Source organism: Curtobacterium ammoniigenes NBRC 101786 (assembly GCF_001571045.1).
Taxonomy (GTDB): Bacteria; Actinomycetota; Actinomycetes; order Actinomycetales; family Microbacteriaceae; genus Curtobacterium; species Curtobacterium ammoniigenes.
In genome coordinates this window covers 56,968-101,842 of record NZ_BCSV01000007.1, presented here as the reverse complement: position 1 = coordinate 101,842, position 44,875 = coordinate 56,968, and the positions used below count along the sequence as shown (strand labels likewise).

The following is a 44,875-nucleotide window of genomic DNA, read 5'->3' as shown; positions in this document are numbered from 1 at the left end:
CCGCGAGGCGGCTCCCCGCGCCTCCGCCCCGGCGCGCCCCGCGCCTCCGACCGGCGCTCCCCGCGCCTCCACCCGGCGCTGCCCGCGCCTCCGCGCCCGCGCCTCCGCCCGGCGCGCCCCGCGCCTCCGCCCCGGCGCTGCCCGCGCCTCCGCTCCGGCGGTCCCGGCGCTCCCCGCGCCCCTACTCCACGGTCACGTCGAGATCGAACGGCTCCACGGTCAGCCCGCTCCCGTCCGCGCCGAGGTCGACGCGGACCGCATCGCCGTCGTGCACCGATCCGGACAGGATCGCGCGGGCGAGCTGGTCGTCGATCTGCCGCTGCATGAGCCGACGAAGCGGCCGAGCACCGTAGATCGGGTCGTAGCCGCGGTCGGCGAGCCAGGCGCGGGCCGACGGTGTCACGGCGAGTTCGAGCCTCCGATCCGACAGGCGGGCGGCGAGCCGGTCGACGTACAGGGACACGATCTGACCGAGGTCGTCGGCGGTGAGTGCCTGGAACACGACGATGTCGTCGAGGCGGTTGATGAACTCGGGGCGGAACGCCTGCTGCACCATCTCGCGCACGGCTTCCTCGCGTTGCACATCGTTCAGCGACCGGTCGGTCAGGAACTGCGACCCGAGGTTGGACGTGAGGATCAGGATCACGTTCCGGAAGTCGACCGTCCGCCCCTGCCCGTCGGTCAGCCGGCCGTCATCGAGGACCTGGAGCAGCACGTCGAAGACCTCGGGGTGCGCCTTCTCGACCTCGTCGAGGAGGATCACCGAGTACGGCCGACGCCGCACGGCTTCGGTCAGTTGCCCGCCCTGCTCGTAGCCGATGTATCCGGGGGGAGCACCGATGAGCCGAGCGACGGAGTGCTTCTCGCCGTATTCGCTCATGTCGATGCGGACGAGCGCCTTCTCGTCGTCGAACAAGAATTCGGCGAGCGCCTTCGCGAGCTCGGTCTTGCCGACACCCGTCGGCCCGAGGAACAGGAATGAACCGGTCGGGCGGTCGGGATCGGAGATACCGGCGCGCGTGCGGCGCACCGCTTCCGAGACGGCGGCGACAGCGGCACGCTGGCCGATAATCCGCTTGCCGAGCTCCGACTCGAGGTGGAGCAGCTTCTCGGTCTCACCCTGCAGGAGCCGCCCCATCGGAATGCCGGTCCAGGCGGCGATGACGGCTGCGATGTCTTCGTCCGTGACGCTGTCGTTGACCATCCGCTCGGACGCTTCGGCCTGCTCGGCCTGACGCAGTTCGGCCTCCACCGCGGGCTTCTCGCTGTATTCGATCCGCGAGACCGTCTCGTAGTCGGCCTCCCGCTGCGCGCGCTGCGACCGCATGTTCATGTCATCGAGCCGCTGCTTCAGCTCGCCGATGCGGTTCAGGGAGGCTCGCTCGGCCTGCCAGCGCAGCTCGAGGTCGTCGAGGCGCTGCTGCATCTTCCGAAGCTCACCCTGCAGGGTCTCGAGGCGCGCCTTGGACGCGTCGTCCTTCTCCTTCTTCAGCGCGAACTCTTCGACGCGCATGCGGTCCACGGCGCGCTTCAGCTCGTCGATCTCGATCGGGCTGGAGTCGATCTCCATGCGAAGGCGCGATGCCGCCTCGTCGATGAGGTCGATCGCCTTGTCCGGCAGTTGGCGTCCGGAGATGTAGCGGTTCGACAGGGAGGCTGCGGCCACCAACGCCGAGTCGGCGATCGTGACCTTGTGGTGCGCCTCGTATCGCTCTTTCAGACCCCGGAGGATCGCAATGGTGTCCTCCACGCTCGGCTCCCCGACGTAGACCTGCTGGAAGCGGCGTTCGAGGGCGGCGTCCTTCTCGATGTACTCGCGGTATTCATCGAGCGTGGTCGCGCCGATGAGGCGCAGTTCACCGCGGGCGAGCATCGGCTTCAGCATGTTCGCGGCAGCGACCGAGCCCTCGCCGCCGCCCGCGCCCATGAGCGTGTGCAGTTCGTCGATGAATGTGATGACCTGCCCGTCGGAGTCGTCGATCTCCTTGAGCACGGCCTTGAGTCGCTCTTCGAACTCGCCCCGGTACTTGGCGCCGGCGATGAGTGCCGCGAGATCGAGCGAGACCAGCCGCTTGTCCTTCAACGAGTCGGCGACGTCGCCGGCAACGATCCGCTGCGCAAGCCCTTCGACCACGGCGGTCTTGCCGACGCCGGGTTCGCCGATGAGCACCGGATTGTTCTTCGTCCGGCGCGTGAGCACCTGGGAGATGCGACGGATCTCGGCGTCGCGTCCGATGACGGGGTCGAGTTTGCCGCTCCGCGCGATCGCGGTCAGGTCGATTCCGTACTGTTCGAGCGCGCTCTTCTGGTCCTCCTGAGAGGACGGTGCGCCCTGCAGGTTCGCCATGGCGTTCCTTTCATGCTGAAGCCGGTCGTGCTCCACGGCTGACGTGGATTGAGTCTACTCGGCTCAACTTTTCCGCGCAGCAACGCATTCCCGATTCTTCTCGCCTGCGGCTCGGCCTGGCGCCAGGAGGGGCGTGGCGGCACCCACGAGCATGAATCTGCCGTGCGACTCGATGCGCCACGCCCGGTCGTGGGCCGGCCCCGCCTAGGAGACGTCGGGCCAGTCGGAGGTGAGGTACGCCTCCGCCGCGCGATGCCGGAACGTGTACGGCCGACCGCGCTCGATGATGCCGCGCGTCGAGTCGAGGCGCTGGGAGGTGGGCCCCGCCTCGGTCGCCTTGGCGAGCCCCATCGACGAGGCAATGTTGGTGAGGGTGCGCTGCTCGGGCGGGAGGCCCGCCATCGCCTCGAGGAACTGCCGCTCACGCTCGGGGAGCCGATCGAGGATCCGCTCGACGTGCGTTGCCGCCTCGGGACGTGCGGCGCGCCACCCTCGAAGCACCTGGGCACGCGTGATGACGCCATCCGCTGCCGCGTACCAGGCGCGTTCTCCGGCGAGCTGGAAGAGGAACGGCTCGCCACGGCAGAGGTCGATGATCGCGCGCACCGCGTCCGGCTCCATGTGCACGCGACCCATCCCACCCAGGTCGTCCGGGACCTCCCACCCGTCGATGACGAACGGCTGGAGCGCGGCGGCGACATCATCGTCGTCGAGTGCGGCGAGCGTCGTTGTCTGGAAACGCCGGGCGAAGGTGGCGCCCGTCCGGCTTGCGGTCATGTCCTTGAACTCGGGCAAGCCGGTGAGGTAGATCGCGAGCGGAAGGTGTCGGGTGATCCGGAGACCGCCGGGCGCATCGACCGGCTCTTCGTGCGCGATCGCATCGCCGAGGGCGATGAGCACCTGCGAGAGCGCGTCCTTGTTGGTGACGTTCTGCACCTCGTCGATATGGACGAGGACTACGTTGCCGCGGCGGATCGCCGCGCGGCCGAGCTCGATGAGGAGGTCTCGGAGGACAGTGAACGGGTCTGGACCCGGTGCCTGCCGGACCGTCAGCGCAATCCCGCTCGCCGCGACCGACTGGATGCGAGCGAGCAGCGCGCCGATCCGACGATCGCGCGATGTCGGCAGCCCCGCCTCGTCGGCGAGGGCGAGCAAGGCACTCGCGAGGAGCTTGAGCGGATCGGCGCCGAGCGGAATCCGCAGCTGCGGCGTGACCCAGTCCCCCGCGGCACTGGCGTCACGGGCGATCCTGCGCACCAGGGTCGACTTCCCGAGGCCTGCCTCGCCCAGGATGGCTCGACCACGCTCGGCGAGCCCCGCCAGGCGTCGCGGGCGCAGGACGTCATGCCAATCGCTGAGCTGCGGAGTGCGACCCGCCCAGACCGCGGGAATGCTGTCCGAGCCGGGGAGGAAGGGGCTGTTCAGCGGGGTGCGCACGGCGATAAGTTTATCAACCACAATCAGCGGCGACCCGGGGTGCGGATACCGATCGCGCTGACCAGCCCGCCCGCGAGCAGGAGCACGCACATCGTCACCGCGGCCCGGTGGAACCCGCCCACGGACATGCCGCCACCGAGCACGACCCCGGCGAGCGCCACGAGCGCGAGACCGGCGATGCGCGCGACCGCATTGTTCACGCCGGACGCAACCCCGGCCTCCGGCCCGTCGATCGAGCCGAGCACCGTGCTCGTCAGCGGCGTCACCATGAGGGCGATCCCGACGCCCAGCCCGATCAACGCGGGCAGGAGGCTCGTCCAATACGCCGGGGACGCCGTCGTCCGCAACGCCACGAGCATGCTGATTCCCGCGATCACCGGTCCGATCGCCATGAACCAGCGGGCGCCGACACGACCCGCCCCCGCACCGACAGCCGGCGAGAGCGCGAGCAGCAGCAACGTCGGCGGCAGGGTTGCGAAGCCCGCCAGCCAGGCCGGGAAGTGCCAGATCTCCTGCACGAACAGGGTGACGACGAAGCCCATCATCCCGAGTGCCCCGTAGATCGAGAGCGTGGCGAGGTTCCCGACCGCGAAGTTCCGAATCCGGAACAGCCGCATGGGCACCAGCGGGGCCGCGACGCGACGTTCCCACGGGACGAACGCGACGAGCGCCGCCGCGCCGACGATGAGCGACACGACGACGAGCGGCGATGCCCAGCCGAGGCGCTCCTGCTCGATGAGACCGAGAACGACCCCGCCGACGCCGACAACCGCGAGCAGCGCTCCCACCACGTCGATGCGCGCACCGGTCGGGGGCCGAATCTCCGAACGGATACCGCGAACGAGCACGATCGTGAGGACGATGGGGACGGTCGTCAGCACGAAGATCCATCGCCATCCGAGCCCGTCGACGATCACGCCGCCGAGCACCGGCCCCGCGACGATCGCCGCGCTCGACCACGCCGTCCACGTGCCGATGGCCGTGGTCTGCGCCGCCCCGCGAAAGGCGGCGACGATCAACGCGAGCGCGCTCGGCGTGATGAGCGCACCGCCGACTCCCTGCAGGGTCCGCGCCACGACGAGGAACACCCCGGACGGTGCAATGGCGCACCCGATCGACGCGACCCCGAAGATGACAAGGCCCCACGTGACGACGCGCACCCGCCCGACGTTGTCCGACAACGAACCGGCGACGAGAATCAGCGACCCCAGCGTCACGAGGTATGCGTCGACCGTCCACTGCTGCACGGTCAGCCCGCCGCCGAGCTCGCGACCGATGGCCGGGAGCGCCACGGTCACGACGCTCGAGTCGAGACTGACAACGAACGACGACAGGATGGCGACGAGGAGCACGATGCGCCGCTCGGATGCGAGCGGCGCAGTTTCACCCGTCGGGTCACGAGCGGGGATGCTCACATTCTCACCTCATCGCGCCGAGCCGCGAACTGCTTTCCGGCGCGACGAAGCCGCCGCACCAGAGGCACGGCGGCTTCGTCCCGACAACCCGGGGCTGGGATTACGGCTTGGTCTCGACGTTCGGCTGCACCGTCGCGGCCGGGTTCACAACCGGCTCTGCGGCGGCGTTCTGCGCGACTGCGGTGTCGGCAGGGGTCGCAGCGGGCTTGTCGTCGTGCTGCATCTCGCGCTTGAAGATGCTGATGGACTGCCCAAGGCCCCGGGCCAGAGCGGGGAGGCGCGTCGCGCCGAAGAGCAGGACCACGATGCCGAGGATGATCAGCAGGTGGAGGCCGGTGAGATTTCCGAGCATCAGAACTCCTTAGTTCGATGGTCCATCGTAGCTCCCGCAGGACCATCTGCACAGTGGCGAGCGCTCCGAACCTGCTGAGCACACCGTCACGATGCGCCGAGCACCCGGTCGAGGCTGAGGAGCGCGGGCGCGCGGAGCAGCGCCTCGGCATGCTCGGCTCCGACCCCGTCGACGCGGAAGTCCACGACCTCGTCGGGCAGCAGCGTCATGAACCCACGATTCACGCGACCGCTCGCCGTGACGCGGTCCGGTTGCACGAGAAGGTCTCGCACAAGCGTGCTCGCCTCCACGACGAGCGCTGCACCCTCGCTGTCCGGTCGCAGCGTCGCCCGGTACGACGCGGGGTGCCACCGCATGCGATGGTCGGCGGATGGTGTCCACGTCGCGCGCCGCCAGTCCATGTCCGCGATGATCAACTCGGCCCGAGCGTCGTCGATCGCAGCAACCCCGCTCGGGACCGGCAGGACGACGACGCCCGCGCGATCGAGGACGACGGGCAGCACGGACTCGGCGATCACGCGACCAGCCATGTCCACCCGTCGAACGCGCACCACGGTGTCGAGCGGTCGCCGAGCCGAGCGAACGGCGATTTCCAGACCGGCTCCGGATGCCGTGGCGCGGATGCTCACGAGCAGGTCGTCGTACAGCCGCCGGAGCTCGTGCAGCACCGGCTTCGGACGGCCTCCGACGTCGATCGCGCCCCACTCGAGATCGCCCTCGCGGTCGGCCAGATGCCAGAACACGGCGCCAGCGCTGTGCGGCCAGGACATGCGCCAATGCTCGACGGCCGTCGCCACAGCGCGCGTCTGCTGGAGCTGCGCCAGATACCGTCGATGCTCGTCCGTGTCGGGCAACTCGTCGACCGATGTTGCAAATCGCGGCACAAGCGCGGCCGTGATCTCGGCTGACAGCGGTGGTGGCGCGGTCGCGGCCGATGCCGTCGTGGTGCGCTCGATCGCCGTCCGCCACGTCGCCGGCCCGGGCCACCCGAACTCGCTCACGAAGCGTGGTGCCTCCGCCTGCCACAGTGCGTCGTCCCGGCCGTCCCACCCGGCCCACGCGTGGACGGTGCCGCGGCTCGGATCGCCGGCAGTGATCGATTCCGACCCGGACCAGGGTGTCGAGGGCACGAACGGTCGCGACGGGTCGAGCTCGCCGACGATCGTCGGCAGCAGATCGAGGAAATATCCCTCTCCCCAGGGACGATCCGTCAGTTCGGCGCTCCAGCCGTCGCGTTCGTGCAGCCACAGCGACGCGCTCCCGCCACTCCACAGGACCAGCGACGGATGGCGGGCAAGTCTCGAGATGTTGTCCCGCGCCTCCGCAATGACCTCACTCCGGATCGGCTCACCTTCCGGATACGCGGCGCCGACGAACGCGAAATCCTGCCACACCAGCAGCCCGAGCGCGTCGCACGCCTCGTAGAACGCGGCCGACTCGTACACGCCGCCGCCCCAGACCCGCACGAGGTTCGCGTTCGCAGCGACTGCCGCCTCGAGCAGCCGGAGCGCCGCGTCATCCTGCTGCTGGGATGCGACGGGAGCGACCCAGTTGACGCCTCGCACCTCGACCGGAGCCGCGTTGACCGACATCATGAAGGGGCTGCCCGCGGCGTCAGGAGCGGTGTTCAGCCGAACCGAGCGGAACCCGCTCCGGAACGTCCGCCGGTCGAGCGGCTCGCCGTCGACGGTTTGGAGCGCAACCTCGACGTCGTAGAGCGACGGCTCGCCCGAGCCGTGCGGCCACCACAGGGCTGCCTCCGGAATCCGAACGGTGACGACGGCCGTGTCCTCCTTGGCGGTGAGGATCACGCGGGACCGCTGTTTCGTGCCGTGGCCGGAGACGGTCACGATGATCACGAGGTCGTCGATCTCGCCGTCGTGATCGAGGTCGCCGGTGCGCTCTCCGGTCGGCAACGGACCGCTGCGCTCAATGCTCACGTGGGCGTCGAGCACGCCCTCCCCCGCGTCGACGTCGACGAGCGGGCGAATGTCGTCGATCCGAGCCGTTGACCACCGCTCGATCGCGATCGGACGCCATGGGCCCGCGGACACCTGGCCGCGGCCCCAGGGGCCGTCGAACGCCGATGCCATCGTGCGAAGGTACGGGAACGGCTCGTCTGCGGAACCGGGCATCGTCCCGAATCGAGCGGCGAGCCTCCCGGCTTCGCGATAGGGCGACTCGAACAGGATGCTGAGCTCGCGCGCCGTCGCCGCGGCGGCGCCGCCCGCGCCACGCAGGTCGAACCGGTACCGCCGATGCATGTTGCGCGTCGCGCCGAACGGCACGCCATCGAGGGACAATTGCGCGATCGTGTCCAGCCCGTCGGCGACGAGATCGACCCGCTCCGCGCCGTGGGGTTCGGTGTCGACGGTGCACCGGTAGATCCAGTCCGCCTGACCGACCCACCGAGCAGGCTCACCCGGGCTCGGCCGGCCGGCTGCGGACGCTCCGGGCGCTGTTCGGACGACGCGATGCTCCCCACCCGCGGAAGGCGGCAGTATCCCGGCGCGTGCGAGGTCAGTGTGCACCTGCCCCGGGACAGACGCCGGGAACGGTTTCGTCGCGGCACTCGGTGCCCCATGCGCCGCCGCCGACCCGGACTCCGTGCTCATCGCGGCAGTCCAGCCGGCGGTGAGTTCCGCGCGTTCCAGGGTCATGCGGTGTCCTTCTCTGCACCCACCTGAGCGTGGTCGGCGCGGTCGGGCACGTCCGACGTTCCCGCAGCACGAACGGCGCGGAGCGGCCGGACGATCGGCCATGGCTTGGAGCCGCCCGGGTCCACGGAGAACCCGGTGCGTGGCGATGGTAGTACGTCCGCCAGTGGAGAACCCAGTTCGGCGGGTCACCGCAGGCAACGCAGGCCACGACGAGCGGGTTCGGAGGACACCTCCGGTCGAGCCGGGCATAGTGAACGAGTGATCTCCGTCGAGCTTGCACGAACCCTCCGTACCGCGGGACTGCGCTGGCATCCGAACACCGGGGACCGGTTCATCATCGACAAGCCGGGCGTCGACGACGACGTGTACACCGTGTCCGAGATGACCGTCGAGCGGCACGACTACCCGACCGGCACGATCCTCGGATTCAACGGGACAACGGAGTGGGCGCTCGACTCGGTCGCGGCCGACGACACCCTCTGGCTCCCCCGGGAGGACCAGCTCCGTGAGCTGCTCGGACCGACGTTCCGCAGCCTCCGGCGGATCGTCGATGACGCGACCGTGATCGCAGAGGTGACCGCGGTTGTCGACGGTGCCGAGCGAACCTTCGCTGCCGCTGAGGCTGCGGACGCCTACGGCCTCGCCCTCGCCGCGTACATCACCGCGTCGCTCGCGATCTGATCCCCACCCGCGACGACGCGCGGCAGGAGCGCGGCAGGAGGGATCAGTCCCGCCGCGAGGCCGTCACCACGAATTTCGGCGTCCGCGTGATCTGTCGAGTCGGTCCGACGACGCGCTCGAGCGCGGAGCGATAGCGCAGGTGGGCGTTCCAGACGGTCCACAACTCGCCGCCGGGTCGGAGGATCGTGGCCGCGTTCCGAAACATCGCTTCCGCGGTCGCCGTGCTGACCGCGGTGTCCGCGTGGAACGGCGGATTGCACACGACGAGATCCGCCGACTCGTCGGCGAGGGCATCGCCCGCGTCAGACCTGACGGTCACCACGCGATCCCCGACGCCCGCGAGGTCGGCGGTGAGCCGAGCCGACGCCACGGCCGCGGCCGACACATCCGTGGCGACCACACGGAGGCGCGGGCGGCGTCGAGCGAGCGCGGCGGCGATCACACCACTGCCGCAGCCCAGATCGATCGCGTCGCGCGCCTCCTGCTCGGCCCCGTCCACGACGCCGAGCAGGACTCGTGTCCCCTGGTCGAGCGACGTCCCCGCGAACACGCCGCCGTGCGCCGCCACGGTGAAGCCGAGTTCGTCCGAGAACACGCGACGCGGCCACGGGTCGGTGATGGAGGCCCTGGTCGCCGCCGCGCGCAGCGGATCTGCCGCGATGAGCAACCGCGATTTCCCGCGGCCCCGCGAAGCGCGAACCTCGCCGAACGACCGGCGCAGCACGTCGTTCTGCGCGGGCGTCATGAACTTCGTGCGGCCTCCGGCGAGCAGCACGACGTCGGGCGCCGCCCAGCGTGCGACGGCCCGCGCGATCTCGTCGAGGCGGTCGAGCGACTTGCCGAGCCGCACCAGCACGAGCCGGGTATCGCGGAACGCGGCCTCGAGCGACTCAGGGTGGTGGAATCCTCCGCGGCGGAACAGGCCCGCGTTGGCCTCGAGCGCACGCTCCCCCACCAGGGAGTCCTGCACGACGCGCACGTCGGCGGCGCCGTGCAGCGTGATCACACCGAGGGTGAGGACACCGTAGCGATCGTCGACGATCGCCACGGTTCCGGGGTGCCGCAGCGCGTCCCCGTGGACGTGCGGCGCCTCGTCGAGCAGGAACCGATCCGTGCCGTCGATCGCGATGAGGTCCGCGCCACCCGGTGCCGCCTCGCCACGAAAGTGAGTGACGAAATCGAACGCGGACACCGTCGCAGCGTATCGGTCGAGCCGCGATCAGCGTTCAGGGCGCCACAGCACGACCTGCGTGTTCCGTTGCGGGCGGGCTCCCGCCCGCAACGGAATCGCGGTGCCGGAAACCGACGCCGCGAACACTCGCGCGCCCGGACGGCTGATCAGCTGATCGGCGAGCGCGCTCTCGAGCTCTCGAACGCGCCTCCGGAGCGCGGCCGCCTCATTCTCGAGATCGAGAATGCGACGGATGCCCTCGAGGGAGACGCCTTCGCCGCTCAGCCGCTGGATCTCGCGGAGCTGGGCGACGTCGCGCATCGAGTAGCGGCGCGACCCGCCGCGCGTCCGTTGCGGCACGACGAGGCCGAGCCGGTCGTACTGCCGGAGCGTCTGCGGATGCATCTCTGCGAGCTCCGCCGCCATCGCGATCGCGAAGATCGGCGAGTTCTCATCCATCCCATCCGTCGTCATGTCGCCTGCTCCGGTTGCCGCATCAGTCCGCGGCGTGCGCCATGAGGTCGGCACGCGGATCCTCGTTGGGCAGCGCCTCGGCGAGTGCTTCGACGGCCTTCCGTGCTTTCTCAGACATGTGGGACGGAACCGCGACCTGCACGGTCGCCAGCAGGTCGCCGGTGCCGTTCTTCGTGGTGACGCCTCGCCCCTTCACGCGGAGCACGCGCCCGGACGGTGTCCCCGGCGCGACCTTCAGCCGCACCGGCTGGCCGCCGAGCGTCGGCACCTCGATCGTCGCCCCGAGCGCCGCCTCGGCGAACGTCACGGGCACGTCGACGCGCAGGTTCAGGTTGTCCCGTTCGAACACAGGGTGCTTCCGCACGTGGACGGTCACGACGAGATCGCCGGACTCGCCACCGTCCGGGCTCGGTTCGCCGCGCCCGCGGAGCCGGATCTTCTGACCGTCGGCGACGCCTGCGGGAATGCGAACGTTCACCGCACGGCCGTTGCCCTGCGTGAGCTTGACGGTGTCCCCGGCGATGGCGGTACGGAACTCCAGGGTCGTCGAGGCCAGGACGTCGTTGCCCTTCGTCGGGCCGCCGAACCCCCGATAGCCGCCGGTCGACTGCCCGAAGCCGCCTCCGCCGAACATGCCGCCGAGAATGTCCTCGAAGCCGCCTGCGCCGCCCTGGCCGAACCGGACACGCTGGCGTCCGCCGCTGCTCTGGTTGAACATGCCGAAAACGTCCTCGAACCCGCCCTGGCCCGGGCCGCCCGCCGTGAAGCGAGCGCCCGAGCCCATGGCGCGGATCTGGTCGTATTCGGCGCGCTGCTCTTTGTCGGAGAGCACCGAGTACGCCTCGGAGATCTCCTTGAAGCGCGACTCCGCCGCCGTGTTTCCGGGGTTCGAGTCGGGGTGGTATTGCCGAGCGAGCTTGCGATAGGTCTTCTTGATGTCGGCGTCGGACGCGTCTTTCGACACGCCGAGCACCGCGTAGAAGTCCTTATCGAACCAGTCTTGACTTGCCACCGGTACCTCTTTTCTGCCGGTCAGGCGGGAACGGCGACAGCGACCTTCGCAGCGCGGAGCACGCGCTCCCCGAGCTTGTACCCGGGTTCGATGACGTCCGCGATGGTCTGGGAGGTCGCGTCCGGTGACGGGAGCTGGACAAGCGCCTCATGGATGGTCGGGTCGAAGGGCTCGCCCTTCACACCGATCTGCGTCACGCCGAACCGGTCGAATCCGCCGCGGATCTTCTGCGCGATGACGCTCATCGGCCCCTCGGCGAGATCGCCGTGCGCTTCAGCCCGCGTCAGGTCGTCGAGGGCAGGGAGGAGCGCCCGGATGACCTCGGCGATGACGATGTCGCGGTTCGCCTCCCGGTCGCGCTCGACACGCTTGCGGAAGTTGACCAGCTCGGCCTGCGCCCGGAGCATATCGGCGCGCATCTCGGCGACGAGGTCGCGGTCAGCGGCGGACAGCGAGTCCTCCGCCATCGCGCGAGCCGCGTCGTCGAGCAGCGCCTGGTCCTCCGGGCTCAGGTCCTCGGTGCCGACCTCGACGTCCGGTCCTTCCGCCTCGATCAGATCCTCGGCGTCCTCGACGTCGGCGGTGTCGCCGTCCTCTGAGGAGCGCTCCGGCTCGTCGGGCAGTTCGTGCTCGTTCTTGTTCTGGTCGGCCATCGCTTACTTCTTGTCGTCCTCGTCGTCCACGACCTCGGCGTCGACGATGTCCTCGTCGTCGCCGCTTTCGGCGCCCGCGTCACCCGCTCCGGCTCCGCCGGCCGCACCGGCGGCTCCATCCGCGGCTGCGGCCTGCGAGTAGATCGCCTGTCCGAGCTTGGTCTGCGATTCGTTGAGCTTGTCGAAGGCGCGCTTGATCGCGTCGTCGTCCTCGCCGCCGAGCGCCGACTTCAGCGCGTCGACGTCGCCCTGCACCTCGGACTTCACGTCGGCGGGGAGCTTGTCGTCGTTCTCCTTGATGAGCTTCTCGATCGAGTAGACGAGCTGCTCGGCGGAGTTCCGGCGCTCGTTCGCCTCTCGGCGCGCCTTGTCCTCGGCTGCGTGCTCCTCGGCCTCCCGCACCATGCGCTCGATGTCTTCCTTGGGCAGCGACGAGCCGCCCGAGATGACCATCGACTGCTCCTTACCGGTGCCCTTGTCCTTCGCGGAGACGTGCACGATGCCGTTCGCGTCGATGTCGAAGGTGACCTCGATCTGCGGCACACCACGGGGCGCCGGCGCGATGCCGGTGAGCTCGAAGGTGCCGAGCGGCTTGTTGTCGCGCGTGAACTCACGCTCACCCTGGAACACCTGGATCGCGACGGACGGCTGGTTGTCGTCCGCGGTCGTGAAGGTCTCGCTCCGCTTCGTCGGGATGGCCGTGTTGCGGTCGATGAGCTTGGTCATCAGGCCGCCCTTGGTCTCGATGCCGAGGGAGAGCGGCGTGACGTCGATGAGGAGGACGTCCTTGCGCTCGCCCTTCAGCACGCCGGCCTGGAGCGCGGCGCCGACAGCGACGACCTCGTCCGGGTTGACGCCCTTGTTCGGCTCCTTGCCGCCGGTCAGCGACTTGACGAGCTCGCTCACAGCGGGCATACGGGTCGAGCCGCCGACGAGGACGACGTGCGCGATGTCGCCCACCTTGATGCCGGCTTCCGCGATGACGTCGTGGAACGGCTTCTTGGTGCGGTCAAGCAGGTCGGAGGTCATCTGCTCGAACTGCGCGCGGGAGATGGTCTCGTCGAGGTTCAGCGGACCGTTCGCGGTGAGGGTCAGGTACGGAAGCTGAATGCTCGCGCTCGTCTGAGAGCTGAGCTCCTTCTTCGCCTGCTCGGCCGCTTCCTTCAGGCGCTGGCGCGCGATCTTGTCGGTCGACAGGTCGACGCCATGCTCGTCCTTGAACTTCTTGATCAGGTAGTCGACGATCCGAGCGTCCCAGTCGTCGCCACCGAGGCGGTTGTCACCGGCGGTCGCGCGGACCTGGATCGTGGAGAAGTCCTCGTCCTTGCCGACCTCGAGCAGGGACACGTCGAACGTGCCGCCACCGAGGTCGAAGACCAGGATGAGCTCGTCTTCCTTGCCCTTGTCGAGGCCGTACGCGAGCGCGGCTGCGGTCGGCTCGTTGATGATGCGGAGGACGTTGAGGCCTGCGATCTCGCCGGCCTCCTTCGTGGCCTGACGCTCGGCGTCGTTGAAGTACGCCGGGACGGTGATGACCGCGTCGGTGACGTCTTCGCCGAGGTACTGCTCGGCGTCGCGCTTCAGCTTGCCGAGGATGCGGGCCGAGATCTCTTGCGGGGTGTACTTCTTGCCGTCGATGTCGGCTTTCCAGTCGGTGCCGATGTGGCGCTTGACCGACGCGATGGTGCGGTCGACGTTCGTGACCGCCTGACGCTTCGCGGTCTCACCGACGAGGACCTCGCCATCCTTCGTGAAGGCGACGATGGACGGTGTGGTGCGGAATCCTTCCGCATTGGCGATGACGGTGGGCTCGCCGCCCTCGAGAACCGAGACGACCGAGTTGGTGGTGCCGAGGTCGATGCCGACTGCACGTCCCATGTGTGGTGCTCCTTTTGCTGGTGCTTGACTGATATCGAAAGTCGTCGCGAACTTGCGTCCGCTGGACTCAAGATTACTCCGGTCTGGAGGCGCGTCAACTCATCCAAGCAAAAACTTGCGTCGTACAGACTCAGCTTTCGGCAGATCCCGAGGTTCGCCCTCCACGGAACCAGGAGCGGACCTGTCGGATCGACACCCGCGAGCCGTACTGGGCGATCGAGTGTCGGAACAGGAAGACCGCGAACTGCAGGACGAGGAACGCGGCAACGAAGAGCTCGACGATGCAGACGATCGATTCGAGCGGCGAGAGCGCCCCGACCGCGTTGCGCAGCAGGGCAGTCACCGGCGTGAAGGTCGGCACATAGGTGAACACGGCGGTGATCGGCGAACCCGGGTTCGCAACGACGTAGAACGCCGCGTACAGCGGGATGAGCACGGAGAACAGCGCAACCGATTGCAGTGCGCTCGCGTCCTTGATCGTCGGCACCGCTGCACCGACCGTGACGAACAGCGCGCTCGCGAGGAGCACGCCGCCGATGAGCAGCAGCGCTCCGACGGTCATCCGCCACGGGTCGATGACGATCGGTCCGACGGTTCGCGCGAGCACCGGGACGAGGACCGCCATGGTGCCAAGCGCGGGCACCAGGAACACCGCGAGCTGCACCAGGCCGACGAGCAACATCGCGATGACCTTGCCGCGGATGAGCGCGGTGGCGTCGAGCGTCGTGAGGATCATCTCGGAGATGCGGTTCTCCTTCTCCTCCACCACGACGGCGACCATGCGGGCGGCGAGCAGCAGAACCAGCGCGAAGAACGCCGCCGCGAACAGCAGCGGCGGCACGGCCGACGCGAGGCCCTGCGCGACCTGCCCGTGCGCGTATGCGGTCACCCGTGTCGACGGCGTCGCCTCGAGGAGGCGCACCGCGGCCTTGTCATGCAGCCGCGCGGCAGCGCTGTCGTGCAGCACGGTCGTGGCGACGCTGCTGTAGCGGTTGTTCGCGAACAGGCCCGCATCCTGCGCCACGATCCGAACCGACTGCGTCACCGGATCGTCGGGGAACTCGACGAACGCGGCGAGGTGACCGTCTCGGACCGCTCGAACCGCCGCCGCGGCGTTCGTCGTCGACGTGCCGCCCCACTTCGCCGCAACGCCGGGCACCACGAGCCCCGAGTGGTCGATGTACTCGAAGGGCAGCTTGACCGCCGAGCCACTCGAGGCGGCAGCGTTGCCCGCCGCAGCGTTGCCCACGCCGACGAGGACCCCGACGATCACGACGAGCAGCGGCAGCGCGAGCGTGCCGATCCAGAACGACGGCTTCTTGATCGCCCGGAGGAACTCGAATCGGATGACCGTCGTGAGCGCGCGTCCCGCTCCGTGCCCCTTGCTCACCGCGCCTCCCCCGAGACGGCGACCGACGAGGCGGGGGCGAGCCCTGCCTCCGCATTCGGATCCTGCCCGTAGACCTGCACGAAGATCTCGTCCAGCGGCACACGCCGCATCTCGAAGCCGCTGACGGCCACGCCCGACTGAATCAGGGCGTGCACGATGTCTGCGCCGTCCGGAGCCGCCGCGGACGTCGGAACGAGATAGGCCACGTTGCCCTCCTGCCGCGCGAGGCGATACAGCGGGCTCGCGGGAATCGTGCCGTGACAGAGCACCTTCGCGACAGCACCGCCGAAGGCATCTTGCACGTCCGGGATCGATCCGTATGCCGCGGCGACTCCATCGCGCAGCAGGAGAATCCGGTCGCACAGCCGCTCGACCTCATCCATTTGATGCGTCACGAGGATCACGGTCGCACCGTCCGCCTTGCGCTCGTCGACGAGATCGAGCAGCAGCCGACGGTTCACCGGGTCGAGGCCCTTGGTCGGCTCGTCCAGAATGAGCAGCCGCGGGTCGTCCATCATCGTGAGCCCCAGCTGCACCTTCTGCTGCTGGCCGCCCGAGAGACGATCCACGCGAAGTCGCGCCTTGTCCGCAAGATCGACACGCTCCAGGTAGCTCATGGTCCACGCAACCGCAGCGCGGCTCGACATGCCCTTGAGTCGTGCGAAGTACGTCATCACGTCGAGCACGGACTCCTTGCGATACAGCCCGCGCTCCTCCGGAAGGTAGCCGACCTGGCCGCCCGCGCTCGCCCGGTACCGGCCGCCGTCGATGAGGAGGCGCCCCTCGGACGGCTCGACGATGCCGAGGAGCGCGCGAATCGTCGTGGTCTTACCCGAGCCGTTGCTGCCGAGCAGCCCGAACGTCTCGCCGGGAGCGATCTCGAACGACAGCCCGTCGATGATGGTCCGCTCGCCGAATCGCATCACGAACCCGTCGACGGTGACGCTGCTGCCGCTCATCGCGCCTCCACTCGCCCCCGAGGCCGACCCGTGCCGACGATCGCCATTCCGGCGCCGTGCAGTCGTCGGCGTTCCGCATCGATGAACGCCAGCAGCCGATCGTTTGTCCCCACGATGTGGGCAAGCAGCAACGAAGCCGCGCGGTCCGCGTCTCGCGCCGCGACCGCGTCGACGATCGCGCTGTGCTCCCGCCAGGCGATGTCGCGCGCCGCCCGCGTGCGGACCTCGATCCACCTGGTGCGCTCCAGGCGGGTCAGCGCGTCCGCGACCGCTTCGGTCATGAAGCGGTTGCCGCCGAGCGCCGCCAGGTCGAGATGAAACGTGCTTCCCATGTGGATGCTCGACTGCTCGTCGGGCAGCGGCCGCAACGCGACGAGGTGCGCGCGCACCGTCGCGATCGACTCTTCCGCGGCCCGCTCCACGGCGAGACGGGCGCTCGCCGGCTCGAGGACTCCCCGGAGCTCGGCAAGTGCCTGAATCTCGTCGAGGTCGATCGGCGTCACCGTCCAGGAGCGCCCTCGGTGGGCGATAAGGCCCTCCAGTTCGAGGCGCGACAGCGCGGCGCGCACCGGCGTCCGCGAGGCGTGGAACCGGGATTCGAGGCCGCGCTCGGAGATCCGTTCGCCCGGCGCGAGGTCGAGCGCGAGGATGGCCGCACGCAGGTTGTCGTAGAGCTGCGCCGTCTGCGAAACGGGTTCGGCGTCATCGGGAGCGGTCACGGTCGCACAGCCTATCGAGCGCCACGCCGCCGCGGTATACCAGATTCACCGACGGGCGCCGGCACTCTCCCGGATCCGGACCGCGCTCAGCACGTCTTTCGCGTGCTGCTCGTTCTGCTTGTCGATCTGGCGCTCATCGCGCACCGGGAGCTGGATCCGCTCCTCGGCTCGCATGCCCGCCTGCAGTTCGCGACCGCGCTCCAACTCCGCGTTGAACTCCGCACCGAAGAGCAGCGCGTTGTTCGTGATCCAGATCCACAACAGGAACACGATCACGCCGCCGAGGGAGCCGTACGTCTTGTTGTAGTGGGAGAAGTTCCCGACGTAGAACGCGAATCCGACGCTCGCGAGCACCCAGATGAGAATCGCGACGATCGAGCCTCCGCTGATCCACGCGAACTTCGGCTGCCGCACGTTCGGAGCCCAGTAGTAGAGCACCGCGAGGACGATGATCGCCACGGCGGCGAGCACCGGCCACTGCACGACCGAGATGACGACCACGCCGACCTGGCCGAGACCGAACTGCGCGCCGAACTGCTGAACCACCGGCCCGCTCACGAGCGCGAGCATCCCGACCACGAGCATGAGCACCGTGAACAGCGTGACACCGAGCATGGTGGGCCGGAGCTTCCAGATGGGGCGGCCTTCGCGGACCCCGTAGATCCGGTTCATCGCCCGGCCGAACGCGCCGACGTAGCCGGATGCCGACCACAGGGCGCCGACAATGCCCACGATGAATGTGACCGTCGCAGCCGGCGAGCGCACCAGACCTTCGATGGGCGCCTTCAGCAGCGAGACGACCTGCGCCGATCCGAACTGCTGCATGAGCCGGAGCAACGCATCGACCGTCGACTGCCCTTGCCCGAGCAGGCCGAGGATCGAGACGAGCGCCAGGAGTCCGGGGAAGACGGCGAGCACGGAGTAGTACGTCAGCGCGGCAGCGAGGTCCGTGCACTGGTCGCGGCCGAACTCCCGCAGCGTCTTGCCGAGCGTGTACATGACGGACGGCTTCGTGAGGTCGGTCGGGTCGTCCGGCTTGCGGGGGTCGTCGGGCGCCGGCATCGCAGCGTCGTCAGTATCGCGGCGCGACCGGCCGCGCCCGGATCGGTCGTGCTCCGCCGTGCTGGATCGGTGCTGTGTCGTCGACATCGGGGCTCCTGAGGTCTGCGATGGTCAGCGAGTGCCGCGGCCGCGCCGCGCCCGGCGCTTGCTTTCGGCGACTGGATTCTGCTTGTCGGGCACGCGCGCAAACTTCGGCGCGCTGCCAGGCGTGCCATCCTTCTTCGTCTTGGCGGGCGTGAACGCGGGCAGCAGCATGGGCGTGTCAGCCGCCGCCAGCGATGATGCGGGGTGGCGCGCCGTGGACACGCCGAGCACGATCGCGGCGATGCCGACGCCGATCGTCGCTCCCATCGCAACGATGGGCGTCGGGTCGCGGTACAGCTGCTCACGCGAGGTTTCGACGAGCTCGCGCCATCGGGCCGGCACGTTGGAGCGCCGACGGATGCGCCGCACCGTGTCGCTCAGCGCCTCTCGGGTGCGGAACGCGCGAAGCTCGAGCTCAGGAACGGAGCTCATCGATCCGCGCGATTCCCGGCCTCGGCCGCACCGCGTGAGCCGCCGTCTCCAAGTCGATCCTTCACAGCCGTGGCCGCAGACGCCGCCGCGTCCTTCGCCTTCTCAGCGGCGATGGGCGCGTTCTCCTTGATGAACTCCTCGGCCTGGTGGACCCGTTCCTGCACCCGCGGATCGCTCCACGTCGTTCGCGCCCGTGACACGATCCGCTCGTAGGAGGCGCGTCCGGCGCGAGCACCCAGCAGGTACCCGACACCGATTCCGGCAATGAACACCAGTCGTGTCTTCATGGAGCGATTCCTTCCGGTCGACGCCCTCGGAGTCCCGAGCGCTCCTTCACCGGTACTCGCGGCCGGCTGCGCGCGCTACGGCTCACATCTGCCTCTCAGGATTGGGAGGCGCGTTCAGGCTCCCAGCGCGCTCTCCGGATCACCGCGGCGACGCGGGGCGGCGCGTCAGTGGGTGGCAGCGACGCCTCAGTGCGACGCGGCGTACCCGATCAGCGCCATGGTCACGAGGAACCCGGCCAGGTAGTTGATCCACAGGAATCGGCGCCAGCCCGCATTCGCCGATTCGGCTGCGTCGTCGCGGACGTTCCACCACGGAAGCACGTTGAGGGCATATGGGATGACGACGATCGCGGCGATCGGTCCGGGAAACGCGGTGTCGAGCATCACCAGTCCGGCGACGAGGTACGCGATGAACGCGAGCCGAACGGTCGTCCGAGCGCCGATCACCGTGGCGACCGACCCGATGCCTCCGGCCCGATCGGCGACAACGTCCTGCACGGCGCCGAACGCGTGCGACGCGACGCCCCACAGGAAGAAGGCCACGCAGACCGCGACGAGCTGCGGCGTCCAGGCGGGGCCGGCGAGCACCAGGCCGTAGATCGCGGGCGAGACGAAGTGGGTGCTCGACGTCACCGAATCGAGGAACGGTCGTTCCTTGAAGCGGAGCCCCGGTGCGGAGTACGCGACCACCGCGAACATGCTGATCGCGAGGACGAGCCAGGACCACGGACCGCCGACCGCGACGAGCACGACGAGGAATGGGACCGTCGTGATGACAACCGCCCGGAGGGTCGCCCGGTGCACACCCCGATCGAGCAGCGCGCCCTCCACTCCGCCTTTTCGCGGGTTGCGGAGGTCCGACTCGTAGTCGAACACATCGTTGATGCCGTACATGGCGAGGTTGTACGGGACGAGGAAGAAGACGGTCCCCACGATCAGGACCGCGAGATGGAAGCCCCCGCCCCCGTGAACGCCGACGCCCGCGCCGAGCACGTACGCGGCCGCAAAGGGATATGCCGTGTTCACCCAGCTGATCGGCCGCGAGGCGACGAACAGCGAAGCGAGCAGGGACGGGCGTGGCCGTGCGGTCAGGGCAGTCACGGGCGATGCCCTCCTTCTGGGGTTGCTGCGCGGTCGGGGGTCGGGCGCGTGAAGAGGATCGCGAGCGACGGCAGGAGGATCACGGCAGCGACCGAGTATGCGAGATCCTCGACAGGGATGAATCCGAGGTGCGCTCCGCTGATGAGCAGCGGGTCGTACGCGACGATCCGCAGCCCCACGATGACGTTGTCGAAGACGACCGTCATCACGACGAGCGCGCTCCCTGCGGCCAGGCGCGTCAGCAGCGCTGTGCGACGCCAGCGCCTGGCGCGAGCCGGTGCGACACTGCGTGCGCGCTGCGCGGACACACCGCCTGCGATGATCGCGACGATCGCCGCCGCCAGGAGGAACACCAGGTCGATGAGCGCGTAGGTCGCGTGTCCGGCGTTCATCGGCGGCTTTCCTTTGCGGTGCGCGAGCGACGTGCGATGGCGTCAACCATCCCGATGAGATTCATCGTGACGTAGCAGAGCAGCGTGAGGAAGAAGACTTCTTCGACGGGAACCTGCGGCGCGATGTCCGCCCCGATCAGGAACGGTCCGCCCCCCTGGAAGAACACCCCGGAGCGGACTCCGACGAGATCCCATCCGAGGAAGAACAGGAGTCCGATCACGAGCACCGCTGCCGCACGCAGCGGGCCCCGCCAGAAGAACAGCCGGTAGCGCGCATCAAGCAGCACCATCGCGACGATCGCGACGATGAGACCCCCGAGGTACAGCCCGGGCATCAGGTCCGCGTTTCGGCCAGCGTGTCCACGGAGGGCTCGGGAAGCGGTTCCGTCGAGGTGTCGCCCGTCAAGCGCTTCAGCAAGACCTCAGCACTGATGAGACACATCGGGAGGCCGATGCCCGGAATCGTGGACGCCCCCACGTAATACAGGTTGTCGAGTCGCTTGGAACGGTTGCCGGCGCGGAAGAAGGCGCTCTGCCGAAGCGTGTGCGCCGGGCCGAGCATCGAACCGCTCCACGCGTTGATGTCGTCGGCGAAGTCACGCGGTCCAACCGTGCGGCGAACGCGGATCCGCTCGGCGAGGTCCTTGACCCCGGTCTTCTCCGCGATCGTCGCGATGGCACGATCCGCGATCGCTTCGACCCGCGGATCACCCGCGCCGTCGACGCCGCCGCGCCCGATCGTCACATCCGCCGGGAGCGGCACGAGGACGAACAGATTCGTGGCCCCGTCCGGCGCCACGGAAGGGTCGGTGAGGCTCGGCGCGCACACGTAGATCGATGCAGGATCAGGAACGGACCGCTCTTTGCCGAAGATCGCCCCGAAGTTCGCCTCCCAGTCGGCGGTGAACATGAGCGTGTGGTGGAGCAGACCCGGAACGGTGCCGTCGATCCCGAGATAGACGAGCACGGCGCTCGGACCTGGGTCCCGGCTGGTCCAGTACGGTTCGTCGTACGTCCGGTCGGCCGCGCTGGGCAACAGGGCCGTCTCCGTGTGGTGCAGGTCCGCGGCGCTCACGACGACGTCGGCATCGAGTTCGACCGCTGCACCGCTCGCATCGCGGTAGCGCACGCCGACCGCGCTCCCGGCGGCCGTTCGAATCTGCTCGACGTCCGACCCGGTGTGGATCTCCACGCCCTGGGCTCGCGCCACCCGCTCCACCGCTCGAATCACCTCGGTGACGCCGCCCTGCGGGTAGAGCACCCCATCGGCGAGATCGAGATGGCTCATCAGGTGGTACATGCTCGGCGCGGTATACGGGCTGGCTCCGAGGAATACTGCGGGGTACCCGAGGATCTTCCGGAGGCGGTCGTCACGAACGGCACGGCCGGCGAATGTCGCGAGCGGCTCGGTCAGCAGGCGCAGGAGGCGCGGCAGGCGAGCGAGCACGTCCGGTGCTGCGAGCCTCCGGAGGTCCGCAAAGGTCCCGTAAAGGAACCGCCGGACCGCCATGTCGTACGTTTCGCGAGCGGAGTCGAGATACTTCTCCATGCGCCGACCGGCGCCCGGTTCGATACGGTCGAAGATCGCGAGGTTCGACTCGCGGTCCGCGGCGACATCGACCGGCTGCGCGTAGCCGTCCACATAGACGCGATAGCCGGGGTCCAGGCGAACGAGGTCCAGCTCGGCGTCCGCGCTCGTTCCGAGGAGCCGGAAGAAGTGATCGAACACGTCCGGCATGAGGTACCAGCTCGGCCCGGTGTCGAATCGGAAGCCATCGCGTTCCCAGGAGCCCGCTCGACCACCGAGCTGATCTCGCCGCTCGAGGAGCGTTACCGCATACCCCTGCTGCGCGAGCAGCGCCGACGCCGCAAGACCGCTGATGCCACCGCCGATGATGAGGACGCGGCGGGCAGTGCGGGGGCCGGACGCGTCTGACGGGCTCACGCCGCGCCTCCAGACCGGGCCGCAGTGGGATTCGGACGCCGGCCTGCGAGCACGCGGGCGGCGAGCGCAGCTTTCACGCCATTCGGAACGCGGACTCGTGTGGTGATGAGCCGCGATGCGGGTGTCGCAGCGATCCGCCGGTTCAGTTCCTGGAACAGTGCGTGCGCCAGCCCGACCGCATGACGTGCGTCCGACGGCAGCAGCGGGATGACCGCGGCCGCCGCGTCGAGGTCCGACTGCACGTCGGCGACAAGCCGATGCTTCGTCGCCTCGTCGAAGGAGCCGACATCGACTCCGGGGAAGTACGACCGGCCGAGTTCCTCGAAGTCGGCACGGAGGTCGCGCAGGAAGTTCACTTTCTGGAACGCCGAGCCGAGGCGGCGAGCCCCCGCGACGAGGCGCTGGTCGGGTTCGGCCGCGGTGCGCGCCTCGGTCTGATAGACGAAAGCGCGCAGGCACATCAACCCGACGACCTCGGCCGACCCGTAGATGTATCGCTCGAAGGTCTCCTGGTCGTATTCGACCGGCGCGAGATCCATCCGCATCGAGGCGAAGAACGGCTGCGTGAGTTCCGCCCCGAAGCGAATGCGCCGCGCCGACTGCGCGAAGGCATGCACCACCGGGTTCACCGAGAACCCGGTCCGCAGGGCACGTTCGGTATCGCGCTCGAGTTCGTCGAGCAGCTCACGGGCAAGGGCCGGATCGAGACCTGCTTCGGTGGCGGGCCCATCGACGATCTCGTCCGCGACGCGCACGAGCGCGTAGACATGCTCGACGTGTTCGCGGACCCCTGGGCGCAGGAACCGAGAGGCGAGCCCGAACGAGGTGGAATATCGGTGAATCACCACTGACGAGGCTGCCGCCGCGGTGGCGTCGTAGAGTCCGAGCCGGCCGGTCGTCGTGGTGGCGGTCATCGGACCCGATCCACGAGTTCGGCGGTCAGGTCGCTGAGGCGCCCCGCGAGCTCCGCGGGGACGTCCGCGAGGGCCGCCTCCGCGAGGGAGACGTGGCCTCGGATGCGCTCGATCGCGACGAGCGTCGCGCCCGAGCAGTCAAGGCGGAACCGGAGGTGTGCGAGCTGGTCATCGGTGAGGTCGTTCTTGCCGAGGAACGGCTCGATCGCCGACCAATGCTCCGTTGTGGCGGCGTGCGCGACGAGGATGGTCCGCTTGCCCTCGCGGAGATCGCCGCTGTTGCTCTTGCCGGTCACCGCCTCGTTGCCGAACACCCCGAGGAGGTCGTCGACGATCTGGTAGGCGATCCCGATCTCGCGACCGAAGATGCCGAGCGCGCTGACGACGTGTTCCGGTGCGTCGGCGAGGACCGCTCCGGACTGCAGCGGCGCCTCGAACGAGTACACGGCGGTCTTTGCGCGCTCCATCGCGATGATGTCGTCGACGCTGGGCATCACGCCGATCGCGAGGTCGACGTCGGCCATCTCGCCAGCAGCCGACGCGAAGATCGCTTCGTCGAGGATGTCCAGCAGTCGGGAACGCCGCTCGCCGTCGACGCCGCTCGCCTCGACCAGTCGCGATGCGGCGGACAGGGCGAGGTCGCCGGCGATCACGGCCGCGCTTGTCCCCCGATGCTCCGCGGTGGGCAACGGTACGCCGCCGGTCGTCGCCGCGTCGCGGAAGCTCCCGGCGACATTCGGGACACCTCTCCGCGACCAGTCACGATCGATGACGTCGTCGTGCACGACGAGCGCGGTGTGCAGCAGCTCGTACGCCGCCGCCACGTTCGCAGCGGCGCGCAGATCCGTGCCGCCGAGCAGTGAATACGCGAGCATGACCATGCGCGGCCGGAATCGTTTGCCGCCGGACGAGGCGTCGCGGAGGACCTCCCACAGCCCTTCCATGGCGCGGCCATAGCTCTTCGCTCGCTGCGCCGACAGCGCGAAGAAGCGATCGAGGCACTCGTCGACCAGCGCAAGGCCGTCCCCCACGAGCGCGGTCGTATCCTCGTTCATTGGCCTAATATATCGACTTACATGAACACTGCCCGGGAATCCGTGATCCTGCTCGCCGACGACGGCACGCCGGTCGGTACGGCCGACAAGTACGCGGTGCACACCGCTTCGACGCCGCTGCATCTTGCATTCAGTTGCCACGTCGTGAACGACCGCGGAGAGGTCCTCGTCACCCGTCGCGCCCTCACCAAAGCCACGTGGCCCGGAGTCTGGACGAACTCCTTCTGCGGGCATCCAGCGCCGGACGAATCGTTCGAGGCGGCGATCGCGCGCCGTGCCTCCCGTGAGCTCGGGATCACCGTGCAACGGATCGAATGCGTCCTGCCCGACTTTCGCTATCGCGCCGTCGACGCGTCCGGCATCGTCGAGAACGAGATCTGCCCCGTCTATCGCGCGCACACCGCAGACGTGATCAATCCGGCCGCCGACGAGGTCGCCGAGTGGGAATGGGTCGACGAGGGCGCGCTCCGACGATCGGTCGCGGCAACCCCGTTCGCGTTCAGCCCGTGGCTCGGGCTGCAGCTCGAGGCGCTGCCCGTCGAGGTGCTGCCGGGCTGACGGGGCGCGCTCGGTCACCAGGCACGAGGCACATCGTCGTTCGGGGAATGCATAATGATGTCGCTCAGGATGTGACCGTGCACATGCCCGGCGGAAGAGAGTCAGCGATGCCAGCCGAGGTCGACCACCCCCGCGCGCCGAGCATTCGCGACGTCGCGAAGGCCGCCGGCGTCTCACATCAGACGGTCTCCCGCGTGCTCAACCACTCGGAGTCGATTCGCCCCGAAACGCGAGCGCGCGTCCTCGAAGTGATGGAACAGCTCCAGTACCGGCCGAATCGGGCCGCGCGGATGCTGGTCACGAGCCGGAGCAACACGATCGGGGTGCTCACGTCCATGCGGTCGCAGTATGGGCCTGCCAGAGCGATCCAGGCGATCGAGGACGCCGCTGTCGAGCGTGGCTATGCGGTCGTTACCGCGAACATCGCGGCGCCCTCGGACGAGGCGATCAGAACGGGCCTCGCCCACCTGCTCGACCAGGATGTCGAAGGCATCGTGATCATCGCCCCGCAGCAGCGCGTATTCGACGTCATCGAGCGACTCGGGGTCCGCACGCCGTATATGACGCTGCAGTCCCGCGCCGGCGATGATCCACGCGGCCTCTGGGTGGATCAGATGACCGGCGCACGATTGGCTACCGCCCACCTGTTGGACCTCGGCCATCAGTACGTTCGGCACATCGCGGGCCCGCGCGACTGGCTCGAAGCCGACGCACGCATGGAGGGATTCATGCGTGAGATGTCCGATCGCGATATGCCTGTTCAGCCCCCGATCCTCGGGGAGTGGACTGCGGACTTCGGGTTTCACGCGGGCCGCGAGCTGTTGCGCTGGCGCGATTGCACCGCGATCTTCTGTGCCAACGACGCGATCGCGCTCGGAGTGATGCACGCGGCGCGCTCGTATGGGCTCGACGTGCCGGGAGATCTGTCCGTCGTCGGATTCGACGACATTCCGGAGGCGCAACACCTGTGGCCGCCGCTGACCACCGTGGCGATCGACTTCGCTGAGCTCGGGCGCCGATGCGTCGAGCTGCTCGCGCCATCCGAGGTTGCGCTCCGAACCGTCGACCTGACACCGCAACTCGTCGTTCGTGGATCGACGAGTCGGCCACGAAGTCTCTGACACCGTCGGTAACGCTCCGATATCGATGACACGCGGAGCGGGTGGCCTGGTTGACGTTTGCTGTCGGATCGGACAGGATCATCCCACTGATGTGACCGGTAACATCCGGATCGAGCGCGGCGGACCCCAACGACGGAAGGCCATCGCGTACGGCCCGAATGCGGTGGGCTAGCGCCTTCTGTGCGAGCGACACCTGGTCCCAGCAGTTGTTCGGAACTGGGTTCCGCGATTCCCAACGTGAGCGCTCACTCACGCCTGTCCAATGAAGTGCACGAAGGAACACGCATGAAGTACAAGAAACTGGCCGGACTCGTCGTCGCGGCCGGACTCGTCGCCTCGTTGGCGGCCTGCTCGGGGGGCCGCGGCGCCACCACCGGCAGCGGAACCGACAACAAGGGCGCCCTCGTCGGCGTCGCGATGCCGACCAAGGTCGACCAGCGGTGGATCGCCGACGGCAACGCCGTGAAGGCCGACCTGCAGAAGGACGGCTATAAAGTCGACCTCGAGTATGCGAACAACGACATCCCGACGCAGGTCCAGCAGATCAACACGATGATCACCAAGGGCGCGAAGATCCTCATCATCGCGTCGATCAATGGCGGCTCCCTCACCGACCAGCTTGACTCAGCAGCGAAGGCCGGGATCAAGGTGATCTCGTACGACCGCCTCCTGACCGGCGACAAGAACGTCGACTACTACGTCTCCTTCGACAACTACAAGGTCGGCGTCTACCAGGCAAACAGCCTGCTGACCGGGCTCGGTGTGCTCGACGCGAACGGGAAGAAGACCGGCAAGAAGGGTCCCTTCAACGTCGAGGTGTTCGCCGGAAGCCCCGACGACAACAACGCCACGTTCTTCTACAACGGCGCAATGGACACGCTGAAGCCCTACTTCGCCGACGGCACCCTCGTTGTCCGGAGCGGACAGACCTCATTCAAGTCGGTCGCGATCCAGGGCTGGGACCCTGCCACCGCGAAGGCCCGCATGCAGGACCTCATCGCCAAGTCGTACTCGAACGGCCAGACCGTGCAGGGCGTGCTCTCGCCGTACGACGGCCTCTCGGACGGCATCCTCTCGGCACTGCAGGGCGCCGGCTACGGCTCGGGCGGCAAGCAGCTGCCGATCATCACCGGCCAGGACGCCGAGATCGCCAGCGTCAAGCAGATCATCGCGGGCACGCAGTACTCCACGATCTATAAGGACACTCGGAAGCTCGCCAACCAGGCAGCGGTGATGGCCAACGACCTGCTCACCGGCAAGAAGCCGGCCGTGAACGACACGAAGAGCTACAACAACAAGGTCAAGGTCGTCCCGAGCTATCTCTTCCAGCCCGTCGTCGTCACGAAGGACAACTACAAGTCCGTCCTGATCGACAGCGGGTACTACACGGCCTCGCAACTGCAGTAATCGGCCGCGGGGGCGGAAGGGCGACGCGTCCTTCCACCCCCGTCCTCCGTCCAGAACGAAAGGACACCCATGGCTGACACGATCCTCGAGATGCGCGGCATCTCGAAGACGTTCCCCGGTGTGAAGGCCCTGCAGGATGTCACGATCTCCGTCGAGCGCGGCACCGTCCACGCGATCTGCGGTGAGAACGGCGCGGGCAAATCAACGCTCATGAAAGTGCTCTCGGGGGTCTACCCCCACGGCGACTTCGACGGCGAGATCCTCCTCGATGGCAAGCCCGTGGCGTTCCGCACGATCAACGACTCCGAAGCGGCGGGCGTCGTGATCATCCACCAAGAGCTCGCCCTCAGCCCCTTCCTGTCGATCGCCGAGAACATCTATCTCGGGAACGAACGCGCGCGCGGGGGGGTTCATCGACTGGAACCGCACGAACCTCGAAGCGGCCGCTCTCCTCGAGCGCGTCGGGCTGCACGACAACCCGGTCACGAAGATCGTGGACATCGGAGTCGGCAAGCAGCAGCTCGTCGAGATCGCGAAGGCGCTCTCGAAAGAGGTCCGTCTGCTGATCCTCGACGAGCCCACGGCCGCACTGAACGACGACGACTCCGCGCACCTGCTCGAACTGATCAAGCAGCTGCGGACGCAGGGCATCACCTCGATCATCATCAGTCACAAGCTCAACGAGATCGAGGCGATCGCGGACAGCGTCACGATCCTTCGCGACGGCAAGACGATCGAGACGCTCGACATGCACGAGGGCGCGGTCAGCGAGGACCGCATCATCCGAGGGATGGTCGGTCGCGATCTCGAGAGCCGCTACCCGGACCGGACACCGCACATCGGCGAGGAGCTGCTGCGCATTGAGGACTGGACGGTGCACCACCCGGTCGACCGATCCCGCAAGGTCGTTGACGGCGCGAACCTCGTCGTGCACGCCGGCGAGATCGTCGGCATCGCCGGGCTGATGGGCGCGGGGCGAACCGAACTCGCGATGAGCGTGTTCGGGAAGAGCTACGGCACCAACATCTCCGGGCGGCTGTTCAAACGCGGTCAGGAGATCAAGGCGAACTCCGTCTCACAGGCGGTCGAGCATGGAATCGCGTACGCGACCGAGGACCGGAAGCGCTACGGCCTGAACCTCATCGACGACATCAAGCGCAACATCTCCGGATCGGCGCTCGGCAAGCTCGCCAACTGGGGGTTCGTGAACGGCGCCCGCGAGACACAGGTCGCCAACGAGTACCGCCGCAGCATGAACATCAAAGCTCCGACCGTCACGGCGATCACCGGGAAACTCTCCGGCGGAAATCAACAGAAGGTCGTGCTCTCGAAGTGGATGTTCGCCAACCCGGACGTCCTGATCCTCGACGAGCCCACGCGCGGCATCGACGTCGGCGCGAAGTACGAGATCTACACGATCATCAACCGTCTTGCGGATCAGGGGAAGGGCGTCATCGTCATCTCGTCCGAGCTCCCTGAACTGCTCGGCATCTGTGACCGCATCTACACCCTCTCGGAAGGGCACATCACCGCGAACGTCCCGCGCGATGAGGCGACCGCCGAGCATCTCATGCAATTCATGACCACGTTCCGGGAGACGACCACCTCATGAGCATCATCAAGAACCGGCCCGAGTCGCAGACAGCGCCGCGACCGGTCGACACACGGGAGCCGGCACCCAACGCGATCGCGGCCGGGTTCCGGTACCTCACCGGCCAGCTCCGGCAGATCGGTCTCTTCATCGCGCTGATCGTGATCGTGCTGTTCTTCCAGTTCGCGACGAACGGCATCACCCTCGCGCCGATCAACGTGTCGAACCTCGTGGTTCAGAACAGCTACATCCTGATCCTGGCGGTCGGCATGGTGATGGTGATCATCGGTGGGCACATCGACCTCTCGGTGGGATCGGTCGTTGCGTTCATCGGCGCAATCGCGGGCGTCATGATCACCCAGTGGCACCTGCCATGGCCCCTCGCGATCGTGCTCTGCCTCGTCGCTGGCGCGCTCGTCGGCGCGTGGCAGGGCTTCTGGGTCGCCTACTTCGGCATTCCTGCGTTCATCGTGACGCTGGCGGGCATGCTCGCATTCCGCGGCGCCGCCGAGATCGTGCTCGGGAACCAGCAGATCTCGCCGTTCCCTGCGGGCTTCCGGAGCCTCGGATCGGGGTTCCTCCCCTCGTTTGGGACAACGGGCTACGAGCCGCTGACCCTCATCCTGTCCGTCGTCGCCGTGCTCGCGATCGCGGCGGGCTCGGTCCGCCAGCGCATCGTGCGCCGCAAATTCGCGCTGGAGAGCGAGCCGGTGTGGTGGTGGCTCATCAAGCTGCTGTTCACGGCCGCGCTCGTCCTGCTGGTCGGCTTCCTGCTCGCCAGTTACGACGGCACCCCGGTCGTGCTCATCGTGCTCGCCCTTCTCGTGGTCGTCTACGCGGCCGTGATGGGCCAGACGGTCTTCGGACGACACATCTACGCGATCGGCGGCAACCTCGCGGCGGCGCAGCTGTCTGGGGTGAAGACGAAGCGGGTCACGTTCCTCCTGTTCGTGAACATGGGTGTCATCGCAGCGCTCGCCGGCCTGGTCTTCACCGCGGGCCTGAACCTTGCGAGCCCCGGAGCGGGCAACGGGTTCGAACTCGACGCGATCTCGGCGGTGTTCATCGGTGGCGCGGCCGTGACCGGCGGTATCGGCACGGTCCCGGGTGCGATCGTCGGTGGTCTTATCATCGGCATCCTGAACAACGGCATGTCGATCCTCGGCATCGACACCGACGTGCAGCAGCTCATCAAGGGACTCGTGCTGCTGGCCGCTGTCGCGTTCGACTTCTACAACAAGCGGCGCGGGGCGGGCCGGTAACGCGCCTCCAGACCGAACGACGCGAGCCCCGCTCCTGCACTGCAGGACGGGGCTCGCTCAGTTCCATGCGGTCGGCGGGGAGGCGCCCCCAGCGCTGGCCGGGAAGGTCGCCTACAGCTCCCCCGAGACGTCCGCCACCGTGAAGCCCCGAGCCGACCGGGACGGCGTCGGACCGCGTTGCCCCTGATAGCGCGACTGGTACTCCGCCGAACCGTACGGCTTGTCTGCCGGACTCGACAGCTGGAAGAAGCAGAGCTGGCCGATCTTCATGCCCGGCCAGAGCTTGATGGGGAGTGTCGCGACGTTGCTCAGCTCGAGCGTGACGTGCCCGGAGAAGCCCGGATCGATGAACCCGGCTGTCGAGTGCGTGAGGAGCCCGAGGCGTCCGAGCGAGCTCTTCCCCTCAAGGCGTGCAGCGATGTCGTCGGGGAGGGTGACGATTTCGAACGTGGAGCCGAGGACGAACTCGCCGGGGTGGAGCACGAATGCCTCGTCGGCGTCCGTCTCCACGAGCCGCGTCAGGTCCGGCTGATCGATCGCCGGATCGATGTGCGGGTACTTGTGGTTGTCGAACAGTCGGAAGAACTTGTCGAGCCGGACGTCGATGCTCGACGGCTGCACGAGCGAACGGTCAAGCGGATCGAGGCCGATGCGACCAGCATCGAGTTGCGTGAGGATGTCGCGATCGGAGAGCAGCACGGAACGATCGTATCCGCGGAGCTGCGGTCGGCGGATGACCACGTCGGCTCGGGTCCGTGCCGGTGCGGTTGACCACGTCGGCCCGGGTCGTGCCGGTGCGGCGGCAGTCGATCAGTCGCCGTGGACGATGCACAGCGCGTTCAGCGTGACGGCCGCATCGAGGGCGGCGGCGACACCGTCCTCGCCATCGTCGTCGAAGGGCGTCACCGTGTCGGCCCACCACACCGGCACGGGCATGGCGGGCGCATCAGGGAGGATCCGTTCGATCTCGTCCGAGAAGTCCACACGGTGCACGCCGAGCACCGTGATCACAGGCCGATCGGCGTCACGGCACACCTGCAGGATGGACCCGTCGTCGAGCGCTCGTATGCCCCACGCGGTGTTGTGCTCGACCAACGCCTCGGCGACCTGCCGCGCATCGACCTGCCCGCGGCACAGCAGCGTGACATCACGGGGCACGGCGGGGCTCCCGTTCCGTCGCGTGATAACGATCCCGGTGGTGTGGATCGCGCGGGTCGTGGGCCGGGCCGACGTCGTCGAGGAGCCCGTCCTCCACTGCCGTCTCGAGCGGCGCGCCACCCACGAGATCGGCGAACCGCTCCTCATCAACGCGGTCGAGGAACGTCTCGAGCGCGTCCCAGCCCCCGTCCAACCGGACAAGCAGGCCATCGGAATCGGGGCCTCCGAAGGGTTCCACCCGCGTTCCGGGTGGTGGCCACGAGCCGGACCGGTCGAGGAGGCTCGTCGCCTCCGGGCCGACGACGACCGCGGCCGGCACGGGCTCACCGTGCGATTCGGCACGGACCAGGTGATCCACAGCGCCGAACCGTCGCATCACAACACCGAACACCGGCACCACCGAGTCCGCCACAGCGCGGACCGCGTCGAGTACGCGCTCCACGCCGTCAGGCGGGGCGGTGATGACCGCGGAGACCGTCTCCACCACGATGTCGTCGGCCATGTGCGCCGTCATTGTCGCGGAGACGCCCGCCCCCACCGCGAACGAGGTGCTCACCCCAGGGGCGACATGCTTCGCGTATTGCGTCGCGATCCAGCGGTCCCACGGCACCGACAGAGGCTCGGCAGTGCCCCAACGCTCGGGGCACGATCCGGCGGCCTCGCACAGCGCTTCGACGGCGCCGCCGACATCCACCACCCGATCCGGGTCGTGGCGCATCGTCAAATCGATGCCGATCTGCGTCACCGACTCCGCGGCGACCGGATGATCGGGAGCCGGCGTCGCGACCAGATCAGCGGCACGGTCAAGGAGCTCCGCCACATCGCGCGCCGGAACACCGGTTCGGCCGTCGCGGAGCGCGCCGTCCACGCCCTCCACCGCCCACGCCCCACCGGACGTGCCAAGAGCATGCCGGAGCGCGGGCGTCAGCGCCGTCGTCGCCGGAGTACGCAAGACGACCGCACGATGGGCTGCCCGCGCCCGTTCGAGCAGGGTTCGCATCGAATCCGACAACCACATCACCGGGGCCACCGACCCGACGACGAGCGCCTGATCCTCGATTGCATCGATGAGCGGATGCCTCACCATTCCGGCTCGCCTCCAGGGAAACTCGCGGACGCTGCAGGCGGGTGGTTGGACGCCGCCCGAGCGTGTGCTCGGTCCTCATGGACGGTACACACGGGTGGCTGGCATGTCCGGAGGTCTCGGCGATCCGGTAGGCTAGCGCTCACTCCCGGAGACAGTGCGCACGCGCTGCGGGACACGCGAGTGTAGTTCAATGGTAGAACTCCAGCTTCCCAAGCTGGTAGCGCGGGTTCGATTCCCGTCACTCGCTCCGAGGGCCCTTTGGGCATTTGTCGTTTCTCAACGCAAGTGAGACTTCTCTTGAGGTAGTTGAGGTTCCAACCCCGTATCGCGCACCAGTTGAAGCTTGACGACGCCGCGAACAATCGGGCCGCCCGTACTGCCGGAACGAACGTTGCCGTCGCCCCCCTGGCATCGCCGCGACGACGATCGCGGCGATGCCGACTGTCCGGGTGGTCACTCCTCAACACGCGAGCGCGGCATAGCCGAGGGCAGGCCTCCGCAGCGGCCCGCCCTCGCCAACTCACCACACCAGCCGGGAAGACCGCCGGGGCAGTGGTGTGGCGCTCGCACCATCCCGGACCGTCCTCATCCGCAGCGCTGCTCGCTCCCCTCGTTGTAGCCCGCGGAGCCCGTCGGGGTGCCGAAGTTCGGCGTACCGTCGGTGTTCCACGGCACCGGCTGGGCGAAGATCTCGCGGTCGTTCCAGCCGTTCGCAGTGCTTGTCTTCGCGTGGTAGATGTTCCAGTTCACGCCCGCCGCGCCCGGCACAGGGATCGATTCCCCGCCCGGCCCGTACACGCCGCCGCCGGACGAGAAGACCGGCCCGCGCTTCGTATACGACTGATAGGTCGTCAGGTCCCCGCCCTTGTAGACGAGTTCCCCAAGCGCGTAGGACGTCGTCCAGCTGGCATTCGCGTTGTAGACGATCGTCAGCGTGTTGTTCGGGCCGATCCATGCCTCCGGCCCCTCCTCGATTGCCTGTACGGATGTCTCCCATGTCTGGTCGGGGTTGGCGATCAGGCGGCGGTAGTCCTGGTCGATGTGGAGCGGATCACTCATGTGGGCGATGTAGATCTGCTGCGGCGGGTTCCCACCGTTTCCGGTCGGTGTGCCGGACCAGAGCATGTACCAGTTGCTGTTGTAGAAGAACACGGTCGGGTCGATCGACCACTGGTTGGTGCTGTCCGTGATCTTCCCGAAGAACGACCACGACCCGCTGGGATCCTGGGTGTTCGCGGTGATGGCGAAGATCCGATGCGTGTTGTTCGTCGCGGGATCGCCGCCTTCGTCTGTGGCGGCGGCGAAGTAGATGATCCACTGCCCGTTCAGGTATTCGAGCTCGGGGGCCCACGTTTCCGCACTGTGATCGGTGCCGGTCGGCGACGTCCAAATGGTGCGCGGTGTCGCCGTTCCGAGCCCGTTGATCGTCGAGCTCGAGCGGATGTTGATCGAGCGGGCGCCGTCGGACTGGACCAGGTAGTAGAGACCGTTCCGGTACCAGACGGACGGGTCGGCTCCCGGTGTGATCGGGTTGCTCAGCGTGCAGGTGACCGTCGCGGACGCCTTGACTGCGGGGATGCCGATCCCAAGGCCGCCGGCGACGAGCAGCGCGCCTGCTGCCCCGAGTGCGATGGCGTGTTTCCTGCGCACCGCGCTCACCGCCCCTCTCCGGCGATGGCATTCACGTGCACATAGTCGAAGGTGCTCGTGAATCCGCTGCCACCCAACGAGATCAGACCGATCCGGGCGTTGGGCCCGAGATCATGGGTCCACGTGTCGCCGCGGTCCCAGTGCACGCCGTCGAGGCTTGTGTACGCGGTGTACTGGTCGCGGCCGGTGTGGACGATACGGAGATAGGTGGAATCACCCACAGGCCCCACCACGCCGTTGCCGTACGAGGGATAGCCGGCGGGAACCGGGCTGACATGGTTGCCGAATTCCGTCTGCCGCGTGTTCCAGATGGAGTTCGACGTCAGTCGTACATAGTTCCCGTCATCGCCGTAGACGATCAGGCCACCCTGCACGTAGTTCTGCACCTGCGAATTGTCAGGCGTGTTCACGGACACCTTGGTCTCGACCATGTAGTCACCCGATGGCGCACGCTCAGTGAGGACGGACGCCAGCGGGGTCGCGGGAGGCTGGAGATCCGCAGCCTGCGTCTGCCAGCGCAGCGAGCCTCCGGATTCGGAGTAGGTCGTGGACGCCGGCTGTCGCACCCAGCTCCACTGATTGGACAGGCTGCTGCCGGAGAACTCGTCCGACAGGGAGGCGACTGGTCGCCCTGGCTGCGGGTCGTGCACGAATTGGGCGTGATACGCCGCACGCTCCCCGGGCTGCGCTACCGGGCCAGGCATCGGTTGATCCGATGGGCCTGCGCCCCCGCGGACCACCGGCCAGTCGCCGTGCCAGTCCAGCGGGTCGATGAGCGCCGGGCGCTTCGTGTATCCGACCTGTCCGGCGTAGTACGGATCGGTCCTGTCGACCGCGTGGTAAACAATCCAGTCCTGACCGGAGAAGTCGGTGACGACCGCGTTATGGCCCGCGCCCACCCAACGGTTGCCGTTTTGTGTGAGGACAGGCGTGCCTCCGACGCGGTTCGCGAGAATCGAGACGCCATCCTTGTCGAGGAATGGACCAAGGGGGCTGCGCGAGCGGGCAGTGAAGACGCTGTATCCGGTAAGCGGACCAGAACAGCAGTTCGTCGCCGACCCCATGAAGTAGTACCAGCCGTTGTGCTTGAGGATGAAGGTGCCCTCGTAGCGGTTGTCGATCGCGATCTGACGCTCACTCGAGGCGATGGTGTGCAGGCCGTCCGCGGTGAGCTGCCGGACGTGGATGCCGCCGAAGTAGCTGCCGAAGTAGATGTAGCTGGTGCCGTCGTCCGCGGTGATCACCTCCGGGTCGAACTCCCAGCGCTTGGCGGTCGAGTTCGGCGCATTCGTCGGAGGCACGACTGGGCTCCCCGAGTCCGTCCACGGTCCGGTGGGGCTGGAGCTCGTGGCGACGCCGACCGCCGAGCCCCCCGCTGCGGAATCGGAGGCCGCGTAATACAGGAAGTACGTGCCGTTGCGATAGACGACGTCCGGCGCCCACGCCGAGCCGGAGCCGAGCCACGCCGGCTTCGTCGGGAAGGCATCGCCGACGTAGGACCAGTGGGTCAGATCGAGCGAGCGGAACATCGGGATCTGATGAAGCACCGGGTTGCCGCTGGCGTCCTTCTCGGTGGAGGTCAGTGCGTCAGCGGTGCAGTACAGGTACCAGTACTTGTCACCGGGAGTGCTGCTATGCGCGGCGAACGGGTCGGCGCAGCTCGCCGCCTGCTGACCGTCCGGCAGCTGCAGACTCATGGGGTTCTGGTAGGTCGGCGGCAGCGCGGGCGCTGCCGCCGCCGGGTGGATCGGAGCGGCGGCCGCAGGCGGCACTCCCGCTCCTCCGTGGAGGCCCGGCGCCAGCGCGGCGATTGCCACCGCGGCGAGCACGGACACGACAGAACGAATCGACATGACACTCCCACTTCGTTGAGGGTGAATCGCCGGGCGGCGTGTGGCCGCCGATTGATTCCTGGACGTGCTGCTGGTCGTTCGGGCTCGGCCGTCAGCCCTTCACGCCTGCGCTGGCGACACTGTCGACGATCTGTCGCTGCGCCAGGGTGAAGATGATGAGGACAGGGATGGCGGCGATCACGGCGCCGGCCATGACGATGCCGAAATGGGTGGAATAGGCGCCGCTCAACACGGACAGCCCGGGCTGCAGCGTCAGGTTCTGAGGGCTGAGGAGCACGTAGACCGGCCAGAGGAAGTCGTTCCAGTTGTTGAGGAAGCTCAGCACCGCAAGCGTGGCGATCGCGGGGCGGGACAGCGGGATCACGATCTGCAGGAAGATGCGCAGATCGCCTGCGCCATCGATCCGCGCAGCTTCCTCGATCTCGGATGGCAGGTTGGCGAAGAACTGACGAAGAAAGAAGATGCCGAATGCGCTGGCCGCCCCGGGCACGGTAATTGCCCAGATCGAGTCCAGCCAGCCGAGATTCTCCACGATCAGGTAGTTCGGGATCAGGAAGATCACCGGCGGGACGAGCAGCGTGGCGATGATGGCGCCGAAGACGATCCGTTTGCCGGCGAAGTCCAGACGGGCGAGCGCGTACGCGCCGAGTGACGCGGTGACCAAGATCAGCGCGGTCTGCAGTGCACCAGCTGCCAGGCTGTTCAGGAACCAGCGGAATATCGGCTCCTGCCCATTCATGAGCGTCTGATACGCCTGCAGGGTGAACGGGTTCGGGATCGGGGATGCCGAGTTCTTGATCGCGTCGTAGTCCGTCTTGAACGACGTCAACACGATCCAGACGATCGGCACGATGATGAGCAGGCTCATCACGATGAGCACGATGTAGAGAGCGAGCGTCGCGCCCGTCGGGCCGCGCCGCGACCGTCGTGGGGTCCGGTCCTCGCGCAGCCGGCGCGCGACAGTCTGGGGCGTGAGCGTGGGCCGGTCGACAGTCTCGGTGCTGATGCCAGTCATCAGTCCCTCTCTCGTTGCAGGCGGAAGTTGACGATGCTGATCACCGCGAGCACTGCGAAGAGCAGATAGCTCATCGCCGAGGCCGCGCCCATCTGCCCCTGCGACAGACCCTCGTTGGAGATGTACATGATGGCCGTGCGGGTCGCGTTGCCGGGTCCGCCCTGTGTCATCAGGTAGGACTGGCCGAACATGTTGGCCGACGCGAGGATGGTGGTCGTCGTGACGAAGAGCATGACGGGCCGAAGGCCGGGAATCGTCACGCTGAAAAACTTGCGAATCGTCCCCGCACCATCCAGGGAGGCCGCCTCGTAGAGCTCCGCGCCGATGCCCTTGAGGCCCGCGAGGATGATCACCGTGTTGAGCCCCGACGTCCACCACACGGTCACGCCGACCAACGAGACCCACACCCAGGGCGTGTCGACCGTCCAGGGCGTGTTCGACGGCAGGCCGAAGGCTTGGAGCACATGGTTGAGCGGTCCGGACTGCGGGTCGAGCAGGTACTTCCAGATGACGCCGATGACGGCGACACCGAGCACGTACGGGGCGAAGAAGATTCCGCGGAAGACCGTCGTTCCGCGGATGCGCTGATTGAGCAGCACCGCGGCCACGAGCGGGACAACCAGGAGGAACGGCACGCTGCACAGCGTGAAGATGCCCGTCGCGCCCATGCTCTGCCAGAAATCGCCAGAGGTGGTGGAGCCCGGCGTGAACAGGTCGACGTAGTTCTGCAGCCCGATGAACGGGTGGATCGGCAGCAGCGAGTTCCACCGGTGCAGGCTGATCCACAACCCGTAGATCGCCGGGCCGAGCACGAACACGCAGAACAGGACGAGGAAGGGTGCAAGGAATGCATACGCCGTCAGATTCCGGCGCACGCCCCGGGGCCGCGCGGAGCGAGCGCTCCGCGCGGCCGGGGTGACCAGGGTGGTACTAGCCACCGTAGGTCTGCGCGTTCTGCTGGAGCAGCTTGTCCGCCTGCGCGACGGCGCCATCGAGCGCCGCCTGCGGGGTCTGCTTGCCGAGGATGGCCTCGTTCACCGCGGTCGTGATCTCCGCCTCGGCGTTCGTGATGCCCGGAGACACGGTCTCATAGTGGGCGTAGGGCAGTTCGTCGAGGAACGGCTTGATGTTCGGGTACTTCTGCACCAGCGCGGGATTGTTATGCACGGAGTTCGCAGCAGGGATCTCGCCAGTGGCCGCCCACCCCATCGAGTGGTCGTTCATCCACTTGACGAACGTTGCTGCCGCCTGGGTCTTGTTCTTGTCCTGCCCCTTGTTCGCCGGGAACATCCAGTCCGTTGAACTCGACCAGACCGCCTTCTGCGTGCCGATCTGCGGCACGGCCTGGGCGGTCCAGTTCACCTTGGCGAGGGCAGGGTTCGTCGTCTGCCACACGCCGTTCCAGTTGTAGGCGGTCTGCCCCTTGATCAGTGCGTTGATGTCGCCGTCCTGGGCGACGTTCGCCGGGCTGTAGCCGTTCTTGATCATCGAGACCATGCGTGTGAGCGCCTGCACGCCGGCCGGGGAGTTGAACGTGGCCTTCGTGACGCCCTTGTTGAAGAGCTGGCCGCCGTACTGCCACAGCAGCGACTCGAACTGGAAGGTACCGGTGAAGACGTACCCGTCAACCCACTCGCCCTGCACACCCTTGGCTTTCAGCGCGGCGAGATTCTTGTCCATGGTCGATGCGTCGGTGACCGGCGCGCTCGGGTCGATGCCCGCGTTCTTCAACACGTCCTTGTTGACGTAGAGCCCGAGCGGCGTCACGCTCCACGGGACGCCGTACTGAACGCCCTTGTACTGGTTCCCGGCGAAGAGACCCGCCGGAAAGTCAGACGCGGTGTAGCCGAGCGACTTCACGATCGCGCCGCTGTTCTGCAGCAGACCCTGCGCAGCGTACGTGGCGACGTCGTCGCCGTGTCCGACCGCGAGATCCGGTCCCTTGCCCGCCTTGATGGCGAGCGGCATCTTGGCCGAGATGTCTGCCCACTGCATCGGGACGTCCTTGACCACGATGTTCTTGTGGGACGCGTTGAACTGCGCGACGAGCTTCGGGACGAGCGTCGGCGCGGCGCCACCCGTCCAGCCGTTCCAGAACGTCACAGTGACCTTCGGCCCGGTGTAGGCGGACCCGTTGACGCTGGCGCTGGTAGTGGTGCCGGACGAGCTGCAGCCGGCGAGGGCGATCCCGAGCGCAACGACGGCCGCTCCGGCCGTCGCGCGTCGGAAGAGGTTGTTGGGCATCTACTGCTCTCCTTTGAGTACGAGCCGGCGACGATTGCGTCGCAGGTGCAACACGCGGTGCATCGATCGGGAAGCGAACCCGACCGGGGGTGCGTGAGCAAGTTACAGCGCTGTAAACGGCGATGTCAACCGCTACTGTCGAGTCAGCCGGAGGACGATTCCGCACCCGGTGCCGATTTCGGTTGAGAGGACGTATGCCGTGGGGAAGGTCCGACTGCAGGACGTCGCCGACTTGGCGGGGGTCTCGATGAAGACCGTGTCGAACGTGGTGCGCGGCTTCGAGCACGTCAGCGACGACATGCGCTCCCGGGTCCAGCGCGCCATCGACGAACTCGACTACCGGCCCGACGCGCGCGGACGAAGCCTTGCCACCGGCAGGAGCGGGATGCTCGCACTCGTCTTTGCCGATGTCCGCATCCCGTACTTCTCCGAACTCGCCCACACGGTGTCGGCACTCGCCGCAGACCGCGGCTACCGCTTGCTCCTCGAGCAGACCGACGGCACACTCGAAGGCGAACGCGCCGTCGTCTCCGCTGCCGAAGCGGGGATCGTCGACGGCGTGCTGTTCCAACCATCCCGGCTCACCTCGACCGAGATAGCGCGACACCGCCGCGACGTTCCCGTCGTCCTGCTGGGTGAGGCGCCCGCGCCGATCAGCGTTGACCACGTGATGATCGACAACGTGGCTGCCGCCCGAGCCGCCACCCTCCACCTCGCAGCCCTCGGACGCACGCGGATCGGCTTCCTGGGACACGAAGAAGGTGGGCAGACCTACACATCCAAGGTGCGCCTCCTGGGCTATCAGGAGGGGCTCGAGGAGGCCGGACTCCCCCTGGACATGTCGCTCCTGGTGGCGAGCGCGGCGGTCGAGTCCGGCGCCGCCTCGTCGGCGCTGACCCAAGCGTTGGACGCGGGCATCGAGTTCGACGCGATCGTCTGTCGAGACGATCTCGCGGCGATCGGTGCGCTTCGTGCACTCGCCGAACGCGGGATCCGCGTGCCGGAGGAGATCGCGATCACCGGCTGGGACGACGTCGCGATGGCATCGTTCACGAGCCCGAGTCTGACGACGATCAAGCCCGACCTGACCGGGCTCGCCGCATCGGCGCTCGACATGCTGCAAGAGCGTGTGGACGGGTTCGACGGCCTGGGTCGGCATCGTCTCGCGGAGTGGTCGCTCATCGTCCGCGAGAGCGCACCCCTGCCGTCGTCGTCGCGATAATCGCCACGCCCATTCTCACGTCGACGTTTTACAGCGCTGGAAAATTACAGCACACTGATGCCATGACGACGTTGACCAGCAGTGCGCCCGGCGCCGAATCGGACGCAGCGCCCACGGCCGAAGGCGGCCTGCCGGACCTGCCCCGCGCCTCCGAACAGGACGGCGAATACCCGCGCCCTCAGTTGCTGCGCCGACGCTGGGCGGATCTCGACGGCGTGTGGGCGTTCCGCCACGACGACGCGGACATCGGCATGCGGGAGGCGTGGCACACGGACCTCGGTTGGAGCACGGCCGAAAGCCCGGAACGGCGCATCCGGGTACCGTTCCCACCGGAGTCGAAGGCCTCTGGCGTCGGCGACACCGGGTTCCACCCGGTCGTCTGGTATCGACGCGGCATCGGGCTCGCCGACCTGGGCGCGGCCGGTCTCGACCTCGCCGCGTTCGACAGCGCCACGCACGACGACCCGATGTCGGCCGACCGGGTCCGCATCCTGCTGCACTTCGGGGCGGTCGACTACCGATGCCAGGTGTGGCTCGACGAAGAGTCCGTCGGCACGCACGAGGGTGGCCACACCCCGTTCACGCTCGACGTGACCGAAGTGGTTCGACGCCATCGGACAGCATCGCCGGATCCGTCGCGTGAGCTCGACCTCGTGGTTCGCGCCGAAGACGACCCGCACGATGTCGAACAGCCGCGCGGCAAGCAGGACTGGCAACGCGACCCGCACTCGATCTGGTACCACCGCACGACGGGTATCTGGCAGACCGTCTGGCTCGAGGCCGTGCCGGACGCCTCGATCGCGCGCGTGCAGTGGACTCCGGACGTCGTCGGCGGCCAGGTCCGCGCAAGCGTTGACTTGCGCGGACGCGCCTCGGTCGGCGCGTCGATCCGAATCGCGGCCGACTTCGGCGGCCAACCGCTCGGCGCCGCACTGGTGCCGCTGCCTCGGGACGCGGCAGGCGCGGTCGAGGTGACCATCGGCCTGCCGGCAATGGCGAACGGCCAGGGGTACGACCGGTTGCTCTGGTCCCCCGAGCAGCCCCGGCTCATCGATGCGACCGTCGAACTTGTCAATGGCAGTGGCCAAGCGGTCGATGCTGTGTCTTCGTACTTCGGCCTCCGGCAGGTCGGAGTTGAGCATGGCCGATTCCTGCTCAACGACCGCCCCTACTTCGTGCGCTCGGTGCTCAATCAGGGCTACTGGCCGGAATCGCTGCTCGCGGCGCCGTCGCGCATTGCCCTGCGGCGCGAGGTCGAATTGATTCGCGATCTCGGATTCAACGCGACACGCGTGCACCAGAAGATCGAAGACCCGCGATTCCTGTTCTGGGCCGATCGGCTCGGCCTCCTCGTGTGGGGCGAGACGCCGGGCGCCTTCGCGTTCTCGCGTCGCAGCATCGAGCTGCTCATGCATGAATGGGTCGAGGCCGTGCAGCGCGACCTTTCACACCCCTCGATCGTCACCTGGGTGCCCGTGAACGAGAGCTGGGGCGTCCAGCACATTGCGCACGATCCCGCCCAGCGCGCGTACGCCACGGCGCTCGCGTCGGTGACCCGCGCACTCGACCCCACACGCCCCGTGATCTCGAACGACGGATGGGAGCACGTGGATTCGGACATCATCACGATCCACGACTACGAGGCCTCCGGCCAGACGCTCGCGGCCACCTACGCAGATGACGCGGCGCGCGCCCGTCTCCTCGGGGGAATCGGTCCGGCCGGACGTCGCGTGCTCCTGTCCGACGACGCTGGCTGCATGCGGGGTCATAGGGCGTCGACGTCGGCTGGGCGTGCTGTATCGGGAGCCGCTGGAGCACCCCGCGCGGAAGGAGGGCTCGGGCACGCCCCTGCGGTCATGCTCACAGAGTTCGGCGGCGTGCGGTACGAGGTGGGGCAGCGCACGGGGGGAGCCTGGGGATACTCGACAGCATCCGACGCCCACGACTTCGCTCAGCGGATCGGAGCGCTGCTCGACGCCGTTCGCTCGAGCCCGTTCCTCGCCGGCTTCTGCTACACGCAGCTGACCGACACCGAGCAGGAGGCGAACGGGCTCCTGACTGAGCACCGAGAGCCGAAACTGCCGATCGAACACGTTCGAGCAATCATCACTGGTGAGGACTAACTTTTCTTGGCCGTGACAGCCTCCGTTGCAATGATCGACCCATGACCAGCACCGCTCCTATCGCCGTCACCGGCGTGACGGGAACCGTCGGCCGCCTCGTCGCGCAGCAGCTCGCAGAGCGCGGGCTGGCACTCCGCCTGCTCGCGCGTACCCCGGCACGGGCTCCGGAGCTCCCGAACAGCACCGTCCATCCGTTCAGCTACAACGACCGGGCCGCGTCGGTCGCCGCGCTGCGGGGCGTGCACACGCTGTTCATGGTGTCGGCATCGGAGAGCGCAACCCGCCTGGACGAACACCGCTCCTTCATCGACGCCGCGGCCGCGGCCGGGGTGGGGCACATCGTCTACACGTCGTTCGTCGCGGCAGCGCCCGATGCGGTCTTCACGCTCGCGCGTGACCACTTCGGCACGGAGGATCACATCCGGGCATCCGGGATGGGCTGGACCTTCCTCCGCGACAACTTCTACATCGACTTCATGGAGGAGCTCGTCGGCGGCGACGACGTCATCCGCGGTCCAGCGGGCGACGGGCGCGCAGCCCTCGTCACCCGCGCGGATGTGGCCGCCTCCGCTGCCGCCGTCCTCGCGGATCCGCCCTCGCACGCCGGCAAGGTCTACGACATGACCGGCCCCGAAGCGCTCAGCATGGCGGACGTCGCAGCGACGATCAGTCGCATCCGCAACCGCCCCGTCACGTTCCACAACGAAAGCGTCGACGAGGCGTACCGCTCACGGGCGGCCTATGGCGCACCCGACTGGCAGGTCGACGCCTGGGTGAGCACCTACACCGCGATCGGGAGCAACGCCATGGCTCCGGTCAGCGGCGACGTCGAGGCCCTGACCGGCAACGCCCCGCAGTCGCTCGCCGGGTTCCTGGCCGCCAACCCCCGCTGATACCCCGGTCAGGAGGCGCGGAGGACTCGCCGGCTCCGGCTCACGTCACACCACGCTCGGTTCCGGCGCCCGCCGGTCGAGGAGCGTGACCACGAGAACCGTGATCAGCACCGACGCGATCGCAGCGAGCCTGCCGGCGATGAGGAGCGCCTCCTGGTCGTGATGCACGCCGCCAAGCACCGCGAACAGCAGTGCGATGACCGTGCCGAGGACGGCGATACCGCCGGCGCCGCCGAGGACGATCGCAAGGAGCCGTTGGGGGGCGACGCGACCCGCTCGGTCGCTGCGCGCCTCCCGGTCGACGACCGGTCCGACGGCACGGACGAGCCCGAGCCAGAACACCGCCACACCGCAGGCACCGACGATGTCGCTCATGCGATGCCACCCATAGACGACGGTCTGATTCGCCACGACGACCGCATAGGCGGCGCCGATCACCGTCAGCGCAGGCCGGAACCGTCGGGGCGTGACCATGAGCACCGCGAACAGCGCCGCCAACGCGATGGCCGCATGGCCGGACGGGTACGAGTTGGGGGTCGTCGACCCGGCGATCTCGGGACGCCCGGCGATACGCTTGAACAGCGTCGCCGTGGCGCCCGCGCCGAGCAGGACAACGACGGCAGCGATCCCCACGGCCAGTCTCCGCCGAACCAACCCGACGACCGCGACGACCACGATCAACAGGAGTACGACGGGAACCGAGATGACGTTCAGCACGGTGTCCGATCCGAAGAGATTCGTTCGGCTCACACCGCTCAGGGCGGCATCTTCGATCCGCTGGCCCGTGGCCGTCCGCACAGCGGCCACGTAGACGAGAGGCACGATCACGAAACCCACCGCCGACAGCATCGCCCAGCGGGCACGCCGCGCCGAACGCGCCGCGCGCGACGACGGCTCAGCGCGGTCCCGAACAGGGCTCCTCGTCACAGGGATCGTCCTCCTCGCGGTCGTGATCGGTGGTGTCGCCGTCCGGCTTCGGACAGCGCTGCGATTGGGTCGTCAGCGACCCGACACGGTACCGTTTGACAGGCAGCCGCACGCTGAGAACGTCCAGCATCCCGTTCAGCAGCGGACCGCTCCGATGGCACGTGCGAACGCCTCCATCGCAGCGCCAGCCTACGGACGGCAGAGTGCTCCCGTTGAGGACAGTGAGGAAGGAACCGAAGTGGCCATCAAGGAACCAGGTCTGACGGGGTCACCGAACCGCGGCCTCGCGATGACAGCGGGCACGATGTTCGTGATCTGGAGCTTCCTCGGCTTCTTCTTCGCCG

General features: G+C 68.0%; 41 protein-coding genes, 1 tRNA gene and 1 pseudogene (1 of these 43 cut by a window edge). 12 read left to right on the top strand and 31 right to left on the bottom strand.

Annotated features, from left to right (window positions below; genetic code table 11):
* Positions 1-181 precede the first annotated feature (181 nt).
* The 5 genes from CAM01S_RS13565 to CAM01S_RS13545 form a co-directional block, all read right to left on the bottom strand.
* Entirely contained in the window at positions 182-2,347 is a 2,166-nt protein-coding gene (locus CAM01S_RS13565) for an ATP-dependent Clp protease ATP-binding subunit (protein ID WP_083528064.1), read from the bottom strand.
* Positions 2,348-2,551: 204 nt separating this feature from the next.
* Entirely contained in the window at positions 2,552-3,784 is a 1,233-nt protein-coding gene (locus tag CAM01S_RS13560) for an AAA family ATPase (RefSeq protein WP_066522860.1), read from the bottom strand.
* 23 nt (positions 3,785-3,807) lie between these two features.
* Positions 3,808-5,199, bottom strand: a complete 1,392-nt coding sequence (locus tag CAM01S_RS13555; protein WP_245631652.1) for an MFS transporter — start codon at positions 5,197-5,199, stop codon at positions 3,808-3,810.
* A 100-nt stretch (positions 5,200-5,299) separates the two neighbouring features.
* On the bottom strand, positions 5,300-5,551 hold the full coding sequence (gene tatA, locus CAM01S_RS13550) for a twin-arginine translocase TatA/TatE family subunit (RefSeq protein WP_066522859.1): 252 nt from the start codon (positions 5,549-5,551) through the stop codon (positions 5,300-5,302).
* Between the two features lie 86 nt (positions 5,552-5,637).
* Positions 5,638-8,211 carry a glycosyl hydrolase 2 galactose-binding domain-containing protein gene (locus tag CAM01S_RS13545; protein ID WP_066522857.1) on the bottom strand — a complete coding sequence of 858 codons (2,574 nt, stop codon included), beginning with the start codon at positions 8,209-8,211 and terminating at the stop codon, positions 5,638-5,640.
* Between the two features lie 258 nt (positions 8,212-8,469).
* On the opposite strand from CAM01S_RS13545, the gene CAM01S_RS13540 reads away from it, so the two are divergent.
* Positions 8,470-8,892, top strand: a complete 423-nt coding sequence (locus CAM01S_RS13540) for a pilus assembly protein CpaE (protein WP_066522855.1) — start codon at positions 8,470-8,472, stop codon at positions 8,890-8,892.
* A 43-nt stretch (positions 8,893-8,935) separates the two neighbouring features.
* Here CAM01S_RS13540 and CAM01S_RS13535 read toward each other — a convergent pair whose 3' ends face one another.
* The 17 genes from CAM01S_RS13535 to CAM01S_RS13455 all read right to left on the bottom strand — a co-directional run bounded on the left by CAM01S_RS13535 (position 8,936) and on the right by CAM01S_RS13455 (position 24,420).
* Positions 8,936-10,084, bottom strand: coding sequence for a class I SAM-dependent methyltransferase (locus tag CAM01S_RS13535; RefSeq protein WP_066522853.1), 1,149 nt, complete (start codon positions 10,082-10,084; stop codon positions 8,936-8,938).
* A 27-nt stretch (positions 10,085-10,111) separates the two neighbouring features.
* Entirely contained in the window at positions 10,112-10,537 is a 426-nt protein-coding gene (locus CAM01S_RS13530) for a heat shock protein transcriptional repressor HspR (protein ID WP_245631651.1), read from the bottom strand.
* 22 nt (positions 10,538-10,559) lie between these two features.
* Complete coding sequence (locus CAM01S_RS13525) at positions 10,560-11,549, bottom strand: DnaJ C-terminal domain-containing protein (RefSeq protein ID WP_066522851.1); 990 nt, start codon at positions 11,547-11,549, stop codon at positions 10,560-10,562.
* 20 nt (positions 11,550-11,569) lie between these two features.
* Complete coding sequence (locus CAM01S_RS13520; RefSeq protein ID WP_245631650.1) at positions 11,570-12,202, bottom strand: nucleotide exchange factor GrpE; 633 nt, start codon at positions 12,200-12,202, stop codon at positions 11,570-11,572.
* A 3-nt stretch (positions 12,203-12,205) separates the two neighbouring features.
* On the bottom strand, positions 12,206-14,080 hold the full coding sequence (dnaK, locus tag CAM01S_RS13515; RefSeq protein ID WP_066522849.1) for a molecular chaperone DnaK: 1,875 nt from the start codon (positions 14,078-14,080) through the stop codon (positions 12,206-12,208).
* A 130-nt stretch (positions 14,081-14,210) separates the two neighbouring features.
* Complete coding sequence (locus tag CAM01S_RS13510; protein ID WP_066522848.1) at positions 14,211-15,470, bottom strand: ABC transporter permease; 1,260 nt, start codon at positions 15,468-15,470, stop codon at positions 14,211-14,213.
* Positions 15,467-16,429, bottom strand: coding sequence for an ABC transporter ATP-binding protein (locus tag CAM01S_RS13505; RefSeq protein ID WP_066522846.1), 963 nt, complete (start codon positions 16,427-16,429; stop codon positions 15,467-15,469). Before CAM01S_RS13505 ends, CAM01S_RS13510 begins: the two co-directional genes overlap by 4 nt.
* Positions 16,426-17,148: a GntR family transcriptional regulator gene (locus CAM01S_RS13500; RefSeq protein ID WP_066522840.1), complete on the bottom strand. Its 723-nt coding sequence runs from the start codon at positions 17,146-17,148 to the stop codon at positions 16,426-16,428. Before CAM01S_RS13500 ends, CAM01S_RS13505 begins: the two co-directional genes overlap by 4 nt.
* 45 nt (positions 17,149-17,193) lie before the next feature.
* On the bottom strand, positions 17,194-18,297 hold the full coding sequence (locus CAM01S_RS13495) for a YihY/virulence factor BrkB family protein (RefSeq protein WP_083528061.1): 1,104 nt from the start codon (positions 18,295-18,297) through the stop codon (positions 17,194-17,196).
* Between the two features lie 24 nt (positions 18,298-18,321).
* Positions 18,322-18,726, bottom strand: a complete 405-nt coding sequence (locus CAM01S_RS13490; protein ID WP_066522838.1) for a hypothetical protein — start codon at positions 18,724-18,726, stop codon at positions 18,322-18,324.
* Positions 18,723-19,013 carry a hypothetical protein gene (locus tag CAM01S_RS13485; protein WP_066522836.1) on the bottom strand — a complete coding sequence of 97 codons (291 nt, stop codon included), beginning with the start codon at positions 19,011-19,013 and terminating at the stop codon, positions 18,723-18,725. The genes CAM01S_RS13490 and CAM01S_RS13485 overlap by 4 nt, the downstream gene beginning before the upstream one ends.
* Positions 19,014-19,199: 186 nt before the next feature.
* The gene (locus CAM01S_RS13480; protein ID WP_066522834.1) at positions 19,200-20,114 is read right to left on the bottom strand and encodes a prenyltransferase; all 915 of its coding nucleotides are present in this window, start codon (positions 20,112-20,114) and stop codon (positions 19,200-19,202) included.
* The gene (locus CAM01S_RS13475; protein ID WP_066522831.1) at positions 20,111-20,506 is read right to left on the bottom strand and encodes a hypothetical protein; all 396 of its coding nucleotides are present in this window, start codon (positions 20,504-20,506) and stop codon (positions 20,111-20,113) included. Before CAM01S_RS13475 ends, CAM01S_RS13480 begins: the two co-directional genes overlap by 4 nt.
* Entirely contained in the window at positions 20,503-20,841 is a 339-nt protein-coding gene (locus CAM01S_RS13470) for a lycopene cyclase domain-containing protein (protein ID WP_066522827.1), read from the bottom strand. The genes CAM01S_RS13475 and CAM01S_RS13470 overlap by 4 nt, the downstream gene beginning before the upstream one ends.
* Entirely contained in the window at positions 20,841-22,451 is a 1,611-nt protein-coding gene (gene crtI / locus CAM01S_RS13465) for a phytoene desaturase family protein (protein ID WP_066522825.1), read from the bottom strand. The genes CAM01S_RS13470 and crtI overlap by 1 nt, the downstream gene beginning before the upstream one ends.
* Positions 22,448-23,365 carry a phytoene/squalene synthase family protein gene (locus tag CAM01S_RS13460; protein ID WP_066522823.1) on the bottom strand — a complete coding sequence of 306 codons (918 nt, stop codon included), beginning with the start codon at positions 23,363-23,365 and terminating at the stop codon, positions 22,448-22,450. The genes crtI and CAM01S_RS13460 overlap by 4 nt, the downstream gene beginning before the upstream one ends.
* Positions 23,362-24,420: a polyprenyl synthetase family protein gene (locus CAM01S_RS13455; protein ID WP_066522821.1), complete on the bottom strand. Its 1,059-nt coding sequence runs from the start codon at positions 24,418-24,420 to the stop codon at positions 23,362-23,364. The genes CAM01S_RS13460 and CAM01S_RS13455 overlap by 4 nt, the downstream gene beginning before the upstream one ends.
* A gap of 21 nt (positions 24,421-24,441) precedes the next feature.
* On the opposite strand from CAM01S_RS13455, the gene idi reads away from it, so the two are divergent.
* From idi to mmsB, 6 genes and pseudogenes are all read left to right on the top strand, one after another.
* The gene (gene idi, locus CAM01S_RS13450; RefSeq protein ID WP_066522819.1) at positions 24,442-24,978 is read left to right on the top strand and encodes an isopentenyl-diphosphate Delta-isomerase; all 537 of its coding nucleotides are present in this window, start codon (positions 24,442-24,444) and stop codon (positions 24,976-24,978) included.
* 107 nt (positions 24,979-25,085) lie between these two features.
* Positions 25,086-26,099, top strand: coding sequence for a LacI family DNA-binding transcriptional regulator (locus CAM01S_RS13445; RefSeq protein WP_066522817.1), 1,014 nt, complete (start codon positions 25,086-25,088; stop codon positions 26,097-26,099).
* A gap of 285 nt (positions 26,100-26,384) precedes the next feature.
* Positions 26,385-27,506 (top strand): multiple monosaccharide ABC transporter substrate-binding protein, encoded by a 1,122-nt coding sequence (chvE, locus tag CAM01S_RS13440; RefSeq protein ID WP_066522815.1) that lies wholly within the window; start codon positions 26,385-26,387, stop codon positions 27,504-27,506.
* Positions 27,507-27,575: 69 nt separating this feature from the next.
* Positions 27,576-28,032, top strand: a pseudogene (locus CAM01S_RS15320) (ATP-binding cassette domain-containing protein); the annotation flags it as partial.
* Between the two features lie 222 nt (positions 28,033-28,254).
* Complete coding sequence (locus CAM01S_RS15315; protein ID WP_373277714.1) at positions 28,255-29,118, top strand: ATP-binding cassette domain-containing protein; 864 nt, start codon at positions 28,255-28,257, stop codon at positions 29,116-29,118.
* Positions 29,115-30,359: a multiple monosaccharide ABC transporter permease gene (gene mmsB / locus CAM01S_RS13430; protein WP_083528060.1), complete on the top strand. Its 1,245-nt coding sequence runs from the start codon at positions 29,115-29,117 to the stop codon at positions 30,357-30,359. Before CAM01S_RS15315 ends, mmsB begins: the two co-directional genes overlap by 4 nt.
* Before the next feature lie 111 nt (positions 30,360-30,470).
* Here mmsB and dcd read toward each other — a convergent pair whose 3' ends face one another.
* The 3 genes from dcd to CAM01S_RS13415 form a co-directional block, all read right to left on the bottom strand.
* Entirely contained in the window at positions 30,471-31,058 is a 588-nt protein-coding gene (gene dcd, locus CAM01S_RS13425) for a dCTP deaminase (RefSeq protein ID WP_066522891.1), read from the bottom strand.
* 111 nt (positions 31,059-31,169) lie between these two features.
* Positions 31,170-31,517 (bottom strand): hypothetical protein, encoded by a 348-nt coding sequence (locus CAM01S_RS13420; RefSeq protein ID WP_066522809.1) that lies wholly within the window; start codon positions 31,515-31,517, stop codon positions 31,170-31,172.
* The gene (locus CAM01S_RS13415; RefSeq protein ID WP_066522807.1) at positions 31,507-32,604 is read right to left on the bottom strand and encodes a DUF6177 family protein; all 1,098 of its coding nucleotides are present in this window, start codon (positions 32,602-32,604) and stop codon (positions 31,507-31,509) included. Before CAM01S_RS13415 ends, CAM01S_RS13420 begins: the two co-directional genes overlap by 11 nt.
* 176 nt (positions 32,605-32,780) lie before the next feature.
* Here CAM01S_RS13415 and CAM01S_RS13410 point away from each other — a divergent pair.
* A tRNA-Gly gene (locus CAM01S_RS13410) sits at positions 32,781-32,851 on the top strand.
* Between the two features lie 338 nt (positions 32,852-33,189).
* On the opposite strand, the gene CAM01S_RS13405 is transcribed toward CAM01S_RS13410, so the two are convergent.
* From CAM01S_RS13405 to CAM01S_RS13385, 5 genes are all read right to left on the bottom strand, one after another.
* Entirely contained in the window at positions 33,190-34,254 is a 1,065-nt protein-coding gene (locus tag CAM01S_RS13405; RefSeq protein ID WP_169795880.1) for a family 43 glycosylhydrolase, read from the bottom strand.
* 5 nt (positions 34,255-34,259) lie between these two features.
* On the bottom strand, positions 34,260-36,107 hold the full coding sequence (locus CAM01S_RS13400; RefSeq protein ID WP_083528058.1) for a family 43 glycosylhydrolase: 1,848 nt from the start codon (positions 36,105-36,107) through the stop codon (positions 34,260-34,262).
* 91 nt (positions 36,108-36,198) lie between these two features.
* Positions 36,199-37,122, bottom strand: coding sequence for a carbohydrate ABC transporter permease (locus tag CAM01S_RS13395; protein WP_066522805.1), 924 nt, complete (start codon positions 37,120-37,122; stop codon positions 36,199-36,201).
* Positions 37,122-38,060: a carbohydrate ABC transporter permease gene (locus tag CAM01S_RS13390; protein WP_245631649.1), complete on the bottom strand. Its 939-nt coding sequence runs from the start codon at positions 38,058-38,060 to the stop codon at positions 37,122-37,124. Before CAM01S_RS13390 ends, CAM01S_RS13395 begins: the two co-directional genes overlap by 1 nt.
* Positions 38,053-39,366, bottom strand: a complete 1,314-nt coding sequence (locus CAM01S_RS13385; protein WP_066522804.1) for an ABC transporter substrate-binding protein — start codon at positions 39,364-39,366, stop codon at positions 38,053-38,055. Before CAM01S_RS13385 ends, CAM01S_RS13390 begins: the two co-directional genes overlap by 8 nt.
* A 199-nt stretch (positions 39,367-39,565) precedes the next feature.
* Between CAM01S_RS13385 and CAM01S_RS13380 the strand changes: the two genes are divergently transcribed.
* The 3 genes from CAM01S_RS13380 to CAM01S_RS13370 all read left to right on the top strand — a co-directional run bounded on the left by CAM01S_RS13380 (position 39,566) and on the right by CAM01S_RS13370 (position 43,604).
* Complete coding sequence (locus tag CAM01S_RS13380) at positions 39,566-40,588, top strand: LacI family DNA-binding transcriptional regulator (RefSeq protein WP_157071582.1); 1,023 nt, start codon at positions 39,566-39,568, stop codon at positions 40,586-40,588.
* Between the two features lie 62 nt (positions 40,589-40,650).
* A complete protein-coding gene (locus tag CAM01S_RS13375; RefSeq protein WP_083528056.1) occupies positions 40,651-42,711 on the top strand; it encodes a glycoside hydrolase family 2 protein in 2,061 nt (686 codons plus the stop codon).
* Between the two features lie 41 nt (positions 42,712-42,752).
* The gene (locus CAM01S_RS13370; RefSeq protein ID WP_066522799.1) at positions 42,753-43,604 is read left to right on the top strand and encodes an SDR family oxidoreductase; all 852 of its coding nucleotides are present in this window, start codon (positions 42,753-42,755) and stop codon (positions 43,602-43,604) included.
* A gap of 45 nt (positions 43,605-43,649) precedes the next feature.
* On the opposite strand, the gene CAM01S_RS13365 is transcribed toward CAM01S_RS13370, so the two are convergent.
* Positions 43,650-44,531, bottom strand: a complete 882-nt coding sequence (locus tag CAM01S_RS13365) for a phosphatase PAP2 family protein (protein ID WP_066522797.1) — start codon at positions 44,529-44,531, stop codon at positions 43,650-43,652.
* 238 nt (positions 44,532-44,769) lie between these two features.
* Here CAM01S_RS13365 and CAM01S_RS13360 point away from each other — a divergent pair, with 238 nt between their 5' ends.
* Positions 44,770-44,875: the start of a DUF4383 domain-containing protein gene (locus tag CAM01S_RS13360; protein WP_169795879.1), read on the top strand. Its footprint extends 356 nt past the window's final position; 106 of the gene's 462 nt are visible here — the first part of the coding sequence; the start codon lies at positions 44,770-44,772; the stop codon falls past the right edge of the window.

What these genes read in the sequence shown, in the direction of transcription:
- CAM01S_RS13565 (WP_083528064.1), bottom strand. Translation starts at nt 2,347, where the DNA reads ATGGCGAACCTGCAGGGCGCACCGTCCTCTCAGGAGGACCAGAAGAGC.
- tatA (WP_066522859.1), bottom strand. Translation starts at nt 5,551, where the DNA reads ATGCTCGGAAATCTCACCGGCCTCCACCTGCTGATCATCCTCGGCATC.
- CAM01S_RS13545 (WP_066522857.1), bottom strand. Translation starts at nt 8,211, where the DNA reads ATGACCCTGGAACGCGCGGAACTCACCGCCGGCTGGACTGCCGCGATG.
- CAM01S_RS13530 (WP_245631651.1), bottom strand. Translation starts at nt 10,537, where the DNA reads ATGACGACGGATGGGATGGATGAGAACTCGCCGATCTTCGCGATCGCG.
- CAM01S_RS13520 (WP_245631650.1), bottom strand. Translation starts at nt 12,202, where the DNA reads ATGGCCGACCAGAACAAGAACGAGCACGAACTGCCCGACGAGCCGGAG.
- dnaK (WP_066522849.1), bottom strand. Translation starts at nt 14,080, where the DNA reads ATGGGACGTGCAGTCGGCATCGACCTCGGCACCACCAACTCGGTCGTC.
- CAM01S_RS13505 (WP_066522846.1), bottom strand. Translation starts at nt 16,429, where the DNA reads ATGAGCGGCAGCAGCGTCACCGTCGACGGGTTCGTGATGCGATTCGGC.
- CAM01S_RS13495 (WP_083528061.1), bottom strand. Translation starts at nt 18,297, where the DNA reads ATGTCGACGACACAGCACCGATCCAGCACGGCGGAGCACGACCGATCC.
- CAM01S_RS13490 (WP_066522838.1), bottom strand. Translation starts at nt 18,726, where the DNA reads ATGAGCTCCGTTCCTGAGCTCGAGCTTCGCGCGTTCCGCACCCGAGAG.
- CAM01S_RS13485 (WP_066522836.1), bottom strand. Translation starts at nt 19,013, where the DNA reads ATGAAGACACGACTGGTGTTCATTGCCGGAATCGGTGTCGGGTACCTG.
- CAM01S_RS13475 (WP_066522831.1), bottom strand. Translation starts at nt 20,506, where the DNA reads ATGAACGCCGGACACGCGACCTACGCGCTCATCGACCTGGTGTTCCTC.
- CAM01S_RS13470 (WP_066522827.1), bottom strand. Translation starts at nt 20,841, where the DNA reads ATGCCCGGGCTGTACCTCGGGGGTCTCATCGTCGCGATCGTCGCGATG.
- CAM01S_RS13460 (WP_066522823.1), bottom strand. Translation starts at nt 23,365, where the DNA reads ATGACCGCCACCACGACGACCGGCCGGCTCGGACTCTACGACGCCACC.
- CAM01S_RS13455 (WP_066522821.1), bottom strand. Translation starts at nt 24,420, where the DNA reads ATGAACGAGGATACGACCGCGCTCGTGGGGGACGGCCTTGCGCTGGTC.
- idi (WP_066522819.1), top strand. Translation starts at nt 24,442, where the DNA reads ATGAACACTGCCCGGGAATCCGTGATCCTGCTCGCCGACGACGGCACG.
- CAM01S_RS13445 (WP_066522817.1), top strand. Translation starts at nt 25,086, where the DNA reads ATGCCAGCCGAGGTCGACCACCCCCGCGCGCCGAGCATTCGCGACGTC.
- chvE (WP_066522815.1), top strand. Translation starts at nt 26,385, where the DNA reads ATGAAGTACAAGAAACTGGCCGGACTCGTCGTCGCGGCCGGACTCGTC.
- CAM01S_RS15315 (WP_373277714.1), top strand. Translation starts at nt 28,255, where the DNA reads ATGCACGAGGGCGCGGTCAGCGAGGACCGCATCATCCGAGGGATGGTC.
- mmsB (WP_083528060.1), top strand. Translation starts at nt 29,115, where the DNA reads ATGAGCATCATCAAGAACCGGCCCGAGTCGCAGACAGCGCCGCGACCG.
- CAM01S_RS13415 (WP_066522807.1), bottom strand. Translation starts at nt 32,604, where the DNA reads ATGGTGAGGCATCCGCTCATCGATGCAATCGAGGATCAGGCGCTCGTC.
- CAM01S_RS13400 (WP_083528058.1), bottom strand. Translation starts at nt 36,107, where the DNA reads ATGTCGATTCGTTCTGTCGTGTCCGTGCTCGCCGCGGTGGCAATCGCC.
- CAM01S_RS13395 (WP_066522805.1), bottom strand. Translation starts at nt 37,122, where the DNA reads ATGACTGGCATCAGCACCGAGACTGTCGACCGGCCCACGCTCACGCCC.
- CAM01S_RS13385 (WP_066522804.1), bottom strand. Translation starts at nt 39,366, where the DNA reads ATGCCCAACAACCTCTTCCGACGCGCGACGGCCGGAGCGGCCGTCGTT.
- CAM01S_RS13375 (WP_083528056.1), top strand. Translation starts at nt 40,651, where the DNA reads ATGACGACGTTGACCAGCAGTGCGCCCGGCGCCGAATCGGACGCAGCG.
- CAM01S_RS13370 (WP_066522799.1), top strand. Translation starts at nt 42,753, where the DNA reads ATGACCAGCACCGCTCCTATCGCCGTCACCGGCGTGACGGGAACCGTC.